At 58.3% G+C, this 57,671-nt stretch carries 51 protein-coding genes; 33 read left to right on the top strand and 18 right to left on the bottom strand.

The genetic code is table 11. The annotated features are described in order from the left end of the window. Positions 1-55: 55 nt before the first annotated feature. From F591_RS27340 to F591_RS31210, 4 genes are all read left to right on the top strand, one after another. Complete coding sequence (locus F591_RS27340) at positions 56-550, top strand: helix-turn-helix domain-containing protein (protein ID WP_019533300.1); 495 nt, start codon at positions 56-58, stop codon at positions 548-550. Between the two features lie 116 nt (positions 551-666). Continuing rightward, entirely contained in the window at positions 667-819 is a 153-nt protein-coding gene (locus tag F591_RS27335; RefSeq protein WP_156829442.1) for a hypothetical protein, read from the top strand. Between the two features lie 149 nt (positions 820-968). Beyond that, positions 969-1,364 carry an acyl-CoA thioesterase gene (locus F591_RS0104005; RefSeq protein ID WP_019533298.1) on the top strand — a complete coding sequence of 132 codons (396 nt, stop codon included), beginning with the start codon at positions 969-971 and terminating at the stop codon, positions 1,362-1,364. A 21-nt stretch (positions 1,365-1,385) separates the two neighbouring features. After that, positions 1,386-1,553 carry a hypothetical protein gene (locus tag F591_RS31210; protein WP_156829441.1) on the top strand — a complete coding sequence of 56 codons (168 nt, stop codon included), beginning with the start codon at positions 1,386-1,388 and terminating at the stop codon, positions 1,551-1,553. 64 nt (positions 1,554-1,617) lie between these two features. On the opposite strand, the gene cdaS is transcribed toward F591_RS31210, so the two are convergent. From cdaS to F591_RS0103985, 3 genes are all read right to left on the bottom strand, one after another. Beyond that, positions 1,618-2,226, bottom strand: coding sequence for a sporulation-specific diadenylate cyclase CdaS (cdaS, locus tag F591_RS0103995; RefSeq protein WP_019533296.1), 609 nt, complete (start codon positions 2,224-2,226; stop codon positions 1,618-1,620). Positions 2,227-2,600: 374 nt separating this feature from the next. Next, positions 2,601-3,581, bottom strand: a complete 981-nt coding sequence (locus tag F591_RS0103990; RefSeq protein WP_019533295.1) for an aldo/keto reductase — start codon at positions 3,579-3,581, stop codon at positions 2,601-2,603. Positions 3,582-3,993: 412 nt separating this feature from the next. Further along, on the bottom strand, positions 3,994-4,356 hold the full coding sequence (locus tag F591_RS0103985) for a c-type cytochrome (protein ID WP_019533294.1): 363 nt from the start codon (positions 4,354-4,356) through the stop codon (positions 3,994-3,996). A gap of 181 nt (positions 4,357-4,537) precedes the next feature. Between F591_RS0103985 and F591_RS0103980 the strand changes: the two genes are divergently transcribed. From F591_RS0103980 to F591_RS27330, 5 genes are all read left to right on the top strand, one after another. After that, complete coding sequence (locus tag F591_RS0103980) at positions 4,538-5,308, top strand: gluconate 2-dehydrogenase subunit 3 family protein (protein ID WP_019533293.1); 771 nt, start codon at positions 4,538-4,540, stop codon at positions 5,306-5,308. Positions 5,309-5,339: 31 nt separating this feature from the next. After that, positions 5,340-7,064 carry a GMC family oxidoreductase gene (locus tag F591_RS0103975; RefSeq protein ID WP_019533292.1) on the top strand — a complete coding sequence of 575 codons (1,725 nt, stop codon included), beginning with the start codon at positions 5,340-5,342 and terminating at the stop codon, positions 7,062-7,064. A gap of 43 nt (positions 7,065-7,107) precedes the next feature. Continuing rightward, positions 7,108-7,836: a twin-arginine translocase subunit TatC gene (gene tatC / locus F591_RS0103970; protein ID WP_019533291.1), complete on the top strand. Its 729-nt coding sequence runs from the start codon at positions 7,108-7,110 to the stop codon at positions 7,834-7,836. 73 nt (positions 7,837-7,909) lie between these two features. Beyond that, positions 7,910-8,110 carry a twin-arginine translocase TatA/TatE family subunit gene (locus tag F591_RS0103965; protein ID WP_019533290.1) on the top strand — a complete coding sequence of 67 codons (201 nt, stop codon included), beginning with the start codon at positions 7,910-7,912 and terminating at the stop codon, positions 8,108-8,110. A gap of 336 nt (positions 8,111-8,446) precedes the next feature. Next, on the top strand, positions 8,447-9,565 hold the full coding sequence (locus F591_RS27330) for a CapA family protein (protein WP_019533289.1): 1,119 nt from the start codon (positions 8,447-8,449) through the stop codon (positions 9,563-9,565). A 98-nt stretch (positions 9,566-9,663) separates the two neighbouring features. Here the strand turns inward: F591_RS27330 and F591_RS27325 are convergent, their stop codons facing one another. Together F591_RS27325 and F591_RS0103950 are read right to left on the bottom strand one after the other, a co-directional pair. Then, complete coding sequence (locus F591_RS27325) at positions 9,664-10,446, bottom strand: DNA-3-methyladenine glycosylase family protein (RefSeq protein ID WP_245580975.1); 783 nt, start codon at positions 10,444-10,446, stop codon at positions 9,664-9,666. Then, on the bottom strand, positions 10,406-10,975 hold the full coding sequence (locus tag F591_RS0103950) for a methylated-DNA--[protein]-cysteine S-methyltransferase (RefSeq protein WP_019533288.1): 570 nt from the start codon (positions 10,973-10,975) through the stop codon (positions 10,406-10,408). The genes F591_RS27325 and F591_RS0103950 overlap by 41 nt, the downstream gene beginning before the upstream one ends. 1,574 nt (positions 10,976-12,549) lie before the next feature. Between F591_RS0103950 and F591_RS0103940 the strand changes: the two genes are divergently transcribed. Continuing rightward, a complete protein-coding gene (locus tag F591_RS0103940) occupies positions 12,550-12,837 on the top strand; it encodes a YolD-like family protein (protein WP_169445830.1) in 288 nt (95 codons plus the stop codon). A gap of 455 nt (positions 12,838-13,292) precedes the next feature. On the opposite strand, the gene F591_RS0103930 is transcribed toward F591_RS0103940, so the two are convergent. Beyond that, the gene (locus tag F591_RS0103930; protein WP_019533285.1) at positions 13,293-14,234 is read right to left on the bottom strand and encodes an aldo/keto reductase family protein; all 942 of its coding nucleotides are present in this window, start codon (positions 14,232-14,234) and stop codon (positions 13,293-13,295) included. A 291-nt stretch (positions 14,235-14,525) separates the two neighbouring features. Between F591_RS0103930 and F591_RS0103925 the strand changes: the two genes are divergently transcribed. The 8 genes from F591_RS0103925 (at position 14,526) to F591_RS0103890 (ending at position 28,048) form a co-directional block, all read left to right on the top strand. After that, a complete protein-coding gene (locus F591_RS0103925; protein WP_019533284.1) occupies positions 14,526-14,807 on the top strand; it encodes a DUF2277 domain-containing protein in 282 nt (93 codons plus the stop codon). 177 nt (positions 14,808-14,984) lie between these two features. Next, a complete protein-coding gene (locus F591_RS0103920) occupies positions 14,985-15,737 on the top strand; it encodes an IclR family transcriptional regulator (RefSeq protein ID WP_019533283.1) in 753 nt (250 codons plus the stop codon). Positions 15,738-15,944: 207 nt separating this feature from the next. Beyond that, positions 15,945-17,738, top strand: coding sequence for an L-fucose isomerase (locus F591_RS0103915; protein ID WP_019533282.1), 1,794 nt, complete (start codon positions 15,945-15,947; stop codon positions 17,736-17,738). 207 nt (positions 17,739-17,945) lie between these two features. Further along, positions 17,946-18,878 (top strand): dihydrodipicolinate synthase family protein, encoded by a 933-nt coding sequence (locus tag F591_RS0103910; protein ID WP_019533281.1) that lies wholly within the window; start codon positions 17,946-17,948, stop codon positions 18,876-18,878. Between the two features lie 297 nt (positions 18,879-19,175). After that, positions 19,176-21,128: an ATP-dependent DNA helicase gene (locus F591_RS0103905; protein ID WP_019533280.1), complete on the top strand. Its 1,953-nt coding sequence runs from the start codon at positions 19,176-19,178 to the stop codon at positions 21,126-21,128. A gap of 147 nt (positions 21,129-21,275) precedes the next feature. Further along, a complete protein-coding gene (locus F591_RS0103900; protein ID WP_019533279.1) occupies positions 21,276-23,369 on the top strand; it encodes a glycosyl hydrolase 115 family protein in 2,094 nt (697 codons plus the stop codon). Between the two features lie 967 nt (positions 23,370-24,336). Further along, a complete protein-coding gene (locus F591_RS27320; RefSeq protein WP_169445829.1) occupies positions 24,337-26,292 on the top strand; it encodes an ABC transporter ATP-binding protein in 1,956 nt (651 codons plus the stop codon). A 19-nt stretch (positions 26,293-26,311) separates the two neighbouring features. Further along, a complete protein-coding gene (locus F591_RS0103890; RefSeq protein ID WP_019533276.1) occupies positions 26,312-28,048 on the top strand; it encodes an ABC transporter ATP-binding protein in 1,737 nt (578 codons plus the stop codon). 215 nt (positions 28,049-28,263) lie between these two features. Here the strand turns inward: F591_RS0103890 and F591_RS0103885 are convergent, their stop codons facing one another. Further along, the gene (locus tag F591_RS0103885) at positions 28,264-29,571 is read right to left on the bottom strand and encodes an ABC transporter substrate-binding protein (RefSeq protein ID WP_019533275.1); all 1,308 of its coding nucleotides are present in this window, start codon (positions 29,569-29,571) and stop codon (positions 28,264-28,266) included. 323 nt (positions 29,572-29,894) lie between these two features. On the opposite strand from F591_RS0103885, the gene F591_RS0103880 reads away from it, so the two are divergent. After that, positions 29,895-30,656, top strand: coding sequence for an N-acetylmuramoyl-L-alanine amidase family protein (locus F591_RS0103880; RefSeq protein ID WP_040741066.1), 762 nt, complete (start codon positions 29,895-29,897; stop codon positions 30,654-30,656). A gap of 114 nt (positions 30,657-30,770) precedes the next feature. Beyond that, the gene (locus tag F591_RS0103875; RefSeq protein ID WP_019533273.1) at positions 30,771-31,892 is read left to right on the top strand and encodes a citrate synthase/methylcitrate synthase; all 1,122 of its coding nucleotides are present in this window, start codon (positions 30,771-30,773) and stop codon (positions 31,890-31,892) included. A gap of 747 nt (positions 31,893-32,639) precedes the next feature. Here the strand turns inward: F591_RS0103875 and F591_RS0103870 are convergent. The 7 genes from F591_RS0103870 to F591_RS0103845 all read right to left on the bottom strand — a co-directional run bounded on the left by F591_RS0103870 (position 32,640) and on the right by F591_RS0103845 (position 40,822). Next, complete coding sequence (locus F591_RS0103870) at positions 32,640-32,819, bottom strand: hypothetical protein (RefSeq protein WP_019533272.1); 180 nt, start codon at positions 32,817-32,819, stop codon at positions 32,640-32,642. Between the two features lie 273 nt (positions 32,820-33,092). Further along, on the bottom strand, positions 33,093-34,973 hold the full coding sequence (locus F591_RS0103865) for a sigma-54-dependent Fis family transcriptional regulator (protein ID WP_019533271.1): 1,881 nt from the start codon (positions 34,971-34,973) through the stop codon (positions 33,093-33,095). Positions 34,974-35,545: 572 nt separating this feature from the next. After that, positions 35,546-35,770, bottom strand: a complete 225-nt coding sequence (locus F591_RS32590) for a hypothetical protein (RefSeq protein ID WP_083935287.1) — start codon at positions 35,768-35,770, stop codon at positions 35,546-35,548. A 179-nt stretch (positions 35,771-35,949) separates the two neighbouring features. Continuing rightward, on the bottom strand, positions 35,950-37,329 hold the full coding sequence (gene lpdA, locus F591_RS0103860; protein ID WP_019533270.1) for a dihydrolipoyl dehydrogenase: 1,380 nt from the start codon (positions 37,327-37,329) through the stop codon (positions 35,950-35,952). Between the two features lie 16 nt (positions 37,330-37,345). Next, positions 37,346-38,587 carry a dihydrolipoamide acetyltransferase family protein gene (locus F591_RS0103855; protein WP_019533269.1) on the bottom strand — a complete coding sequence of 414 codons (1,242 nt, stop codon included), beginning with the start codon at positions 38,585-38,587 and terminating at the stop codon, positions 37,346-37,348. 25 nt (positions 38,588-38,612) lie between these two features. After that, a complete protein-coding gene (locus F591_RS0103850) occupies positions 38,613-39,647 on the bottom strand; it encodes an alpha-ketoacid dehydrogenase subunit beta (RefSeq protein ID WP_019533268.1) in 1,035 nt (344 codons plus the stop codon). Positions 39,648-39,826: 179 nt separating this feature from the next. Then, positions 39,827-40,822, bottom strand: a complete 996-nt coding sequence (locus tag F591_RS0103845) for a thiamine pyrophosphate-dependent dehydrogenase E1 component subunit alpha (RefSeq protein WP_019533267.1) — start codon at positions 40,820-40,822, stop codon at positions 39,827-39,829. A 382-nt stretch (positions 40,823-41,204) separates the two neighbouring features. Here F591_RS0103845 and rpoN point away from each other — a divergent pair, with 382 nt between their 5' ends. After that, positions 41,205-42,515: an RNA polymerase factor sigma-54 gene (gene rpoN, locus F591_RS0103840; RefSeq protein WP_040741064.1), complete on the top strand. Its 1,311-nt coding sequence runs from the start codon at positions 41,205-41,207 to the stop codon at positions 42,513-42,515. Positions 42,516-42,730: 215 nt separating this feature from the next. Here rpoN and F591_RS32585 read toward each other — a convergent pair whose 3' ends face one another. Further along, the gene (locus F591_RS32585) at positions 42,731-42,877 is read right to left on the bottom strand and encodes a GrpB family protein (RefSeq protein ID WP_245580974.1); all 147 of its coding nucleotides are present in this window, start codon (positions 42,875-42,877) and stop codon (positions 42,731-42,733) included. A gap of 522 nt (positions 42,878-43,399) precedes the next feature. Between F591_RS32585 and F591_RS0103835 the strand changes: the two genes are divergently transcribed. The 3 genes from F591_RS0103835 (at position 43,400) to aceA (ending at position 45,314) form a co-directional block, all read left to right on the top strand. After that, complete coding sequence (locus tag F591_RS0103835; RefSeq protein ID WP_019533265.1) at positions 43,400-43,585, top strand: hypothetical protein; 186 nt, start codon at positions 43,400-43,402, stop codon at positions 43,583-43,585. Between the two features lie 235 nt (positions 43,586-43,820). Next, positions 43,821-43,997 (top strand): hypothetical protein, encoded by a 177-nt coding sequence (locus F591_RS31195; RefSeq protein WP_019533264.1) that lies wholly within the window; start codon positions 43,821-43,823, stop codon positions 43,995-43,997. A gap of 39 nt (positions 43,998-44,036) precedes the next feature. Further along, entirely contained in the window at positions 44,037-45,314 is a 1,278-nt protein-coding gene (gene aceA, locus F591_RS0103825) for an isocitrate lyase (protein WP_019533263.1), read from the top strand. On the opposite strand, the gene F591_RS31190 is transcribed toward aceA, so the two are convergent. After that, a complete protein-coding gene (locus tag F591_RS31190; RefSeq protein ID WP_019533262.1) occupies positions 45,304-45,462 on the bottom strand; it encodes a hypothetical protein in 159 nt (52 codons plus the stop codon). The genes aceA and F591_RS31190 overlap by 11 nt on opposite strands. A 127-nt stretch (positions 45,463-45,589) precedes the next feature. Here F591_RS31190 and F591_RS0103815 point away from each other — a divergent pair, with 127 nt between their 5' ends. After that, positions 45,590-46,918: a DRTGG domain-containing protein gene (locus tag F591_RS0103815; RefSeq protein WP_019533261.1), complete on the top strand. Its 1,329-nt coding sequence runs from the start codon at positions 45,590-45,592 to the stop codon at positions 46,916-46,918. A 226-nt stretch (positions 46,919-47,144) separates the two neighbouring features. Here F591_RS0103815 and F591_RS0103810 read toward each other — a convergent pair whose 3' ends face one another. Together F591_RS0103810 and F591_RS0103805 are read right to left on the bottom strand one after the other, a co-directional pair. Continuing rightward, on the bottom strand, positions 47,145-49,136 hold the full coding sequence (locus F591_RS0103810; protein WP_019533260.1) for a beta-galactosidase: 1,992 nt from the start codon (positions 49,134-49,136) through the stop codon (positions 47,145-47,147). A 174-nt stretch (positions 49,137-49,310) separates the two neighbouring features. Next, positions 49,311-50,531 (bottom strand): MFS transporter, encoded by a 1,221-nt coding sequence (locus F591_RS0103805; RefSeq protein ID WP_019533259.1) that lies wholly within the window; start codon positions 50,529-50,531, stop codon positions 49,311-49,313. A 530-nt stretch (positions 50,532-51,061) separates the two neighbouring features. On the opposite strand from F591_RS0103805, the gene F591_RS0103800 reads away from it, so the two are divergent. The 8 genes from F591_RS0103800 (at position 51,062) to cyoD (ending at position 57,598) form a co-directional block, all read left to right on the top strand. Then, a complete protein-coding gene (locus F591_RS0103800; protein WP_040741012.1) occupies positions 51,062-51,487 on the top strand; it encodes an SRPBCC family protein in 426 nt (141 codons plus the stop codon). 2 nt (positions 51,488-51,489) lie between these two features. After that, positions 51,490-51,819, top strand: coding sequence for a metalloregulator ArsR/SmtB family transcription factor (locus F591_RS0103795; RefSeq protein WP_019533257.1), 330 nt, complete (start codon positions 51,490-51,492; stop codon positions 51,817-51,819). 139 nt (positions 51,820-51,958) lie between these two features. Next, positions 51,959-52,870, top strand: a complete 912-nt coding sequence (locus tag F591_RS0103790) for an SDR family oxidoreductase (protein WP_019533256.1) — start codon at positions 51,959-51,961, stop codon at positions 52,868-52,870. Between the two features lie 213 nt (positions 52,871-53,083). After that, positions 53,084-53,356, top strand: coding sequence for a hypothetical protein (locus F591_RS0103785; RefSeq protein WP_245580973.1), 273 nt, complete (start codon positions 53,084-53,086; stop codon positions 53,354-53,356). Positions 53,357-53,653: 297 nt separating this feature from the next. After that, on the top strand, positions 53,654-54,646 hold the full coding sequence (gene cyoA, locus F591_RS0103780; protein ID WP_019533254.1) for a ubiquinol oxidase subunit II: 993 nt from the start codon (positions 53,654-53,656) through the stop codon (positions 54,644-54,646). 24 nt (positions 54,647-54,670) lie between these two features. Next, positions 54,671-56,635 (top strand): cbb3-type cytochrome c oxidase subunit I, encoded by a 1,965-nt coding sequence (locus tag F591_RS0103775; protein ID WP_019533253.1) that lies wholly within the window; start codon positions 54,671-54,673, stop codon positions 56,633-56,635. Continuing rightward, positions 56,635-57,258, top strand: coding sequence for a cytochrome o ubiquinol oxidase subunit III (gene cyoC / locus F591_RS0103770; protein ID WP_019533252.1), 624 nt, complete (start codon positions 56,635-56,637; stop codon positions 57,256-57,258). The genes F591_RS0103775 and cyoC overlap by 1 nt, the downstream gene beginning before the upstream one ends. 1 nt (position 57,259) lies before the next feature. Further along, positions 57,260-57,598, top strand: a complete 339-nt coding sequence (cyoD, locus tag F591_RS0103765) for a cytochrome o ubiquinol oxidase subunit IV (protein WP_019533251.1) — start codon at positions 57,260-57,262, stop codon at positions 57,596-57,598. Positions 57,599-57,671: the final 73 nt, after the last annotated feature.

Raw genomic sequence — 57,671 nt, 5'->3', positions numbered from 1 at the left:
TCTTGCTAAAGAATGTGGTACACTTAATGAACTAAGATTCGTTAGGGTGATCACTATGGCAAGAGGACGAAAGGCGAGCCCAATCTTCGTTAGCGAAAATCAAGGTAAAGTGCTGGAACAATTGATTCGGCGACGGAGCACTCCGCAGTCTCTGGGCAAACGAGCGCGTCTTGTGCTGGAGTCCGTTCGCAGACTGACCAACACGGCCATCAGTCAACTGCTCCCGATGGATCGTTCTCGTGTAGTCCATTGGCGAGGTCGTTGGATCAAGCATTTCCCCGAACTGTGCCGATTCGAACAAGAACATCCGGAAGAACTGGAAGCCGCCATCGTACAAACCCTTAGCGACCTGCCCCGTCCGGGGACGCCGCCGACCTTCACCGAGCAGCAAGTGCTGCAGATCGTGGCCATTGCTTGTGAAGATCCGGCGGCCAGTGGACGTCCGATCAGTCACTGGACTCCGCGAGAAGTGCGGGATGAAGCGATCAAGCGCGGGATCGTCACCTCCATTTCGATCAGTCAGGTCCGCATCGCTGCAAAGGCTGGCTGAATGCCAAGCCACAGGACCAGGCTCTCTTCGCCGAGAAAACGCAAGAGATCAGCCATCTGTATCGGATGGCTCCGCTTCTGCATTCGCTCGGTGTTCACCTTGTCTCGCTGGATGAGATGACGGGTGTTCAAGCGCTGGAACGGCTCCATCCGACCTTGCCGATGAAGCCCGGGCGGCGCGGTCATAAGAACGGCTTGCCGCGAAGCTGTCCATGGTTGGCGGAGATGGTCGCCGGCGTATCGTTCGCGGCGGATGTCAGGCGCAAGTAAAGCGAGTGCACTGCTCCGTGTCGGCTTCGCAAGAAGCGGAGGCCCGCACGGCGCCAAATCATTGCCATTCCGCGGTCCGGCTGCCGGTTCGTAGCGCACGTGCACGGGATACGTTCTATGAACACAATATACAAAGGAGAAGTCCGAGAATGGAAGTCAAGCTGGAGATTATCGTGCGATCCACGGAGATCGACGTCAACGGCCATGTCAACAATGCCAAGTATTTGGAGTATCTGGAGTGGGGCCGCGAGGAGTGGTACGAGACGGCAGGATTGCCTTATGATGCATTCACTCAAATGGGCGTCCAAACCGTCACAGTCAACATCAACATCAATTACCGCAAAGAGTGCCGGCAAGGGGATAGGCTGACGATCGTCACCCATCCTGGGCGGATCGGCAGATCAAGCTACGTGCTGAAACAGCAGATCGTGAACGAGCGCGGAGAGCTGTGCGCCGATGCGGAAGTTACGAGCGTGGCGCTGGACATCGAGACCCGCAAAAGCCGCGAGGTTCCACAGGCGCTGCGGCGTTGGTTCGAGCCATAGGGGAAGCGGTTTCAAAACTTTTTGTTGACAATGTGCGAGTATAGTCTGGTCAAAGTGTTCAAGCAGCTTGCCGATATTCCCGCTTCCAGCGATCGGATGAACCGGGAATGGATGAGCCACGGCGGGTTCAACGATACTCAAAGAGCTGGCGATGAGAAAAGCGGAAGAATCGCCGACCAGACTCACTGAACGACGAATCGTCTGCGCGAGCGTTCCACATTTTAAGGCAATGCGAACATAAGGTAATGCGAACTTAAGGCAATGCGGAGAACGCATAAATTTTGCCGCCAATGCAGAATGACGACCGCCCGGTTTCCTCCGATACGACGATGACGAGAGCGTCGGTGATTTCGCTCAGGCCGATGGCGGCGCGGTGTCTGGTGCCGAGCTTTTGATCGGTAACGAGACGGGAGAGCGGCAGCACATTGGAGGCCGAGACGATTTGGTCGCCGCGGATGAGCACGGCTCCGTCGTGCAGAGGACTTCCCGGCACGAAGATCGATTCCAGCAAATGGGGCGTCAAAGCGGCATCGACAGGGATGCCCGGCGTGATGACGCGATCCAGCGGCTGCTTGCGTTCGACCGCAATCAGCGCCCCGTGACGCCGCTCAGCCAAGTGGCGAACCGCAAAGGAGATTTCCGTATATTTGCTTGTATACGAAGAAAGGTAGCATTTCAAGTAGAACGCGGCAGCCAGCGATTGAATGAGGTGGAGCTCGTCCGTAATTTCCTCAAAATCGTGCAGCAGACAACGCGTTTCCAGATCCAGCCCTGCGGACGTTTTCGCCATTTTTCCGATCAAGCCTTGAAGCCGCTCCTTCAGCTCCAGCTTGAGCGGCGAGAAATCGCAATCGGTGTCCATCGCGTCGCTTCCCCCCTCAATCGATATTCGTTCCGCCTTATTGTGGCCTGCTCCGCCGGGGCATATTCTGGATAAACGCCTCCCTGGCGTCCGTAACCCGTAAGCTCGTAAGCTCGTAAGCCCGTTAAGCCCGGCAAGCTTAAGCGCACATGTAAGGTATCGCGAACGACGCGGGAACTACGGCTCGCCAGCACGTTCTTGCCCGAGCAGCGGCCTTGGGGAGCGATTGAACGCGCTGAAGCGGAGAAGACGAGCAGGGAATGGCGGCGGCTTGCGGCTGGCTTCGCCAAAATGGAGAAAGGGCCGAAATGCGGCTGGAGTTTCCTCTTCTGCAAGAGATCTCCGGCCGATGTCGACCCTTTCGCTGCTGCCGGTTACCAGGCGTAAGCTTTCGGCGCTTCTCCGCCCGGCCCCGGGAAAATTTCGTCCAACCGCTTCAGCACTGGTTCGTCCAGCACGATATCGACAACCCGCAGCGTGCTCTGCAGCTGCTCCAGCGTGCGCGGGCCGATGATCGGCGCGGTCATGGCCGGATGCGTCAGCGTCCAGGCCAATGCGACGTTCGCCTCGCTTTCGCCGAGCTCCTTGCAAAGCTGGCTGAACGCTTCCAGCTGGCTGCGCCGCTGCTCAGCCCTCGCCTGATTGCGGGCGCTTCGCGAGCCTTGCGCCGGGGTCAGCGCATTGCCTCCCAGCAGGCCGCCGTCGAGCGGGCTCCAGGCGATCACGCCAATGCCGTGCTCTTCTGCAGCGGGCAGCACCTCCAGCTCGGGCCAGCGGCACAGCAGGCTGTATTTGTGCTGCTCGGAGACGAGCCCCATGAAATGGCGCGCCTTCGCCTCGTATTGCGCCTTGACCAGATCCCGGCCGGCAAAATTGCTGGCGCCGACGTACCCGATTTTCCCTTGATATACTTGCACCTGAAACGCTTCCCAAATCTCGTCCCACGACACGTTGCGATCGATGTGGTGCATCTGGTACAGCTCGATATGATCGGTTTGAAGTCGCCGCAGCGACGCTTCCAGGTGCCGGCGAATTTTGAACGCCGACAGCCCCCGCGGAGCGTTGGGACCGTCGTGCGGGTCCTCCATATCCCCGTACACCTTCGTAGCCAGAACGACCTTCTCCCGCCGTCCGCCGCCCTGCGCGAACCAGCGGCCGATAATTTCCTCCGTCTTGCCGCGCGAGCCGACGCCGCCGTAGACGTTAGCCGTATCGAAAAAGTTGATGCCCGCATCGAGCGCCGCGTCCATGATCCGATACGCTTCCCGTTCGTCCGTATCGACGCCGAAGTTCATCGTCCCCAAGCAAAGCCGGCTCACCTTCAAACCGGATCTTCCCAATGCTGCGTACTGCATGACAACGCCTCCTTGTTGTCGCCTGCCCGGCAACCGGTATTCGTTCACACGATTATCATACCGTTCTTTTGCAAAAAGAGTAAATCTGCTTACTTTGGCTATTTTTGGTTACCTTCAGGTAAGCATGAACCTGCCGAAGCATTCGCTCGCCGTCCGTGTCCGGCGCGAAATGGTGCGGGCGCTCGTGCGTCAGCGGTGCAAGTTTTATCCGCTTCGCGATAGACGTTGTATCCCGTAACATCTCGGCAGCGCTGTATCCGTTGGATCAAAAGGGAGGGGGATGAACGGGCGGCTTCACGAATCATTAATCATTCCGGAAAAATCATCCCGGAAAAAAACCTCAGGCATCCCCGCCGCGGCGGCAGCATGCCTGAGGTTCTTTTCCACAATTTCCGGTCTCGGCCGGTATCATTTACTTTTTGGCGGCGAGCCAGTCGGCCAGGCCGGCGATCTCATCGGCGCTCAGCCGGTCTTTGAAGCCAGGCATGGCGCCGCGGCCGTTGTTGATAATATCGGATAATTGATCCGCGGAATATTTGCTGCCGACCGCCGATAGCGCCGGACCGACGCCGCCCTCCAGGTTGCCGCCGTGACAGCTCAGGCAGTTCGACTTGTACAACGATTCGGCGTTGACCGTAGCTCCGCCGCCCGCTCCCGCGCCGGCGTTGTTGTCTGCGCCCGTATCGGCCGGCGGATTGTTGTTGGTGCCGCCTCCGCCGCAAGCCGACAGCGAGAAAGCAAGCAGCAAAGCAATACCTATCAATGTCTTTTTCATCGAAAACGCTCCTTCAAAACAGATTTAGGCAGGCATTGATGAGCATAGCGTTTCCCGGACTGCCCGATTTCATGCGCTTAGTGCGCTGGCCGATTTTCTGCCCCAAGATGTATTCGCCTGCCCGTATAAATTGGAAAACGGCGGATTAAGCTAATGGAAACATACCCAAGGAGGAACAGTTATGGCAGAAAGGCAATCCGAACAGCCGCAAAGCGATTCCCGCCGCCGCTTTCTGAAATATTCCGGGGCGGCGATCGGCGGCGCGGTCGTCGGCGGGGTCATTGGCGGAGCGATTGCGAACACTTACCGCAAGTCGCCGGCCCCCGCGGAACCTGACAATCCGGCCAAGCAGCCGCCAGCGGCCGATTTCAATCAGGCGCCGATGTTTTTCACCCAGAGCCAGCTGCAGCTGACGGAAGCCGCGGCCGAACGGATCTTCCCGAAGGACGAGCTCGGTCCGGGCGCTGCGGAGCTGGGCGTCGCCTTCTATATCGACCATCAGCTTGCCGGCCGGTGGGGCCACAATGTGCGGGAGTACCGCATGGGGCCGTTCCAGGCAGGGGAGACGACGCAGGGGCAGCATCAGAGCATCCCGCGCCACGAAGTGTTCACCATGGGACTGCAGGCGATAGAGGATGCCAGCAAGAGCAAATACAATAAATCGTTCACCCAGCTCCCCGACGAGGAGAAGGATGCGATCCTGACCTCTCTCCAGAAAGGGGAGATCGCGGTCGTGAGCGGAGTGACCGGACAAGCGTTCTTCAATCTGCTGCGCACGATGACGCTCGAAGGCGTGTACAGCGATCCGATGTACGGCGGCAACAAAAACATGCAGGGATGGAAGATGCGCAACTATCCAGGCAATCAGATGACGTACACCGCCATTATGGAGAAGGAAGAGTTTGTCAAGATGGAACCGCGCAGCTTGCACGATCATTTCGGATCGCACTAGCTTTTGATGACGAGAAACGGAGGATGCTGATATGGCTACGAAACTGCCCAGCGTGCCAGTGGTCATTGTCGGAATGGGCTGGCTTGGAGGCATCATCGCCGCCGAGCTGACGAAGCAGGGCGTCAAGGTGGTCGGGCTCGAGCGAGGCAAGCCGCGCAGCACGCAGGATTATTATATGGTTCACGATGAGCTTCGCTACGCGCAGCGCTACGATTTGATGCAGGACTTGTCCAAAGAGACAGTCACGTTCCGCAACAACGAGAAAATGACCGCGCTGCCGATGCGCGAGTACGGCTCGTTCCTGATGGGCGAAGGGCTCGGCGGAGCAGGTATTCACTGGAACGGACAGACGTACCGTTTTTTGCCTTACGACTTCGAGATCTACAGCAAAACCGTGGAGCGGTATGGGAAAAACAAAATTCCCGAAGGGATGACCCTGCAGGACTGGGGCATTACATACGATGAGCTGGAGCCGTACTTTGACAAATTCGAGAAAATGGCCGGCATCTCCGGCGGGGAAGAGCCGGAGGGGCTGGTCGGCAAGCGGTCGAGCCCCTATCCGACCAAGCCGATGTTGAAGACGCCGGCGCTGAAGCTGTTCGAGGAAGCGTGCAAGAAGCTGGGGTACAAGCCGTATATGATGCCGTCGGCCAACTTGTCGGAGCAGTACACGAACCCGGACGGCATTACGCGGGCAGGCTGCCAATATTGCGGCTTCTGTGAGCGGTTCGGCTGCGAATACGGAGCCAAGGCCGATCCGGTCGTCACGGTGCTGCCGGTTGCACAAAAGACAGGCAACCTCGACCTGAGAACATACTCCAATGTTACCTCCATTGTGCACGACGGCAAGAAGGCGAGCGGCGTTATCTATGTGAACACGCTGACGGGCGAGGAATTCGAGCAGCCCGCCGACGTGGTCATTTTGGCCGGCTATGTGTTCACCAACGTCAGGCTGCTGCTCGCCTCCAAGCTCGGCAAGCCGTACGATCCGAAGACCGGGCAAGGCGTTATCGGCAAAAACTACGCTTATCAGGTCGGCGGCGCCCGGGCGACCGGATTTTATGAGGACCGGGAATTCAACCTGTACGCCGGGGCAGGCGCGCTCGGCATGGAGATCGCGGAATTCAACGGCGATAATTTCGACCATTCCGACCTGAACTTTTTGCACGGGGCCGGGATTCGGATCTCGCAAACCGGCCTTCGGCCGATAGCGAACAATTCGGTTCCGGAAGGGACGCCTAACTGGGGCAAGGAGTTCAAGCAGGCGTCGATCAAGTACGCCAACCGGGTGCTGACGGTCTCGGCCCAAGGCGCAAGCCTGCCGTGGCGCCAGCATTATATGGATCTCGACCCGACCTATAAGGACATCTACGGAATGCCCCTGCTGCGGATTACGTACGATTTCCTGGATCAGGACAGGGAGCTCGTCAAGTTCATGGGCGCGAAGACGGCCGAGATTATGAAAGAAATGGGGCCGACGACGATCGGCACGAACGACCAGCTCGGCTCGTATAATATCGTTCCGTACCAATCGACGCATAACACGGGAGGAGCGATTATGGGGGCCGATCCGTCGACGTCGGCGGTCAACTCGTATCTTCAAATGTGGGATGCGGAAAATGTATTCGTCGTCGGTGCTTCGGCATTCGCCCACAACAGCGGGTACAACCCGACGGCGACCGTCGGCGCGCTCGCCTACCGGGCGGCCGAAGGCATCGCGAAATATTTGCAGCAAGGCAGCGGACTTGTCGTCTGATTCCTCTTGCTGGCCTTGCTCACGGGAAAGCGGTCGATAGGATATGGAACAGATCGATTGGGTGTATCATTTGACAGAGGTGCGCAAGCGGCTCTTGATCGTGCTCGGATGGTTCAGCGCGGCGATGTGCGCCGGCCTGTTTCTGGCGCCGCGGCTGCTGGCGATACTGAAATCGCAGCCTGCGGCGGAAGGCGTGGAATGGAATGTGTTCTCGTTCACGGACGGGCTGATGATCTATATGAAGTGCGCGCTGCTGTTTGCCGTGCTCCTCACGCTGCCCATTCTGCTGTATCAGCTATGGGCGTTCGTCCGGCCGGGACTTACCGAAGCGGAGGCGAAAGCTGCGCTGCCGTTCGTGCCGGTATCGTTCGCGCTGTTTTTGGCCGGGGCTTCTTTCGGTTATTTCGTCGTGTTCCCGATGATGCTCCGCTTCATGAAGGCGATGAACCGGACGATCGGCGCGGTCGAGACGTACGGGATCGACCGGTATTTCTCTTTCCTGTTCAGCGTCGTCTTTCCGCTGGCGGTCGCCTTCGAGCTCCCGGTCGTGCTGCTGTTTTTGGCCAAAATCGGGCTGCTGACGCCGGAGCGGCTGAAGACGGCGCGCAAATATGCGTATGTCGGTCTGACGATCGTAGGAGCGTGCATTTCGCCGCCGGACCTCATGTCCCATCTGTCGGTCACCATCCCGCTGATCGGATTGTTCGAGATCAGCGTGCTGGTCGCCGGACGCCAGTGGCGCGTCATGCGACAGAGCCCGTCCGGCGGATAGCCGGGGCGAAAAGATACAACCGGCTCGATGACTCGAATCGAAATATTTTTTGGAACCGAGGAGGCATATGACCATGTTCAACAACATTGGCGTTTCCGGGCTGCTGCTTATTCTGGCGATCGCCTTGATCGTCTTCGGCCCTTCCAAGCTGCCGCAACTGGGCCGGGCGTTCGGCGATACGCTGCGCGAATTCCGCAATTCCACCCGCGGCATCGCCGACGATGCCGAGCCGGACGACTCGTCCGCCGGCAACGACATCAAGCGGCTGCTGTAGGCCAGTGGTTTGACAGAGCGAAAAGCATGCCGCGCGAAGCGTTGCCGGAAGCGAGGCGCGGCAGACGCTTGATTTAGGAACCACCAGGAGGAGGACGGCTCGGTCCGCATCCCGCAGGCGCTGCGCCCGTACGTTAACGACAATGGACCGGTTGGCGGTTATGTAGACTATCGTCTGCCGGAGCATCCGGCCTGCTCCAGGCATTGCTCCGCTTGCAAGGCAGCCGCAGCCGCCAGCACTGTCCAATGCTATCCATGTCCCATGCCCCAAAAACAATTCTCTCTTCTTGGCGGCGGAAACGTTGCTTCCTGCATAAGATGGATGTAAAAAGAATGGATGGTGCCTGTGCAGGAAATTCAGCTTGCTGCTGTAGGAGATTTGCTGGTGAAGCGTTACTTGATCGCGGATGCCCGAAAGGAGGACGGCAGCTATTCGTTCGATCCCCTGTTCGCCCCCGTGTCCGACGAGCTGAGGCGGGCCGATTTCACGATCGGCAATCTGGAGACGACCTTTGCCGGGCCGCGCGGCGTGCCGCAGAAGAAATCCGCCGGGCCGCGCTTCACTTGTCCGGATGCGCTGGCGCCGGCCTTGAAGCGGGCCGGCTTCAACATGCTGATTACGGCGAACAATCACTGCATGGATTACGGGGCGAAGGGGCTGCTGCGAACGCTGCGGATATTGGACCGGTGCGGGATCGCCCATGCCGGGACGTATGCGTCGCGCGCCGCGTCGCAGCAGCCTTATATTGCCGCGATTAACGGCATCAAGCTGGGCCTTCTGACGTATACGAAGAACACGAACGGGATTAAGCTGCCGGCGGGGAAACCGTGGCTCGTCAACCGGCTGTCGCTCTCGCGGCTCGTTCGGGACGTGAAGAGGCTGCGGCGGAAGGTCGATGTCGTCATCGCCTATCTTCACTTCGGAAACGAGTACTACTACAAACCGACTGCGACGCAAAAACGGTGCGTGAGGCTGCTCTTCAAGCACGGAGCCGACATCGTGCTGGGCAGCCATCCGCACGTGCTTCAGCCGATCGCCTTCCGCGGCTCCCGGCGGCTGGTCAGCTATTCCTTGGGCAACTTCGTCTCCACCCGCCTCAAAAACAATCCGCATACGCAGGTCGGCGTCATTCTGACGCTGAAAATACGCAAGGACGATGCCGGAAAAATACAGATCGGCGTCCGCTGCATTCCTACCTGCGTCGTGCGGAAAGAGCAGGGCGGCCGTCACGTCACCCAAGTGGTGCCGATCCGCGAAGCGCTGAAGGGCAGCGGGTTGACGCGGGAGGAGCGGAAGCATATGGCGAGGATGCTCGCTCACGCTTCGCGCACGTTGCGAGGCCCGTCAGCCGCCAAGACCCGGCTTCGCCTCAGCGGCCTGGAGGAACCGCCAGAAATAAAAGACGGCGTAAGCCTCCCAGCCGCGGTAAGCCTCGAACAGCCGGCGGATTTCTGACAGTTCCGGCTTCTCCTTGCGGTTCAGCAGCCGCTTCAGCGCATTGTGCAGCCCTGCGTCGCCGATCGGCAAGGCGGATGGGTCGCGCAGGCAGCGCATCAGCACGTAGTGAGCCGACCATGGCCCGATGCCGCGGATCGCCCGCAGCCGCTGCTCCGCTGCTTGAAAGGCGGATTCGCCCCCGGCTGCGCCGCGGCGAGCAGCTGCTCCTTGGACAATGCGCCGCTTTCCATAAGCCGGGCGATGCCGATCATGTATTCGGCCTTTTTGCCGGTGAACTGCAGCTTCCTCCAATCGGCGACGTCCGTTGCGGCGATCTCCTCCGGGCGGGGAAACAGCCAGTACCGCTTGCCTGCGAAGGTCATGGACCGGCCGAACGTCTCGACGAGCCGCTTTTTCAGCATATAGGCGAACGTCAGGTTAATTTGCTGTCCGATGACCGCCCAGCACAGCGCCTCGAATAAATCGGGAATGCCCGCAAGGCGCAGGCCGAAATGGTCGCGAACCGATCCGCCCAGCAGCGTGTCGCTCTCGGCCATTCGATAGAACGGGGTCATATCTGTATCGAGATCGAGCCATTCCCTGACGTAGCGGACGACGGCATCGCGCCCGGCACGGGAGCGGGGCGGGCTGTCGAGCCAACGAATCGACAGCGCCGCGCCATCCTCGCCCTCGCCGATTTCGACCAGCACCGTCTCTTGCTCGGTTTCAAGCAGCTTGCGGATGCGCCCGTCGATCACCGCATACGTGCATTCGTGGGGCGACCTGGTCAGATAGGCCATCGTCTCGCCGAAGGAGAACGGGCCCGCCGCGGTCAGCTGAACGGTCTCTGCGCGCGATTCAGAACCGGAAGCGGGCATGTCCCGCGGACTTGTATTCACGATATCCCTCCCGCTGCAGCAGCATTTCCTTCGCCGCGAGTCCGCCGCGGAAGCCGGTCAGCGCCGCATTTTTGCCGATGACCCGGTGGCACGGCACGACGATCGGCACAGGGTTCGCCCCGTTGGCCGCGCCGACGGCCCGAACGGCGGCAGGCCTCTCCACTGCGGCAGCAATGTCCGAATAGCTTCGCGTCTCGCCGTACGGAATGCGCACGAGCGTGCGCCAGACGGATACTTGAAAGGGAGTGCCTCTCAGATCGAGGGCCAGCTCGAACTCTGTCCGTTCGCCATCCAAATATTCCCGCAGCTGCAGCAAAGCCGCGGCCATCCGCCGCTCGTCCCGCACGAGGCCGGCATGCGGCGCGTGCTTCGCGGCCCAGGCCTGCAGCGTCTCGAACGATTCGCTCGGCCAGGTGATCCGGCACAGCCCCGCCTCGCTCGCCGCGATGTACAGCGGCCGCTGTCCGAACGCCGGGTGCGTCCATTCATCCCAATATATGACATCGGTTGTTTGTTTCAATTCCCACATTCCCCTTTCCGAACGTTGGCGAAGCCGGCGCCGCGCCTCGCTTTATCCGCAGGTTATCGCATAAGCCCGGACGCGTGCGCCGATCCGGCTGTTCGCCCGGGGCTTTCTCCACATTATAAATCGCTTTCGATCATTTGATAATAGCCTCCTATGACGAGCAATTCCTTACGCCATCGGTCGTCGCCTGCGGTGCCCGAAAATTCAGCTTGTAGATAAAGCCGAATTATCAAGATAGCCGCCTATGACGCCTTGCTCAGCACCATCAGAAGACGAAAACGGGCCGCGGGACCGGGGCTATTTTCAAGATAGCCGCTTATGACGAGCGATTCCTTTCGTCATCGGTCGTCACCTTCGGTGCCCGAAAATTCGCCGGAGGGTTCCGTCCAATTTTTCAAGGTAGACGCCCATGCCGCCGCGCGGCACCATCAGATGGTGAAAATTGGGTCGCGGGCCCTGGGGGCTATTTTCAAGATAGTGAGCAAATGTTGTATTTTGTACAACAAAAACGGGGCAACCCACCCTATTTGCGGCTCAATGTTGTAAAATGTGCAACATTTTGGGCGATGTTTCCGGTTTTTAAGCCAATCCCCACAAAATTGTTGCACAAAATACAACATTCTCCTTCCTCTTGTGCGAAGGGGGCAGAAAAAGTTGTATTTTTTGCAGGATTTGTCGCCTCATGTGCCTGGGTGTGCCCGGGGAGGGGCCGCGCTAACGCGGAGCTCGAACGCTGACGTGGAGCATCTCTTCATGCCCGCTAGTCCAGGGTGCTGTTTTGTCCGGGCTAACGCTAGCCAGAGAGCTTATTTCGCTCGAAACGATCGATTTGGCATTCTAACGCAAGTGAGCAGCCTTACTTCGGCATTTTGGGCTACCCGATTCAGCGTTTTTGACCAAATAGCGCTACTAAGCCTGCGTTACATTTTCCAAAGGCTGCGTTTCAGCAAAATAGCGTTTGTCACTTGCGTTAGAGAGGGGATTGGGACTGGCTGGCTCGCATAAAAAATATTAAAGCTCAACAGAAGCTTCTGGCCGAACTCGAGCGGGTTGTGGAGCAGATGAACCGTCGGGAGCCGCCAACCGTTGATGAATTTATTTCACTGCTGGAAACAATGGAGAAGAGCTGCGAAAAGTCGGAATCTGGTCTGCCGGGCTGGGACGGAACCGGAGCTGCTTGCGCAGTGGTGGGGACCTTACGGTTTCACGAATACGATCCAAAGAGCAGCATGTGCCTTCCATTTTTGGGCGGTAAGCGTGAACCGCCGAACAACTTCGTTGGATTCCCGCGCGGCACTTGTCGCCCCATCCATTTTCATCGCATTCGTTCCATAGGAACAAGTTCCCGGACGGCATCGCCAGCGTAACGTCGCATGTGATATGTTGTGTCACCCATAGGAGGATTCCGTGCCCATTCCGGGCGTCCGCCATATCCGCGCACGGAGCGCCGTCCGTGACGGCCTTGGGGCTCCGCTTTTTTCGCACAATGACATGCGCAGGCGATTCTTGTCTTGCATATCCTCCCCGTTCGCTCTATAATATGGGAACAAATGTTCTTGTTATGGGGTGGTTGCAGGATGCGAAATAACATCTCTATGGATGAGAAGCTCAGGGGTTTTTCCGAGCATTCTCTCAATCGGGCGCACGACGAGCAAGACTTTGAATCGATTACGCGTGCGTTAGGCGTAGCTTTATTTACCGAAAAAGAGGTGATCGTAACCGTCTGGAGCGAGGAAGAGGACCAGAGCATCCGGGGGAAAATTACGAAGTTCGATCGCACGAGCAGACGGTTTCGGGTGGAAAACGCCGAAGAATACTCGTGGATTTCGTTTGACGATGTGCGCAGCATCGATTTGATTATTTAGGAAAATCCAGGATAATACAGGAAGGCGGTGACATCGTGGCTGAGGCTTGCATATCCGAAACGATGGAGAGGAGCCAACGCATGAGCGAAGCAAAACCGAAAGTCGATCGTCATTCGAAAGCCGGATTCGGTCGTTTCATTCAAGTGCGGTTAGTCGCCGATCTGTAATACTATACCGATTGAGCGGTCTATTTTCCGCCACTTTGTGGTTATCGACAGGCCTATTATGGCAACGCCTGCGGGCTGGAAGCCGCAAGCCGCTAAGCCTGCGCATCGCTACGATCTGCGTACGGCAAGCCGCTGCGTCCGCACAAAAGCAAAGCGGCCCGGCGCCGGTTTGTTTGCCATCGCCGGCCCGAACCGCTCATTGCCGCCATCGCTCGCTGCCAGGCGCGCTTCCGGCCGGATAAGCGGCCAGCGTCTCTGGGCGGCTCCGCAGTGGCTATCAGCGTGCGGTTATCCTTGCAAAATTTCCTCAACAGCGCTCAGCGTATCCTCGGACAGCTTGATGCCTGACGCGCCGCAGTTTTCTATGACTTGCTCCGGACGGCTGGCGCCGACGAGGGCGCTGGACACGTTGTCCTGGCGAAGCACCCAGGCGATGGCCAGCTGCGATACCTTGATGCCGAGCTCGGCAGCCAGAGCGGAGAGCCGCTCTACCTTGCGCAGCGACGCCTCGTTCAACCGCTTCTCGTCCCAGTTTTTGCTGGCGGCGCGGCTTTCGGGCGGGATGGGCTCTCCGACACGATATTTGCCGGTCAGCAGCCCTTGGGCGAGCGGGGAGAAGACAACTTGCCCGAAGCCCTTGGCTTTGCCGAGCGGAATGATTTCTTTCTCAATATACCGGTTGAACATATTATAGATCGGCTGGTTGACGATCAGTTTGTCCAGCAGCAGCCGGTCGGCGATCGCGTACGCCTCGGTAATTTGCGCCGGAGTCCATTCGCTGACGCCGATGTACAGCACTTTGCCCTGCGTGACGAGGTCGTCCAAGGCGCGAAGCGTCTCTTCGAGCGGCGTCTCCGGATCGTACCGGTGACAATAATAAATGTCAATGTAGTCCGTGCCGAGCCGCTTCAGGCTTGCTTCGCACTGCTCCATGATATGTTTGCGGGACAAGCCGCGGTCGTTCGGACCTTCGCCCATTTTGTTGAACACCTTGGTTGCGAGCACATAGGAATCCCGCGGATAACGGGACAGCGCCTTGCCCATGACCTTCTCGGCTTCTCCGCGCTCGTACACATTGGCGGTATCGAAAAAGTTGACGCCGAGATCGTACGCTTGCTCGATAGAGCGAACCGCGGGATCGTCGGCAATGTAGCCGCCGTACGTCAGCCAGCTGCCGAGGCTGATTTCGCTCACCTTCAGACCGCTGTTTCCAAGCTTCCGGTATTCCACAGGGTAACGCCTCCTTGCCGAATCGATTAGGTGAAAATTTGACGGTAATCCGCCGAGCAAAATTTCAACACCGCAGGCAACGTCCGATGAAGAACAAATCGCTCCTCATAGGCGTCTGTCTTTATTATAGGAACATTTTCCGCTGTTGGTAAGTACTGAAAAACAGTAGAGTAAGTTACCTGAACGTGCGAGACTTACCTCAAGATAAGTAAGCTCGCGGCTGGCAAGGAGCCCGCAAGCTGTAGTAAGATGACAGCAATAGCAAATCTCGCGAATGAAAGGAGAATGCTCATGTGCCGCAGTATTAAGCCGCTGTTCAACTTCGACCCGCCGGCGACCGACGAGGAGATTCAAGCCGCATCGCTTCAATTTGTGAGAAAAATTTCAGGCTTCGCCAAGCCTTCGAAGGCGAACGAGGAGGCGTTCAGCCGCGCCGTTAACGAGGTCGCCGCTGCCGCCCGGATGCTGCTCGACTCGCTTGTAACCGATGCGCAGCCCCGCAACCGCGAGGTCGAGGCCGAAAAGGCCCGGGCCCGATCGTTCCAACGGTTCGGCCGCTCATCCCAAACGTGATATGTTTGTGCCGTGCCGCGTTGCAGCTGCCTTCTGGCACGCTGCCATGCAATGCGCCCCAACCTCCGTTGTTTTCAGAACCGATATCTTTCAAAAACGACGCCTGTGACGATGGATTCCTTTCGTTATCGGTCGTTGCCAGCGGTGTTGAAATTTTGTAGCGAAGAGGTCGATACGATGCCGGAAGAGATCAAAGTGAAATCGTTATATAAAGCGCTGCGCATCCTGGATTGCTTCAAGCCGGATACGCCGGAGCTGGGAATTACCGAAATCAGCGAGCAGCTCGGCTTGTACAAGAGCAACGTTCACAATATTGTCGATACGTTCGTCAAAGCGGGGTATTTGGAGCAAAATCCGGAAAACGGCAAATACCGGCTCGGCTTGAAAATTCTCGAGCTTGGGAACGTCATCTCCAGCAACATCAATTTTCGCAAAATCATCGTGCCGTATATGCAGCAGTTGGCCGACGAAACGAAAGAAACCGTGTATCTCGGCATTCCGAGCGAGACGGAGGTGATCTATCTCGATTCGGCCTCGCCGAAAAACCAGCTGTCCACGAGATCGATGCTGGGAGTCAAAGCGCCGCTGTACTGCACGGGCATCGGCAAGGCCATGCTGGCCTTTATGCCGGAGGAAACGGCCGACGCCGTCAGCGCCAAGGGGCTGAAGAAATATACGGATCAGACGATCACAGACCGGCAGGCACTGCTGGACGAGCTTGCGCTGATTCGCTCCCGAGGCTATTCGACCGACAACATGGAGCACGAATTCGGCATCAAATGCGTCGGCATGCCGGTGCGCGGCCGCAAGGGGCAGGTCATCGCCGGCATCAGCATATCGGGCCCTTCGCTGCGTTTCGGCGACGAACAGATCGTCTTCTATGCCGCGAAGCTGAAGGGCATCGTCGCTTCGATTGAAGACAAGCTGTAATCATGTGAAGACAAGCTGGAATCATGCCAAAAAAAGGATTGTATTCGCCCGTTCGATGCCATAAAATGAAAATGTAATATTTGAGAACGATGTTCTCCGATAAAGAACAGAAATCAACTCGAAGCGCACGTTTTATTTTTTTATATCAAAATAAGAACAATGTTCTTTATTGGAGAACAATCATAATCAAAAGGAGAGATCGCATTGATGAAAGCGGCAAGCCTGCATCGGCCGGGCTACGGAGCGATGCCGAAGATCGGAATACGGCCTGTCATCGACGGACGGCGGGGAGGCATCCGGGAATCGCTGGAGGAGCCGACGATGAAGATGGCGCAAGCGGCGGCCCGGTTTCTTTCGGAGCGGCTGCGTCATCCTAGCGGCGAGCCGGTCGAATGCGTGATCAGCGACACGACGATCGGCGGCGTCGCGGAAGCGGCCCGCGCCGCGGAGAAATTCGCGCGGGAAGGGGTCGGCGCCACGCTGACGGTCAGCCCGTCGTGGTGCTACCCGACCGAGACGATGGATACTGATCCGTGGATGCCCAAGGCGATCTGGGGCTTCAACGGCACAGAGCGGCCGGGAGCGGTGTACCTGGCCTCGGCGCTGGCCGGGCACAATCAGAAGGGGCTGCCGGCGTTCGCCATCTACGGCAAGGACGTGCAGGATATCGGCGACACGACGATCCCGGGGGACGTGCAGCAGAAGCTGCTGCTGTTCGCCAAGGCGGGCCTTGCCGTGGCGTATATGCGCGGCAAATCGTATTTGTCCATGGGCTCGGTCTCCATGGGGATCGCCGGCTGCATCGTGGATGAATCCTTTTTCCAGGACTATCTGGGCATGCGCAACGAGTACGTCGACATGACGGAATTTGTGCGGCGGATCGAGCGGGAAATCTATGACCGGGAGGAATACAGGATCGCCCTGGAGTGGACCCGCAAGCACTGCCGGCCCGGCGCCGAGGTGAACCCGCCCCATCTGCAGCGAACAGCGGAGCAGAAGGAGAAGGACTGGGAGACCGTGGTCAAAATGGCGCTGATCGCCCGCGACCTGATGGTCGGCAATCCGAAATTGGCGGAGCTGGGCTACGAGGAGGAAGCGGCCGGGCACAACGCCATCGCCGCCGGCTTTCAGGGGCAGCGGGCGTGGACCGACCACTTTCCGACCGGCGACTTCATGGAGGCCATCCTGTGCAGCTCCTTCGACTGGAACGGGAAGCGGGAGCCTTACATCCTCGCCACCGAGAACGATAACCTGAACGCCGTTACGATGCTGCTCGGGCATCTGCTGACGAACAGCGCGCAAATTTTCGCCGATGTCCGGACCTATTGGAGCCCTGAAGCGGTGCGGCGCGTCACCGGGCAATCGCTGCAGGGGCGGGCGCAGCATGGCGTCATTCATCTGATCAACTCCGGCCCGGCGGCGCTGGACGGCACCGGGGAGCAGACGGCCGGGGGAGCGCCGGCGATGAAGCCGTTCTGGGACATAACCGATGAAGAGGTTAGCAGGTGCCTGGAGGCGACGCGGTGGTGCCCGGCGGTCGACTTCTTCCGCGGCGGCGGCTTCTCGACCGATTACGCGACGCGCGGCGGCATGCCGGTCACGATGGCCCGCATCAATCTGATCAAGGGGCTCGGCCCCGTGCTCCAGCTGGCCGAAGGCTGGACGGTCGAGCTCGATCCCGAGGTGCACCGCATCCTCGACGAGCGCAGCAATCCGACCTGGCCGACGACGTGGTTCGTGCCGAACTTGACCGGCGACGGTCCGTTCCGGGACGTATACAGCGTCATGAACAATTGGGGGTCCAATCACTGCGCCGTCAGCTGCGGGCATGTGGGAGCGGACCTGATCACGCTCGCCTCGATGCTGCGCATTCCGGTAAGCATGCACAATGTGCCGCAGGAGCGCATATTCAGGCCGAGCGCCTGGGCCGCCTTCGGCGCGAACGACCCGACGGGCGCCGATTACCGGGCTTGCGCCGCCTTCGGCCCGCTGTATCGGTAATGACGGGGCTTTCGCCCGAGCCCCCCATCGCCGTGATGCTGCGGACACCGCGCGCGGCTAGGCCTGGCAGAAGTCTGCCCGGATCGGCGTTCGCCGCTGCATCTGTCCGCACTATATCCCGAGCGCCCCGTACCAGGGCACCAGGTACAGCCGGCGGGCGTTCATCTTAAGCGGGGCTGCGCTGGCTGCCCCGGAAAGGAAGCGGTTATGAGCATATCGATAGCAAACGGCGTATGGCCGACCATGATTACCCCGTTTACCGCGGAGAACCGCGTCGATTACGCTGCTCTGGAGCAGCTGGTCGAATGGTATATCGGGCACGGCGTGCACGGCTTGTTCGCCGTCTGCCAGTCCAGCGAGATGTTTTGCCTGACGCTGGAGGAAAGAGTGGAAATCGCCCGTTTTGTCAAAGAGAAGGCAGCAGGTCGCGTTCAGGTGATCGCCTCGGGGCATATTTCCGATGCGCCGGAGGAGCAGATCGCCGAGCTGAAGCGGATCGCCGCCGCCGGAGTGGACGCCCTCGTGCTGGTCAGCAACCGGCTGGCTGCAGCGGAGGACGACGACAGCGTGTGGCGGGAGCACGCGCGGAGGCTGCTGGACGCCATTCCGGACGTGCCCTTCGGAATCTATGAATGCCCTTATCCGTACAAAAGGCTGCTGTCCCCCGAACTGCTGAGCTGGTGCGCCGAAACCGGGAGATTCCTGTTCCTGAAGGATACGTGCTGCGATCTGGAGCAGCTCCGGGCCAAGCTCGCGGCGGTTGACGGCAGCCAGCTGAAAATTTTCAACGCCAATTCGGCGACGCTGCTGGGCTCGCTTCAGCTGGGGGCGGCCGGCTTTAGCGGCGTGATGGCCAATTTCCATCCCGAGCTGTACGTGTCGCTGATGGAGAATTGGCGCGAGGCGCCGGAGCTGGCGGCGAAGCTGCAGGCTTTTCTCGGCGCGGCCTCGCTGATCGAGCTGCAGTATTATCCGGTCAACGCCAAATATCATTTGCAGCGGCTCGGACTGAGCCTGACGACCGCCAGCCGGGTCAAGGACGCTGCCGGACTGCGCGGCAATCACCGGCTCGAGGTGGAGCAGCTGGAGCTGCTCAGCGGCATGGTGAAGCAGCAGCTGCTGGCGGAAGCCGCTTGTTGAGCCATATCGAATCATATCGCCTGAGCTGAATAATCGGACGCGGCGCAAACCCCGGACCTTCGTCATCTCGACGGGAGGCCCGGGGTTTTTTTGGCGTTGCCGCGAAGCGGGCTTGGCACATGAGCCGCCTGGAGCCGTATCAGCAATGGAGCAGCAACCAATGATGCCATATCGGTTCATGACATGATCACAGAACAATAACAACGATGCTATATCGGCATTGCATCGGTTCGGAATCTGTGTTAGATTTTTTATTTTGGACTTCCCTCATAATGGATTAACGGAGGCTACACGAGAGTGGATAGATTTCCTTTTGCATACGATCCGACGCAGCCCTTCCTTCCGCAGGTCGGCGCCTGGGCGGCGGACGTCTTCTACGACATTTTGCCGGAAAGCGGCTTCGAGGTGCGTGACGAGCAAATTTATATGGCGTTTCAGCTGGAGCGGGCGTTCGCCGAGAAGCGGGTGATTTTCGCGGAAGCGGGGGTCGGCACGGGCAAAACGCTGGTCTATTTGCTCTACGCCGTCTGCTATGCGCGCTATACGCGCAAGCCTGCCGTGATCGCCTGCGCGGATGAATCGCTGATCGAGCAGTTGGTGAAGCCGGAGGGCGATATCGCCAAGCTGTCGCGGCATCTCGGTCTGAATGTCGATGCCCGCCTCGGCAAGTCGCCGGATCAATATGTATGCCTGAAAAAGCTGGACGAAGCGCGGTTCGGAGACGAGGACGGCGAGCTGTATGAGGAGCTGTACGAGGCACTGCCCCCGTTCGTCCGCTCCCGCGGCGGGCTGCAGACGTTTCATGCATACGGAGACCGCAGGGACTACGCTCATCTCAGCGACGAGCAGTGGGGGCGCATCAACTGGGACGCCTTCCAGGACTGCCTCGTCTGCGACAAGCGGCACCGCTGCGGCCAGACGCTCTCGCGCGAACATTACCGCCGGTCCGCCGACCTGATCGTCTGCTCTCACGATTTTTATATGGAGCACGTATGGACGTACGAAGGGCGCAAACGGGAGGGCCAGCTGCCGCTGCTGCCGGAGCACTGCGCCGTCGTCTTTGACGAAGGGCATCTGCTGGAAGCGGCTGCGCAGAAAGCGCTCACCTATACGCTGAAGCAGTCCGTGTTCGAGGAGCTGATCAGCCGGCTGCTGAAGGGGGAGATCCGCGAGACGCTGGCGCTGCGCGTCGAAGAGGCGATCGAGCAGAGCGCGGCGCTGTTCGGCCTGCTGGAGAGCGGCAGCGAAGAGATCCCCGGCTCCCAGCGGAAGCGGATCGCGCTGGACGAGCCGCTCGCCCGGGAAGCAGCCCGTTTTCGCCAGCTGATGGAAGCGATTGAGGAGGAGCTTGTATTCGAGAGCGGGCTGTATACGCTGAACGAATATCAGCTGCGCATCGTCGAGGAGCATCTGGAGATGATGCAGAAGGCGCTGAAACTGTTCGAGCGGCCAGAGACGTTCGTCGGCTGGGTTACGGGCAGCGGCAGCGGGCTCGCGCTGTCCGTCATGCCGCGCATGGTGAAGGATGTGCTGCGGGAGCGCGTCTTCAGCCTGAAGCTGCCGCTCGTCTTCTCGTCCGCCACGCTGTCGGTGGACGGCGATTTTCGATATATTGCCGATAGCCTCGGGGTTGAGGACTATTTGTCTTTTTCCACGCCATCCCCTTACGATTACGCGCAGCGGATGAACGTCTATGCTCCGAAGCTGCCTCCGGAAGAACCGTTCGATGCGAAAATGGAGCTGGCCGTCCAGCTGCTAAAGCGAACGGAAGGCAGAGCGCTCGTGCTGTTTCCGGCAACGCAGGAGCTGCTGCGCTTCAAGCGGGAGCTCGTCCGGCATCCGGCGTGTGCCGGAATGCGGTTCCTGTTCGAGGGCGACGCGGAGATCAGTCATTTGATCTCTGAATTTCAGCGCGACGAGACGAGCAGCTTGTGCGCGGTCAGCCTGTGGGAAGGGCTTGACGTGCCCGGCCCGTCCTTGTCGAACGTTATCGTCTGGTCGCTGCCTTATCCGCCGCGCGATCCGGTCTTTATGGCGAAGCGGCAGGAATCGTCTGCACCCTTCGAGGAAGTGGACCTGCCGTACATGCTGCTGCGGCTCCGCCAAGGGCTGGGCCGGCTCATCCGCACCCGTGGGGACAGCGGCCAGGTCGGCATCCTGAGCGGAGAGCTGCACGCGGACCCGGCGCTGCGCCGCCGCATCGAGGCCGTGCTTCCGGAAGGCGTGCGGCTGAAGGAAGAGCTGGATTAGGCGGCAGAGCGCCCAGGAATTTTGCCAGCCCGGCGAAAAAAGACGCTTGGGCATGCGGCCGCCTGATCGATATAGTAGGTAGATGAAACGCCCAGGACAAGCGATTCGATTGTCATCGGCAGACACGCAGGAAAGGGTGGAGAGAAGATGAGCAGTTCCTCTAAGATCATGCAGTTAGGGAAAAAGATTCGCATCGGAGTCCCGGAAGCGATGACTCCGCCGGTAGAGCATGCGGTGCGCATGCTGACCAGGGACTGGCTGGCTGTGCTGGGCGAAGAGCCGGCGGTGACGTCAGACCCGCAGGAGGCGGCGGCGATCCGCATCCGTTATGCGGTCCGGGAGGACGAGCTGGCGGATCGTCCGGAGGCGTTCGGTTACCGCTTCAAGGAAGAGCGGAGCCGCCTCTGCCTCCATATGGTCGGCAGCGATGATTTGGGCATCATTTATGCGATTCTTCATTTCAGCCGGGTGTACCTCGGCATTCAGCCGTTCTGGTTCTGGGCCGATCAGACGATCGAACGCCGCGAGGAGCTGCGCGTGCCTTGCGAGGATTACGATTCGCCGGCGCCCCGCGTGCGCTACAGAGGCTGGTTCGTGAACGACGAGGTGTGCCTGATCGGCTGGAAGGAGCCTTATCCCCCGACCCGCGAAGTATGGATGCCGGTGTTCGAGGCGCTGCTGCGCTGCAGCGGCAATATGGTCATACCGGGCACCGATCTGCCGAAAACCGGCGTTCATTACGAGGTCGCCTCGGAGATGGGGCTGTGGATTACGCATCACCATGCGGAGCCGCTCGGCGCGGAAATGTTCCTCCGGGCTTATCCGGGGAAAGCCGCGAGCTACCGGGAGGAGCCGGAGCTGTTCGAACGCTTGTGGCTTGAGGCCATCGAGAAGCAGAAGGATCGCAAGGTCGTCTGGGTGCTGTCGTTCCGCGGCCAGGGAGACCGGCCGTTCTGGGAGAACGACCCGTACTTCGATACATCGGAGAAGCGGGGAGAGATGATCAGCCGCGTCATCCGCAGGCAGTACGGCATGATCCGGGACAAGGTTGCGCATCCCGTATGCTGCGTCGCTCTGTACGGCGAGATCGCCGAGCTGTACAAAGGCGGCTATATCGAGCTGCCGGAGGACGTCATTAAGGTGTGGGCGGACAACGGGTACGGCAAAATGGTGTCGCGCCGCCACGGCTACCTGAATCATCGTGTTCCGGCGCTTCCGACGGCCGGGGACGGCGGCAAGCACGGAATTTATTATCATGTGACGTTCCACGATTTGCAGGCTTCCAATCACTTGACCATGTTCCCGGGGCCGGCAAAATTTATCGCAGACGAAGTGATGCAGGCGTTCGCCGCGGGCGCCGACGAGTATTTGCTGCTCAACTGCGGCAACATTCGGCCGCACGTGTACCAGCTCGATTTGATCCGCGAGCTGTGGACCGAGGGGCACGCCGATGCCGAAGCGCACGCGGAACAATTCGTGAAGGCCTACTACAGCTCGCAGCATGAGACGATTTTGCGCCTGTACCGCACTTATGCAGGCAACGCCATCGCCTATGGGCCGCACGAGGACGACTGGGCGGGGGACGAATTTTATCATCACGCCGCCCGCAAAATCGTCGGCCACTGGCTGCAGGGCCGTACGGCGAACGCCCATCCGGGCTTGCGCTGGGCGACCGGCGATATGCCGTTCGCCGAGCAGGTGCGCTGGTTCCGGCAGCGCTGCGAGGAGGGCCTGCCGCGCTGGACGGAGTGGATCGCCCAGGTGGACGCGCTGCTCCCAGCATTGAACGAGACGGACGGACAAAGGGTGCGCGATCATCTCCGCTTCCACGGCATCCTGCACAGGTCCGGCTGCGAAGGCTTCATCCGGCTGTGCGAAGCCTACGACGCGTATGCGGGCGGACGTTACCCTGAGGCCTTCGTCCTGGCGTCCGAATCGCTGTGGAGCTACCGTGAAGGCTATCAGGCGCTGCGGGAAGCGGAGCACGGCAAGTGGGAGCGCTTCTATTGGGCCGACTGGCTGACGAACATCGAGAACACGATGAACCATGTCGATACGGCCCGCAAGTTTTTGCGCATGCACGGCGACAGCCCGGATGGCTTCGCCTGGTACAAGGCGTTCCTGATGCCCGAGACGGAGAAATACATCTATTTGGAAAATACGCACCGGCGGCCGCTGCCTGACGACGAGCTGGCGAGGCTGCTGCGGGACAAATTCGCGGCTGACGGCTTGCTCTCTTGACAATTCGCCGAAGCTCATCGGCGAATTGTCAAACCGCAGGTGACGACCGATGACGGCGGGATTCGCCCGTCATGGGCGTCTTCCTGTGCCTTGCACAGACCCTGCGGGTTCTCTCCGGGCGACACCGAGCACATGTGGCGAAAAATTCTGCAAAAAATGCAACATTTTCCGGCCTTTTCGCTCCAGAGGCAGGGGAATGTTGCATTTTGTGCAAAAATTTGGGCGAGTTTGGCTTCAAACGCGGGAACATCGCTCGAAATGTTGCACAAAGTGCAACATTGAGCCGCAAACAGGGGGGGGCGCCTCGTTTTTGTTGTACAAAATACAACATTTGCGGACTATCTTGGAAATAGCCCCCCCCCCAGGGCGGTGCGGCTCATTTTCACCATCTGATGGTGCCGTGCAAGCGGCATGGGGGTCTATCTTGAAAAATTGGACGGGATTCCTCCGACGAATTTTTCAATACCGAAGGTGACGACCGATGACGAAGGAGTCGTTCGTCATAGGCGTCTATCTTGAAAATAGCCCCGGGTCCGCGGTCCATTTTCATCTTCTGATGGTGCTGCGTCAGCGGCATGGAATATGCGATGGGAGGCAAACGTAATATGCGATGGGGAGCAAGCTGCCGACCTGCCCAGGCGCGGCGCGTCCAGAATCCCGGGGCGCCATTTGCCCCGAAGCGGCGGTTGGGGCAGATGCGACTCCTCTCTTCGCTGCCGCCGGTCGAGCACCAGTTGAAGGACAGGCCCACGAGCTGAGGGACAGCCTTGGAAGCGTAACGGCCGCGCAGCTGATCCGTTGAAAGATCGTATTGTCCATGAAAAGGGGTAAAATCATCTATTTAAACCGCTTTCTTCCTATGTTAAGCTGATGGATAATCTTATCATGCGTCAAGCTGATGGATAATCTTATCACGCGCGTCACGCGCGCTGCGGAATCAACGGAAGATCCGAAAGGGATGAGCCGTTTGGATAAGACAAAGAGATGGGAAGAAGCGATACAGGAGCGGGAGCAGGCCAAGGACCGGGACGGCGCAGGGGAACGCAGGAATCGCCTTCGCCATGCTGGAGCGGAAGACCCGCGCGAGAAGCGCGGCGCTCTCGGAGCGGGGCGGCCGGGCGGACGCGGGCGCAGCCGGGACGAAGGTGGCGAGGACGAGAAGGACTGCGCCTGGAATCCGTCCAAGAACGGCTGGCACTATTGTAAAGTATATGTTTGGCTTCTCGCTTACTTGAAACCGTATGGGTGGCATATGGCGTTGTTTATCGTCTGCGGGCTGCTGATTTCCTTGTCGCAGATGAGCGTCTTTCGCGTTATTCAGCATATCATCGACGAGGTGGTCATGGCCGGGAATACAGGCGAGTTCAAGTTCATCGTCCTGGGGCTTACGCTGATTCTCGCAATCATGTTCGGGGCGATGGCGGCGAACAATCTGCTGTCCCGGCTGATCCGGGAGAAGGCGTCGCGCGATCTGCAGTTCGACTGCATCCGGCAGCTGCGGCGGCTCAGCTTCTCCTATTACGAGAGCCACGCCGTCGGCGAGACGCTCTCGCTGCTGAACAGCGACGTACAGGCGGTGCAGGGCATTTACCAGCGGCATTTTCCGAATCTGATCAACAATGGCCTGCTGCTGCTCGTCGCTCTCGGCTTCGTGCTGCACATGAACGCGCCGCTGACGCTGGCGACGCTGCCTTGTTTTTTTCTGTATTACATGGTCGGGCCGTATTTGACGAAAAAAACATCCTACTGGGGCAAGGTCGCCAGAGACCGCAGGACGGATTGGAACCGCAAAATATACGAAAGCATCAGCGGTATAACGGAAATGCGGGCATACCGCAGCGAATCGTGGGACCTCATGCGGTTCGGGCAAAAGCATGACAGCTACAACGAGAGCCAGCGCAAACAGTTTATTTTCCGCGGGCTCCGGGCGCTTGCCCGGCAGCTGTCATCGTTTGCGGGCATGCTCGTCATGTTCGTCTTCGGCGCTTACCTGAACCGGATCGGCTCGCTGTCGGTCGGCGAGTTCGTCGCCTTCACGATGTATTATCAGATGCTGAACCGGCAGTCGACGCAGCTCGTCTCGATCTTTATGGATCAGAGCCTGCTGCTGCACCAAGGGGAGAAGCTGAAGCAGTTCATGGAGCTGCATCCGGAGGTGAAGGAGGCCGAGCGGCCGTCGGCGCTGCCGCGCATCAGCGGCAACCTCCGCTTTGACAGCGTCCGGTTCGGGTACGGAGCGCGCGACGTGCTGCGCGATTTTTCGCTCGAGATTCGGGCTGGGGAGAGGGTGGCGCTGGTTGGCACGAGCGGCAACGGGAAGTCCACGATCCTGAAGCTGATCGCCCGCTTCTACGATCCGGCCGAGGGCGAAATTCGGCTGGACGGGGTGCCGCTCAAGGACTTGCCGTTCAGCCAGCTGCGGGATGCGATCGGCATCGTCTTCCAGGAGACGTATTTGTTCGGGGCGACGGTTCGCGACAACATCCGTTTCGGCAACCCTGAGGCGACCGACGAGCAGATCGTCGAGGCGGCCAAGGCAGCCTGCGCACACGAATTCATCATGGCGCTGCCAAGCGGCTACGACACGCAGGTGGGCGAACGGGGAGTCAAGCTGTCCGGCGGGCAGCGGCAGCGCATCGCGATCGCCCGGATGTTCATCAAGGATCCGCGCATCGTGCTGCTGGACGAGGCGACGTCGGCGCTGGACAACGTCAGCGAGCGCGACGTGCTGAAAGCGCTAGAGAGGCTGATGCAGGGCCGCACGACGGTGACGGTCGCCCACCGCCTGTCGACGGTTCGCAACTATGACCGGATCGTCGTCGTGCGCGACGGCCGGGTCGCGGAGGAAGGCGCTTACCGCGAGCTGATGGAGCGGGGAGGCTGGCTGTACGAGCTCGAAGGGGAGCGTATAGCAAACGCATAGGACGGAAAGGAAGCGGCGGATGAAGACGATCCGATGGGTGTGGGAGCTGCTCGGCCGGGCCAAATGGGCCGTGCTGCTCAGCATGGCGGTGCTGGCCGTGGCGCAATCGGCGCAAATCATGGCCCAGGGCTCGCAGAAATTTCTGATCGACGACGTGCTCGTCGGCAAAGATTACGGCAAGCTGAAATGGGTGCTGCTGTACTTGACGCTGACATATCTCAGCTCGTATGTGCTGAACGGGTGGGGCCGCTATTTGACGAGAATGAACGGCCTCGCGCTGCACCGGCGCATGGGCGGTGGCCTGATGGCGGTTATTCAGCGAATGCCGCTCGCCTCGATTCAAAGCAGCCGGACGGCCAAGTGGGTGCAGTATTTTACAAGCGATATCCAGAACGTGTCCTCGTTTGTTACCGACGAGCTGCCCCGAGGCGTCCAGCAGATCGCGGGCACGCTGCTGCTCGTTATCGTCATCGGCTGGAACAGCCCGGTGGCGCTGGCGATTGTGACGCTATTCAGCGGGCTTTATATCGGCATCGGCCGATATTACGGCCCGATCATGCGCAAGCAGACGAGGGAGATGCAGGAGAAGCGGGGCGAGATGCTGACCAAAATCGAAGAAGGGATTTCCTCGACGCGCGAGGTGATTGCCTTCAACCGGATGGAGTGGGAGGAGAAGAACTTCCGGAACGCTTTTGCCGTCTTTTTCGATAAAGTGATGGAGAACGGCAAGCTGGCGAACGGGCAGCTGCTGCTCAGCCATTCGGCGCAGTGGATCGGGCGGATGGCGGTGCTGGTGTTCGGCGGTTATTCCGTTATCCGGGGCAGCGTCTCGATCGGCGTCTTCGTCATCGTGTACCAGTATTGCAATCAGCTGTTCAACAATTTTCAAGCGGTTTTTAACTTTGCGATGAATATGTCCGGGCAGCTGGCTTATGTGGACAGGGTCAAGGAGCTGTTCGACCAGGAGCGCTTGAGCGACGGCGCGAGCCCGCTGGAGGCGAAGGTGCGCAGCCTAAGCTTCGAGCGTGTGACGTTCGCTTATCCCGGCACGGTTAAGCAGGTGCTGAGCGAGCTGACCTTATCGCTGCCGGCGGGGAAGAAGATCGCGATCGTCGGGGCGAGCGGCGGCGGCAAATCGACAGTGACGCAGCTGCTGCTGCGGTTCTTCGAACCGTCGTCGGGCGTCATCCGGGTGAACGGGATTCCGCTCTCCGAGATTCGGCGGACAGATTGGCTGGAGAAGCTGGCGGTCGTCTTCCAGGAGCCGTTCCTGCTGCCGGATACGATCCGCAGCAATCTGCTGTTCGGGCGCGGCGACGTGCCGGAAAGCCGGATGATCGAGGCGTGCCGCGCCGCGCAAATTCACGATTTTATCATGACGCTGGACGAAGGCTACGATACGGTGATCGGCGAGCGGGGCTATACGCTGTCGGGAGGGCAGCGCCAGCGGCTCGCCATCGCCAGGGCGCTGCTGCGCGATCCCGAAATCTTGATCCTGGATGAGGCAACCTCGGCGCTCGATATGGAGACCGAACGCCGGCTGCAGGAGCAGCTCGACGAGCAGCGGGCCGGCCGCACGATGCTGATCATCGCCCACCGGCTGTCGACGATTCGCAATGCCGACCTGATTCTCGTCATGCATCAGGGCCGGATCGTCGAGCAGGGGACGCACCGGGAGCTGATAGCCGGCGGAGCGGTATACCCGCAGCTCGTCGCCACGATGAGCGATGCGGAGCCGGGATCGGCAGGGGCCTGACGGGCGACGGGCCGGCGCGCGCACCCGTACACGCCTTGCTGCGGCTTGCTGCGCAAGCTGCCCGGCCCGGGCGGCTGCTGACAGCCGAAGCTCCCGGTTTCCCCTTCCCTTAAGCGTTAGGCGGATCGCCCGCCGTCCGGCGCGCTCCGGCCTGCTCCGGCGCGGGTAAGCGGCCAGCGCCCTTGGGCGGCGCCGCAGCTGGCAGCGGCCGCTCCTTATTTGTTCGCTTCCGTCGTCAAAATTTGATTCGCCTTTTCCTCCGCCTGCCTTAGCGCGGTGTTGATATCCTGATTCAAGGCGACGCCGACCGCTTCGTTATACGTCCTCTCGACTAGAGAGTCGTATCTGCTCTTATACGGCACAGGGGCGAATTGATTGACAAAGACAGCCTTCAGGTTGCGGTCCTTGAATTTGCTTTCCTGCCCGAACGCCTCCTTGACGGCCGGGCTGTTCAACACAGGCATAATTCCTTTTTTGGACAGCTGCATTTGCGCTTCTTCCGATACGAGGAAGCGGATGACCTCCATCGCCTCGTCCTTATGCTTGCTGGTCGATGTGACGCTGAAGAAGGTCGGGTACGGCTGCGAGCCGATGCCGGGCTGATCGGGCAGCGTCGGAATGGGCACCATGTCCCAATTGATCGTTTCGTATTCCTTGTTGATGAATATGGCCGACGACAAGTACATGAACATCGCCGCCTCCTGGGTCAGGAAGTTCGGCATCCGGTTGTTTTTGTCCGTAAACGACTGCAAGCCCGCCGCTTTGTACGGCTGCAGGAACGCAGTTTCGTAATATTTGCGCCACAGATCTCCGTTGATGGCGGACTGCTGCGTATCCGGATTCAAATAAGGCTGCGACAGCTGGTTCATGCGCAGGGCGTGGTTGGCCGAGGTCGTATAGCCGACGTACAGCTTTTCGCCGTCGGAGCGGCCCAAGCTTTTGGCCAGTTCGTTCAGTTCGTCCCACGTCATAGCCTCTTTCGGGTAGGCGACGCCGAATTTATCGAAAATATCCTTGTTGTAATACAGAACGAGATTATTGTTAAAGACCGGTACTCCCCATAGCTCCTCGCCGCCCGATGCCGCATGGGCCGCCTGCAAGGTTACCGGCTCGAAGGCGCTTAAGTCGAGATTGTGCTGCTTGACAAGATCGGTCATGTCCATCTGGAGATTGTAGTTCTGAACGGTGGGGAAAATGCCGATCGAATCGAAATACATGTCGATCTGCTGTCCTGCGGTAATCATTTCGGGGATGCCGGGACCTTCCTTTTTCCAGGGAAGATAGGTTACCTTGATGTTGGAGCTTGCGAACTTCCGGTTAATCATATCTCCGAAGCGTTCGTTAAAGCTTTCCAGTGAATCTCCGCTGGCCGATACGATGAACAGCTCGACCGGCTCGCTTCGCTTCTCGGGCGCCGCTCCTTCATCCGGGCTGGCCGCCGGCGGGGGACTTCCACTGCAAGCCGCCGCGACGGCCAAAGCGAGCGCTGCGGCGATCAGCTTCGGGCCAATTGTACGACTCATAGACATGCCACCTTTCCTCTCCGTTGGATATGTTCGGACACGATCGGGTATGCGGTGCCCTGCGCTCCTCCTTTTTTTGTTGCCTCAGCCTTTTCTCATCCCCCTTCTGTCGGCATAGTGCTCTGCGACATTGACTGATAGCGCTTACAGACAATCTATAACTATTATATGTTTCCTCAGATGGAATGAAATTGATTATTCAGCTAATTTTTTGCATCATTCTGCTATCATGAAGCGGTGTCAGCCATCGCGGCAGCAGCCGTATCGTACAAATGCGCCTCCGAATAAGTTGAATCAAAGCGAGGTGAGTTTACTTGAAAATCATGATCGACGCCGGACACGGCGGGCATGATCCGGGCGCGGCATCGGGAGGGCTCCGCGAGAAGGACATCAACCTGCGGCTGGCTCTGCGGATCGGCGAACTGCTGGCGGCATACAGCGCGGTGGACGTGCTGTATACCCGGACGACGGATGTTTTCGTGGAGCTAAGCGCCAGGGCGCGAAGGGCGAATGAGGCGGGGGTCGATTATTTCCTGAGCGTGCATATCAACGCCGGAGGCGGTACAGGCTTCGAATCGTTTACGTATCCGGGCAATACTGACGCCTACGGAGGCGTCATTCATCGTCATATCGCTGCCGCATTCGCGGCACACCGCTTGCCCGACCGCGGCCGCAAGCAGGCAAATTTGGCAGTGCTGCGGGAGACGAGGATGCCGGCGATTTTGCTGGAATTCGGTTTTATCGACCGGCCGGCCGATGCCGCGCTGCTGGCGAGTCCAGACGGAATCGAGCAGCTGGCCCGGGCGACGGCGGCAGGAGTGGCGGAAGCCTTCGGCCTTACTGCACCGACTGAAGAGGAGGGGGAAGACAATATGCCGCTGAAGCTCGAACATGACTGGCAGTGGAAAATGCTGGGGGACGCGCTGGACGGTTTATACCGGAAAAGCGTCAGCGGAGAAATCAGCCCTCCGGTCATTACCGATTATACGTGGGCGGAAAAAGCGTACAAGCGGGAGCTGAGCGCAGCTGAATTGGCGTGGCTGTGCACGATCATTCTCGCGCGTCAAAACGGGGTTACGGTGTAATAGTTGATTTTGATAAATTGTTTTTATATAGTTGAATAAAAATGTATTGTTTCGTTTATCGCAAATTGTTGATATGATGGGATTAACCATCTTATTGACAAGGAGCGAATGCGGATGAAAGCCAAGGTTACCGGTCTGGAAGGCGTTGTGGCGGCCGATACGGAGATCGGGCATGTGAATGGCCAAGAAGGCGAGCTTGTTTACCAGGGGTATTGGGCCAAAGATTTGGCGGTTCGCCATTCCTTTGAGGAAGTCGCGTATTTGCTGTGGTACGGCAAGCTTCCCGGAGCTCGGGAGCTGGACGATTTTCAAAGCCGGCTGGCGCAGGAGAGACGGCTGACGCCGGAGCTGCGCAGGCTGCTGGAGGCGATGCCGGCGGATGCGCCGGTCATGAGCGCGCTGATTTCCGCCGCTGCCGCGATGAACAGGGAGGAAGAGGGGCCGCCATCGGTCGAACAGGCTGTGCGCTTGACGGCAATGCTGCCTGTCGCCATCGCTTACCGATATCGCCGCGCGAACGGCCTAGGCTGGCCGGAGGATGCGGGCGCTGCCGGCGAAGCATCCGCAGATCGGGAAGGGCATGTCGCCCACTATCTCCGTCTGCTGTTCGGCCGTCCGGCTGCGGAGGCGCATGTTCGCGCCATGAATGCGTATATGATTCTGGCCATGGAACATGGGCTGAATGCATCCACCTTCGCCGGCCGGGTCGTCGCCTCCACCGGGTCGGACATGTTCTCTGCCGTCGCTGCTTCGATCGGCGCGATGAAAGGCCCGCTGCACGGCGGCGCGCCGTCCGGCGTCATCCGCCTGCTGGAGGAGATTGGAACGGAGGATCGGGCGGAGAGCTATATGCGGAAGCTGCTTGAGCGGGGGGAGCGGCTGATGGGCTTCGGACACCGCGTCTACAAGACGCTCGACCCGCGGGCGGAAGCGCTGCGCGAGGTGGCCGCTGCGCTTGCCGGCAGCGATCCTTGGCTCGATCTGGCCCGGCATACGGAACAGACGGCAATCAGGCTGCTGGCCGAATACAAGCCGGGGCGGCGGCTGTTCACGAACGTCGAGTTTTACGCCGCCGCTGTGATGCGCGCTGTACAGATGCCGCCGGAGCTGTTTACGCCTACGTTCACGGCCGCGCGCGTCGTCGGCTGGACCGCGCATGTGCTGGAGCAATCGCGGAACAACCGGATTTTTCGGCCGGAGTCCGTCTATGTCGGCCCGATGCCGGGCAAAGACTGACGGCCGCCGGTAAGTCTCCGGGCGAGGCAGCGCGGAAGGCAACGGACAAGGCCGCCGGTAAGTCTCCGGGCGAGGCTGCGCGGAAGGCAACGGGCAAGGCGGCAGGTAAGTCTCTGGGCGAGGCAGCGCGGAAGGCAACGGACAAGGCCGCCGGTAAGTCTCCGGGCGAGGCTGCACGGAAGGCAGCGGGCAAGGCCGCCGGTAAGTCTCCGGGCGAGGCTGCGCGGAAGGCAACGGGCAAGGCAGCACGGAAGGCAACGAGCAAGGCTGCGCGGTAGTCTGCGGGGAAAGGCTGCGCGGAAGGCAACGGGCAAGGCGGCCGGTAAGTCTCCGGGCAAGGCTGCACAGAAGTTTGCAGGCAAGCTGCAGGCTGTGGCCGTACCGCTTGAAAGCGCTGCAACGACCGGTTGGCGCAAGGATTCGTTCGTCTATAGGCTTAGGCGGCGCTCTTGCCGTTCATCGGCGCGGCTTTCGGGCTTTCCCCGCCTGCCGCGTCCGCATCCCGATGCTGCCGGAGGTCAGCATAACCGCGATCGGCTTCTGTGCGGTATTGCAGTTGCAGCGCCGGGGCTACCGGACGCCTAAGGGGGGAAGCCGGCTAAATTTATCCCTCATGGCCGCAAATGCCGTCAGGCATGTCCGTCCAATGGCATAGGGAAGCTCCGCGGTTTCCGCTCCTTGGATAGGCGGACGGCAGAGCTTCGGTACAGGGAGCTATGTAGGGAGAGGACGGCGGCTTCAGGGGCACTAATCCCGAATGCCGCATTTTTTGGCTAAAATCGGCCAATGGTAGACGAACAGCTCCTGCCAGCGATTTTCGGGTAAAATTTTGACCCACTCGGCAATCTGGTTCAGCCCCATCTCATCCAGCACATGAATGGCGTAAGCCTTCTGCTCCTGGACGTCCATTTCCTTCAACACCGCCAAGAGAAACACTCCTTCACTCGTTAATATTGAGCTCACCAGAACATATATATGCCGGAATTGCGCGATTTGACAGTGATTTCCTAACTATTTTCGCAGGGCTTGTTCAACAATGCATCAGCCTCCGATTGAACGGTTTGAGGCTGTACAGACGCGCTCGCGATGAGGTTAATTCAGCTCACTCGCAAGGCGGAACGATTTTGCCGCCTGGAAGAACGTTGTGGCGGCGCGGCTGACTGAAACGGCTGCGGCGGTCTAAGGCATCATTTTCGCACCTTAGTCCGCCGTCGTTTCTTTGAATTTTTGCAGCCTTTTGTAGAAGGTGCTGCGGGGGACGCCTAACAGCTTGGCGGCCTTCGAGACGTTGCCGCCCGTCTTTTGCAGGGCGTCGGTCATCTGCTCGAGCTGGATTTTTTCGCGTAAAGACAGCGTCGCGGACGGGGCGTGCGGAGCTTCGATTCTCTCCTTGTGGCGCGGCATGGGAAACGGATCATGCGCTTCGTGGCGCAGCATGGGGAACGGGTCATTCGCTTCCCCTTGATTCAGAATGTGCTGGCGTTCAAGGACGTTCATCAGCTCCCGGATGTTTCCGGGCCAATGATACTCCATCAGCCGCTCCCAGAATGGCGGGGTCAAGGGCAAATTCCAACCGAACTTGTCGCTAAAAAAACGGACCAGATAAGGAATGTCCTCCTTCCTTTCTCTTAGAGGAGGGACGTTGATCGGGTACACATGCAGGCGGTAATACAAATCTTCGCGAAATTTCCCTTCATCCACCAGCTGGCGAAGATCCCGATGCGTCGCGGCGATAATCCGGATGTTTAAAGGAACTTCCTTCAGGCTCCCGAGGGGCGTCACCTTGCGTTCCTGCAATACGCGCAGCAGCGCGACCTGCATGGAGGGAGGAATTTCACCGATCTCGTCGAGAAAAAGGGTGCCATGGTTGGCCTGCTCGAACTTTCCCTTATACCCGCTGCGCCTTGCCCCGGTAAAAGCCCCTTCCGCATAGCCGAACAGCTCGCTCTCCATCAGCTCTTTGGGAATCGCCCCGCAGTTGACCGCTACGAAAGGGCCGTTCTTGCGCGGACTGTTCTCATGAATCGACCGGGCAATGACCTCTTTACCCGTTCCCGTCTCGCCCAGAAGGTAGACAGTCGCGTCCGTCGGGGCTACGCGTCTCGACTCATGAAGCGTTCGCTGGAACGCCTTGCTTACGCCGGCCTCTCCTCTAAATTGGAACGGCGGGCGGGGCGGCGAAGCCGAGCAATGGGATTTTGCCGGATAGGCGTCTTGTTTGAGCAAATAGATACAGGTTCCGATCCGGCCGCCGTGGATGCGGGAGATGACAGGGAATTCCATTTGAACTGTATAGCCGTATTCAGCGACCGCTGCAGCATGCAGCCCCTGCCAGCCCGGCAAAACTTGTCGGATTGGCTTGCTTGCACTAACGACGGTTTGCTTGGTGCTGCAGATGATGACCGGTTTGTCCGATTCGAGGAGATCCATCGATTGCTGCATGAGCTCCATCTCGTCTCTGTGTGAACGAATGCTCAGTTCCCGTTCAATCGTGTAAGCGACGGAGGAAACCATCCCGAGCGTGTAAGGATGCGCGCGGTCCACCGGGCAAGATACGTCCAGGATGCCGAGCAGCTTGCCGTCGTCGTTGCGGATGGGAGCGGCTGCGCAGCTCCAGCGGTGGGAGGCGACCGAATAATGCTCCGACCCGGTCACCATGATGGGCTCCTCCGTCAGCAGCGCCGTACCGATGGCGTTCGTGCCCACTTCGTCTTCGGTCCAGCGAACGCCTTCGACAAAGTTGATCTGTGCTGCTTCATTCTTGGTTTGAAGGCTGCCGGACATGGACAGCACGTAGCCTTCCGGGTCGATGAGCAGCGCGATCATGCCGAGATCTTTCGCAAACTGTTTCAATTTGTCCAAATGCGGCTGAGCGATGGTTTGGAGCAGGGCGTACTTTTCCTTCTGCGAATTGAGCAGGTCGGGCGGCAGGATCGATCGTCCCTTGCCGGAATGTGGATTAACCTGAGCTTCCCTGGAGCGGTACCAGGATTCGGCCAGTCTTTTATTGATGCGCGAGGAGTCGAGAACACCTTCATGGACGAAACGATTCCATGTTTGTAAAGAAAATGTCGTTTCCATCTTTAACCTCTCCCATATAGACGCCTATGCCGAGCGCTTCCTGTCGTCATCGGACGTCGGCTTCGGTATTGAAAATTCGCCGAGGGCGGGAACTCCGTCGAATTTTCAAGATGGACGCCTATGCCGAGCGCTTCCTGTCGTCATCGGACGTCCCCTTCGGTGTCCGAAAATTCAGCGTATGGATACCGCAGAACTTTCAAGATAGCATATGATGTTAAGATGGCGTGAAATGAGCGGTGTCTGTTCCTAAATTATAACCTAATTTGAAAGCGCACTCAATAAGGAGCAGGCCGAATCGCGGGTACAATGGCTCAGTCCAGCTTGTCAGCGTGCGGCCGTACATGTTGCTGGAATGGCCCGGTCTTACAACCGGAGCCGGGGGAGGGGGCGAGATTGGATACGGGACAAGCTGCGCCATCCGGTGGTTTCGCCCGGCCCCAGGTGATCCGTTCGACATATTTCTTAAAGGCTCGTCTATACCTGTGGATAGACGCCTATGACGAACAATTCCTGCCGTCATCGGTCATCACCTTCGGTGCCCGAAAATTCGCCGAAGGATTCCGTCCAAATTTTCAAGATAGACGCCCATGCCGCTGGCGCAGCACCATCAGAAGGATGAAAACGGGCCGCGAACCTTGGGCTATTTTCAAGAGAGCCAGCAAATGTTGTATTTTGTACAACAAAAACGGGGCAGTAACCCGAACTCGCGGCTCAATGTTGTAGAAAGTGCAACATTTTGGGCGATATTCCCTGATTTGAAGCCCATCTCGCCCAAATTGTTGCACAAAATACAACATTCCCCTTCCTCTAGCACGAAGGATGCCGAAAATGTTGCATTTTTTGCAGGATTTGTCGCCTCATGTGCTTAGGGATGGGGATACAACCTGATGATCGGGGAGCGGACCGCCTTATGTGACCGGGGGTGCCCCGGGAAGGGGCGCTAAAAATGGTCCGCGCACCCCGGGCTAAGATAGAATTAGGCATGCACAGCATGCCCGATGGCGCCAAGCAGCGCCTCATGAACGGCTTCCGACAACGTCGGATGGGCGCTGATCAGATGCTCCATAAGATCGGCGGTCATCTCCGCATGCAGCATGATCGTTCCTTGACCGATAAGCTCCGTGGCGCGGGGACCGACGATCGAGAGGCCGACGATTTCGTGGTAGCGGGGCTCCACGAGCACTTTGACCTTGCCGGCCGGCTCACCGAGAATTAGCGCTTTGCCGTTGGCAGCGAATGGGAACTCCCCGATCCGGATGTCACCGTATGCCTGTCTTGCCTGCTTCTCGGTCATGCCGACGCCGGCAATCTCGGGCGAGGTATAAATGCAGCGGGGCACGGCCCGATACTTCACCGCGGCTTCCTGCCCGCAGGCGTGCAGCGCCGCAACCGTCCCTTCGTGAAAAGCGACATGGGCCAGCTGGATGCCGCCGATGATGTCGCCGCAAGCATAAATATGCGGCACGTTCGTTTGCATGTGCTCGTTCACATGAATTCCCTGCCTGGAGAACTCGATGCCGATCCGCTCCAGGCCTAACCCTTCGGTCCGCGGCTTTCTGCCGATGGAGACGAGAGCATAATCGGCGGTTAACTCATGGCTGCCTTCCCGATTCTCGAACCGGGCCTTCCTCGCGGCAGGATCGAGCTGCTTCAAGGCGGTGGAGGTATAGATTCGCGCTCCGGCCCGCTCGAGCTCCTCGTGCAGAACGGCGGCGATATCGGGGTCTTCGCCGGGAAGCAGCTGGTCCGCCATTTCCACGATCGTTACCTTGGTTCCGAGCCGGCTGTAGATGCTCGCAAATTCGCATCCGATAACACCGCCGCCGACGATGAGGAGGGAAGCGGGGACAGAAGGGAGGGACATCGCCTGTCCGCTGTGAATTACCCATTCCCCGTCGAAGGGAGCAAACGGCAGCGGTACCGGCTCCGAGCCTGCGGCAATAATGAACCGGTCGGCCTCCAGGGAGGAGGACTTGCCGCCTTGCTCCACAAGTAAACGGTGCGCCGTTTCAAAGCTCGCTGTGCCGCTGACCACTTTGATTTTATTTTTCTTCATCAGGTAACCGATGCCTTGAACCAGCTGCCCGACAATGCCGTTCTTGTATTCCTGCGCTCCGTTCCAGTCGATCTCGGCTTGGCCGGAAGGAAGGCGGATACCGAATCGCCCGGCATGCCGGACTTTATCGAATAGATCGGCGCTCTCCAGCAAGGACTTCGTCGGCATGCAGCCTTCGTTCAGACAAGTGCCCCCAAGAGCTTTCCGCTCAATAAGAGTTACTTCCCGCCCCTGCCGGGCGGCGGTAATCGCCGCCACATAACCGGCAGGTCCCCCTCCGATAATGGCTATCCTGCTCATGACATTTCCCTTCTTTCTAAAGAACCAGTCGATAAGGATCTTCTAAATGTTGTTTGATGGTCCGCAGGAATTCGGCGGCAGGAGCCCCGTCGAGTACCCTGTGATCAAAGGTGAGGCTGAGCGGGAGCAGGCTTCTGCGCTGCACTTCTTCCCCGATAAAGACCGGGGTGTCCTGCACGGCTCCGACCCCGAGAATTCCTGCTTCCGGCGGGTTCAGAATCGGCGTAAAATGCTCGATGCCATAAGCGCCGAGGTTGGTCACGGTGAAAGTGGAGCCCTGCATCTCCTCGCTGCCGAGCTGGCCGCTGCGGGCCCGCTGCGCCAAAGATTTCAGCCCGCGTGCCAGCTCCAGCAGCGAGAGCTTCTCGGCATGCCGGATCACGGGCACGACCAGGCCGTTGTCCAGGGCGACTGCCATGCCCAAATGCACATAGCCGAACGTATGAATCCGCTCGTCGATATAAGCGCTGTTCATCTGCTTGTGCTGCATGAGCGAAAGCACTACTGCACGGGCGATAAAATCGGTGATCGTCAGTTTAACGTCATATTGTTTTTGCACCGTTTCGCTCACGGGCTTCTGCAGCGCGACCAGGCCGGTAACATCGGCCTTCAGCGTTAAGGTAAGCTGGGCGCTGCTTCGCATGCTGTCCAGCATGCGGGTCGCTATGACTTTGCGGATGCCGGAGACCGGGGTTTGCTCCACCTGCTCCCCGCCGGCGGCCGGAGGAGTGACCGGCCCGCTCTCTACTGCCGGGGAGGGAGCGGCGGACAGCTTCGCGATCGCGCGCTCCACGTCCTCCTTGGTGATTCTCCCCTGCGGGCCGGTTCCCGCGATCGACTCGATGTCGATCCCTGCGGCTTCTGCCATTTTCCGGGCGACGGGGGAAATCTTGCTCTCCCCTTTCTTCCGCAGGGCAGGGGAGGGGGAAGGCGCAGGCTCGGCGACGGCGGCAACGGCGGCTTCCGCGATATGGGCTTTCGCCTCCGGAGCGGCTGCGGCCGCTCCGATGACTTGTTCGTCGGGACTTCCGATCCGACAGATGACGGTTCCCGGCGGCACGCCCTGGCCGGCGGGAACGACAATTTCCAGAATGATTCCGTCGGCAGGCGCTTCGATCTCCATCTCGATTTTCTCCGAATTGATATCGGCGACGATTTCTCCTTTGGACACGGGATCTCCGGCTTCCTTGCGCCAGTTCGAGACCATCCCTTCCTTCATTGCCATTCCCAGTTTGGGCATAACCATCTCTACAGCCATGGTCAACTCTCCGATCTTCAGGTAATTAGACTCTCATCAGCGAAATATCTCCGAGCATCTCCGATACGACCTCCAGCACTTTCTGCGGGGACGGCAAATACAGGTCCTCCAGCGGCGGGGAGAACGGAACCGGCGTATGGGGCGCCGTAATCCGTTTGATCGGCGCATCCAGGCTGTCGAACGCTTTATCCGCTACCAAGGCGGCGATATCGGTCGCAATGCTGCATCGCGGGTTCGCTTCGTCAATGATAATGAGGCGGTTGGTCTTCGCCACCGACGACAGGATGGCATCCTCGTCCAGCGGGGACAAGCTGCGCGGGTCGACCACTTCCGCTTCGATGCCTTTCTTCGCCAGCTGATCCGCTGCGGTCAGAGCGGTGTGCACCTGCTTGCCGATGGCGACAATCGTAAGGTCCGTGCCGGCCCGTTTCACATCGGCTTTCCCGAGCGGAATGGTATAGTATCCCTCCGGCACTTCGCCGGTCATATTGTACAAGGTTTTATCCTCGAAAAAGATCACCGGATCGTTATCCTCAATCGAGGCGAGCAGCAAGCCTTTCGCGTCGTACGGGGTGGAGGGTACGACGACTTTCACGCCGGGAATGCTGGTGAACAGCGCATACAGGCTCTGAGAGTGCTGGGCGGCGGCACGGTATCCCGCCCCGTGCATCGTGCGGATGGTGACCGGCACCTGCGCCTTGCCGCCGAACATGTAGCGGAATTTCGCTCCCTGATTGAGCACCTGGTCCAGACAGCTGCCGATAAAATCGTTAAACATCAGCTCGGCGATCGGCCTTAATCCTGTTGCCGCCGCAGTCATGGCAGCGCCTATATAACCGGCCTCCGTAATCGGCGTATCCAGCACCCGCTCGCGGCCGAACTCCTGCACCAGGCCTTTCGTCACGCCCAGAACGCCGCCCCAGGCTTCATCGTCCTGCAGATGGTCGACGTTGGCGCCGCCGGCCACATCCTCTCCCATGAGAATGACATCCTCGTCTTTCCGCATCGCCAGCTTCATGGCTTCGTTAATTGCTGCAGACATACTGATTTTTCTGGACATGTGGCAGTCCTCCTTAGATTGGATTAGACGTTTATGACAAGCGATTCCTTCGCTTTCAGCCGCCGTCTTCGGCATTGAAAATTCAGCGTATGGATGCCGCCGAATTTTCAAGACGGACACCTATGACCAGCGATTCCTGCGTCACTGGTTGTCGCCTTCGGCATTGAACATCTAATGAATCAATACGAGACATAGACGTCCTGGAGCAGCTCGGAGGCATCCGGGAACGGGCTGTTCTCGGCGAACTCAACGGCCTTCTGTACAGCCTGCTCGACGGAGCGGTCGATTTCACTGAGCTCTTCCTCCGTAAACAGCTGATGGCTCAGGAGGTAGGCGCGGAAGGCGGCGATCGCATCCTTCTCCTGGAGATGCTCCTTCTTCTCCTGCTCCTTCTTATACTTCTGGGCGTCGCCTTCAAAATGGCCATAGTTGCGGTAAGTCACGCATTCAATCAGCGTCGGGCCTTCGCCTCTGCGCGCTCGCTGCACAGCTTCCTCCGCCGCCTGGTAGACGGCGAGCACATCCTTGCCATCTACCCGGACGCCGGGAATGCTGTAAGCGACGGCGCGGTCGGCAATCGTCTTGCAGCTGGACGCATAGCTGAAAGGAGTCGCTTCGCCGTATCCGTTATTTTCCGCAACGAAAACGACCGGCAGCTTCCAGATCGCCGCCAGGTTGATGCCTTCGTGAAAAGTCCCCTGGTTGTTCGCGCCGTCGCCGAAAAAGCAAACGCTTACAGCATTCGTCTTCTTATACTTCGCCGTCAGAGCCGCACCGCAGGCGAGCGGGTAGCCGCCTCCGACAATGCCGTTGGCTCCCAGCATGCCTTTGTTCAGGTCGGCGATATGCATGGAGCCGCCTTTCCCTTTGCAAAGTCCGGTTGCCTTGCCGAACAGCTCGGCCATCATGCCGTCCAGGTCGCAGCCTTTGGCAATGCAGTGGCCATGGCCGCGGTGGGTGCTGGTGATGCTGTCCTTATCGTCCAGGTGCGCGCAGAGGCCGACAGCGACGGCTTCTTCCCCGGCATAGAGGTGGACGAAGCCGGGCAGACTGCCTTGAGCGAATAAATCGTGAACCTTATCCTCGAACTTGCGGATTTCCACCATTTTTTGATACATCCAGCCCGCTTTTTCCCGGCTTACCATGGTACCTTTTTGTTGCGCCGTTTCGACCATGCGTGATTCCTCCTCTTGTTTTGGTAGTGAAATTGGATTGCAACGATGCTAAGAAGCAAATTTCGTGCCAACCGATGCGAGGGAGAAGCGGGAGGGGGATCATTGCAAAACATGGACAGAATGAGACAGTGGTCTCGTTTTGTCCACTTTTGTACACCAGGGGCGCTTTAAGCTTTGCCGCCTGCGTAAGCCCGGGCCACGGGGAATGCCTGCCGCGGTCGCTTGAGAGCTGGCCAGGAAGATGGCTGACGAGCTGTTTAGGCGCATTTTGACGGAGTCTAATTATGGGCTGGCGCATTTTTTGCTTGAAAGGAAGACGGGAACTCTTTTATAATGGAGGTAAATAATGAAATCGCTTACAATTCTGAAGGGAGGCTTACGGATGGAGCTCCGGCTATCAATGCACCAGCAGCAGAGATTGCAGCTGACGCAGGGAATCAGGCAATCCATCGATATTCTGCAGATGTCCTCGCTGGAATTAAGGGAATACGTCCAGGAACAAACGGCGGACAATCCGTTAATCGAGTGGATTGTCGGCGAGCCCCGCTTCCAGTCTGGCAGCAGAAAAAGCGGAACGTCGGAATATGACAGCGATTGGTGGTTGAATGTCCATGCCGAGACGGAGAAGTCTCTGGAGGAAGCGCTGATCGATCAATTGAAATATTTGAATCTGGACAAACAAACTTATGCTTACTGCCTCATTTTGATACGCAGCTTGAACGAGCAGGGATATTTGGACGGTACGTTGGAGGCGCTGGCCGGGCATATGGGCGTGCCGCTTCCGGAGCTGCAGCGGGCGCTGCGCATTATCCAAGGCATGGACCCGCCGGGCGTAGGCGCAACCAGCCTCGAGGAATGCCTGCTTCTACAGCTTGATGCCAGCGATTCGCGCAATACGCTGGCCCGGGAGCTTGTCGCCCACGATCTGCGGGACATCGCCAGAAGAAGGTTCACCGCGCTGGCAAAAAAATATGCGGTGGATACGGCCTTCATTCAAGAGGCGGCCGATCGCATCGCCAGGCTGAATCCTAAGCCGGGACTCTTGTACGGCAAAGGGAAGCCGGAGTATCTCACCCCCGATATCGTGCTTCGGAATATAGGCGGAAGGTTTGAAGTCGTGGTGGAGGACGGCGCGGTTCCGGCCATATCATGGAACTTGGTTTATCTGAATATGATCAAGCAGACGGACTGCAAGGAAACGGTTTCCTATTTGCGGCAAAAATGGTCGGCGGCCAAGTGGCTCAGCAAATGCATCGAACAGCGGAAAGCTACGCTCTATCTGGTCGCCAAGGCGATCTTCGACATCCAGCAGCCGTTCTGCGAGCATGGGCCCGCTTGCATGAAACCGATGTCCTTGAAGGATATCGCCGCGAGGCTGAATATGCACGAATCGACCGTAAGCCGGGCGGTCCGCGGCAAATATGCATTGACGCCGTGGGGGACCTACGAGCTGAAGCATTTCTTCTCCGCTTCGATTCCGCAGTCCGGAGCGGAAGCAGCTTCCGCCCTGCAGCTTAAGGAGCAGATCCGCGACATGATCGGGCAGGAAGACAAGACGAACCCGTTGTCCGATCAAAAAATCGCCGAGCTGCTGCAGGCGAAGGGCTACATGATTTCCCGGAGAACGGTCGCCAAGTACCGGGAGGCGATGAAGATCGGCTCCTCCGCCCAGCGCAAAAGGTACACTACGTAAAGCTTTTGAAGTTCGAGCCACGACAATTACACCCGGGGGACGATGGGCAGCCGCCGTCAAGGCACTTGCGATCGGCGGCCCCCAAGCTCGATGTTAGCGTGCGAACTTCGCGGCGTCAGCGCGCGGACTCTGTGTTAGCATGCGAGCTCCGCGCTTTAGTTCTGTAAAGGTTTTCCTCTTACCGACTGCGTTTGCTCTCTCCATAATTTCCTGTACTATTGAATCTTTGGCATCAGATTCGATCTCAGCCAATTGCGAACTCGTAACATTCGCTCAATCTCTGGCGAGTCTTGACCAAATACGTGTAAGTTAATATCGGTGTCGGGGCCTTTAAACAGCCGGTGCTCAAACCAATCCTTCACCGCGCGCTACTCCCAGCGCGCGGTTTGCCGCATGGTGGCGGTCAACCACGGTTCTCGAATACGTAAAGTGCAGTTAAACCTGGCACTGAAGCGGAGCCAACCTGCTCCAACTGAACTGCTTTTTTACCGAATAATGACCCCTGAACTCCCCGTTAAGTGTTCGATTCCCGCGTTAGCGCTGCCCTCCCCGGGCGCATTAGGCAGTTCGCTCCCCGATCGTCAGGCTGTCCCCCTCAGAGCGGCTCATGAAGCGACGTATCCTGCAAAAAAAGCCACATTTTCAGCCTCCTTCGTTCAAGAAGAAGGGGGCTGTTGTATTTTCCGGGATGCACCCCCATGGAAATCAACCTCGAGCCCCCCTTGCACCTGAGGAACCAAACTCTCCGCGCATTCGCAAATTATTATATAACAATAAAATAAAATAAAAAAAATATATTGAAATAAAAGTAACAGTGTGTATAATTTATAAATAAAATTATATTGTATTATTACAGAGTGATACAATTCAAAGGAGCGATGAAAATGAACGGGACGGCAGCAGCGGTAAAATGGCAATGGGAAGATGCGCCGGGCGATGACAGCTTCGAGAGGCTCGGCAGCAGGGCGGCGGGGGAGCACGACGAATGCGGAGGAACGGCCTTCTATTCGCTGTCCCCGGTTCATCAGGCCCTGTATTATTGCTTTCTCCCCGAGATCAGCAGCGAATAATCGAGTGAAGCGAAGCGGGAACCCGCCGTCGATCCGGCGGGTTTTTTGCTGCCTGGATTGATTGAAGCGAATGCGGCGGCCTTGATCAATGAGCCGTATTTTTTGTGGACAGCCTTCTTTAATGTTATACAACAAATAAAATATAAAAATAACTGTTGCACAACAACAAATATATATTATATAATAAATAAAGAAAATTAATTATTATATAACAATGAAGATTGGAGGAAGAACGATGGATTGCCCTGCATGTCACGGAAACGGCGAATTGGACACTTCCCGCGGCAGCGAGGATCATCGCCGAATGGAGAAGGAGACTTTGCAACAAGAGACCGTACGTACCGAGCACGACCGGATCGTCTGGCCGTATGCTTGTCCGGTTTGCGGCGGCACCGGGTATTTGGAGCAATAATCCGATTTTTCAATCCCATTGGAGAGGAAGATGAAGAATATGGATCAACAACGTCAGCTCGAACAATTGAGGGAACATTGGAAGTCCCCGCGGTTTCAAGGCATTCGCCGTCCATACTCGGCGGAGGATGTAATGCGGCTGCGCGGTACGGTGCTCGTCGAGCATACACTGGCCGCGCTTGGGGCCGAGAAGCTGTGGAAGCTGGTCAACACGGAGGATTACGTGGCGGCGCTCGGCGCTTTGACCGGCAATCAGGCCGTTCAGCAGGCCAAGGCAGGTCTCAAAGCGATCTACCTCAGCGGCTGGCAGGTAGCGGCAGATGCCAACTTATCCGGTCAGATGTATCCCGACCAGAGCCTGTATCCGGCCAACAGCGTGCCGCACGTCGTTAAGCGGATCAATCAGGCGCTGCAGCGCGCCGACCAGATTCAGCGGGTCGAGGGCCAAGGCGAGATCGATTTTTATTTGCCGATCGTTGCCGACGCCGAGGCCGGATTTGGCGGGCCGCTGAACGTATTCGAGCTGATGAAGGCGATGATCGAAGCCGGCGCCGCGGCCGTTCACTTCGAGGACCAGCTGTCCTCGGAGAAAAAATGCGGGCATCTCGGAGGCAAGGTGCTGCTGCCGACGCAGCAGGCCGTTCGCCATCTCGTCGCTGCCAGACTCGCCGCCGACGTCATGGGCGTTGATACGGTGCTGATTGCGAGGACGGATGCGAACGGGGCCCGGCTGCTGACGAGCGATATCGATCCGAACGACCGCCCGTTTCTCACCGGACAAAGGTCGCCGGAAGGCTTTTACTACGTGAATGCGGGGCTGGATCAAGCCATTTCGCGCGGTCTTGCCTATGCTCCTTATGCCGACATGATCTGGTGCGAGACGTCGGAGCCCAATCTCGAGGAAGCGCGCCGGTTCGCCGAAGCGATTCATGCCGAGTTCCCGGGCAAGCTGCTCGCTTATAACTGCTCGCCGTCCTTCAACTGGAAGAAGAAGCTGGACGATCGGACCATTGCCGAATTCCAGCGGGAAATCGGGCGGATGGGCTACAAGTTCCAATTCGTCACTCTGGCCGGCTTCCACGCTCTCAACCACAGCATGTTCGAGCTGGCCTACGATTACAGACGTCGCGGAATGGCCGCCTACTCCGACTTCCAGCAGTCCGAGTTTGCCAGCGAAGCGCGCGGCTACGAAGCGACCCGCCATCAGCGCGAGGTCGGCACAGGGTATTTCGATGAAGTGTCATTGGTCATCTCGGGAGGGAATTCCTCGACAACAGCGCTTGCCGGTTCGACGGAGCAGGAGCAGTTCACGCATTGATTCGAGACGGATGAAACCGATCCAGCAGAAGCTGCGGCAGCGCCCCGGCGGAAGGCACGTCGGAAGACCGCCTGCTCAGGGCGCGGCTGTCGCCCTGCTTGCCCGGATTGCCCTGTCCCCGGAGCTCGAGAACCTTCTTACCCTGCAAGGCTATCGTTATCTCCCAAAGCAACGCATAAAGCCTCGAAAAACAGCACCGGCCGCGGTGCTGTTTTTTTTACCCCTGCCGGTTTATAATGTTTGAAACAGGATATAACAATTCGAGGTGTAGCCTAATGCAGGCAGGGAATTCGGAGCTCCAAACGAAGTACGAGAAGATCACCCAATATATCGAGTCCCTCAAGGTCGGTACCCGCTTGTCCGTCCGGCAGATCGCCCAGGACCTGGACGTCAGCGAAGGAACGGCCTACCGGGCGATCAAGGAAGCGGAGAACCTGGGGCTTGTCAGCACGAAGCGGCGGCTCGGGACGATCCGGGTGGAGAAGAAGGAAGAGCATCAGATCGACAAATTGACGTTTGCCGAAATTGTGAACGTCGTCGAAGGTGTGGTGCTCGGCGGCGCGGCAGGTCTGAACAAGACGCTCAACAAATTCGTGATCGGCGCCATGCAATTGGAGGCGATGATCAAATACATCGAGCCCGACAACCTGCTGATCGTCGGCAACCGGGTTCAGGCGCATATGTGCGCATTGGGGCAAGGAGCGGGCGTGCTCATTACCGGCGGCTTCGATACGACGCCTGAGGTGAAGGAGCTTGCCGACGAGCTGGCTCTTCCCATTATCGGCAGTTCGTACGATACGTTCACCGTGGCGGCGATGATTAACCGCGCGATCGAGGACAGGCTGATCAAGAAGCAGATTATGCGGGTGGAGGACCTCATCCGGAAGGAAGCGCCCGTGTATTCATTGAAGGAAAATAATACGGTTAAAGATATGCAAAAGCTGGTGGAGGAAACAACGCACACCCGTTATCCCGTCATCGACGACGACCAAAGACCGGTGGGCATGATCACCACCAAAGACATTATCGGCATGGAGCCCGGCCAATCGATCGGCTCGCTCATGACCCCGAACCCGCTGACGATCAGCGTCCAAGCCTCGGTAGCCTCCGCAGGCCATATGATGATTTGGGAAGGCATCGAGCTGCTTCCCGTCGTAGGCTCGGACCAGCGGATGATCAGCGTGATCAGCCGCAAGGACGTCATGAAGGCAATGCAGCTCATGCAGAAGCAGCCGCAGCACGGGGAGACGTTCGAGCATCAAATCTGGTCCGGCTTCGAAGAGCTGAGGGATCGCGAAGGCAAGCTTTTCTTCCGGGGGAAAATTACCGCGCCCATGACCAATTTCGAAGGGATTATCTCCGAGGGCGTGTTGTCTACGTTAATGATTCGCGCGGCCTACCGTTCGGTTCAGGAGCATAAGAAGGGCGATCTGATCGTAGACAGCTCCGCTCATTATTTTCTGGTGCCGCTGCAGATCGACGACGAAATCGACATTGTGCCTGTTATCATCGAAATAAGCCGGCGGTTCTGCAAAATCGATATCGAAATGACCCGCAAAGGCGCGCGCGTCGCCAGGGGGATGCTCACAGCCCGGATCTTGTAATAAAATCGGCCCAGCCTCTCAAAAAGCGGCAATTGTCCCCCGGATTGTTGCGCAAAACGGCGACATTTATTTTGACTAAGCCAGTAAAAAAGGCGCTCTCCAGCAGCATGAAGCTGCCAAAGCAGCGCCTTAAGCACTTGTTTGAATGAACTATAACCGTTCCCGATTCTGGAGCGGCATAAGCTGAGCGGCTTTCATATGGGCGATTCCGAAATGATCGAACCGATTATTGGTCCTCGAAACGGATGACCCGATATTCGTATTTGCCGACTGCAAGCGCGCCCTGCGGTACAGGCTGCTGCGTGATGGCGTCGATGCCGTCCTCGGGGAGCGTGACGGTGCCGCCTTGGCCGTCCATGTTGACGATAACCCAGAGGCGGTATCCGCTGCCTTGCCGCGGAGCGACCACGGTGCCCGGCGTTACGTCCGTGCGGAGCGCCACATTGGCCTCCCGGGCGTAATGGTCGATCAGCGCCCGCAGCATCGCGCTGCCTTCATCGCCTGCAGGCATGGAGCCGAGCATGACGATTTTGCCGGCGCCGCGGCGGCATTCGGTAATGAACGCTTTGCCCGGCGTCAAGCCTTCGCGGATAACGCCGACCGCCGCGGCCTCCTTCGGCTCGAACACGGCGCTCCACAAGCTGAGCGGCGCTTCGGTGCCGAACGCTTCGCCGATCGTCCCGGTGCCGTCCATCGGGTACGTGAACAGCGTCTCGACGCCGGCCCTGCGCTCCAGCTCGCCGAGAGCGGCATCCGTATGCACCGTATGATGCTCCGTACGGCCGCCGGTCAGCGGACCGACGATCCAGATGCCGCCCTGCTCGACGAATCGGCATGCCCGATCGATATATTCCTCGGACAAATAATGAAGGAACGGGGTGAACAGCAGCTTGTACCCGTCCAGCTCCGCACCTTCAGGGATGAAGTCGCGGTGAATGCCCATCGCCAGGAAATGCTCATAGAAGGACGTAACGAGACCGCGATGATTCAGCTTGCGGTGCGGCTCCGTCTTCAGGAACGCCTTGGCCCGGTCCGAATAAGTGATAGCGACCTCCGCCTGGGCGGCCTCGGTTGGGGTGAGCACAGGCTCGAGCTGCCGTCTCGCCTGCTCCACCTCCAGCACATTCGCATATCCGACCGTCGGCTTGCCCCAGGCGCTGATGACGGAGCCGTGGGGCTGCTCGCAGCCGGCGCGCTGCTGTCGCCAGAGCCAGTAGCAGAACGCTTCCGCCCCCAAGCCGTAGGCCGCTACCGCTTCCGCTTTCAAATAGCCGTTCGGGTGAGGAAGCGCGTAGCTTTCCAGCGAGGCGCTGAACGACGGGCTCGTCTCCATAATCCAGAACGGTCTGCCTTTCTTGAAATTGCGGAAAATATCGCAGTTGATCAAGTACGCAGGCGTATTGTTGAAATTGGCATACGTATCAAACGACGCGAAATCGAGATTCCGGAACAGCCGCTCGTTATCCACATGAAAGGCGATGCTGCTGTTGTGGGTGATGGGCGCTTTGGAATATTGGCGGATGATCGCCGCCTGCCCGTCCGAAAACTCGGCGATCTTTTCCATAGAGAACAGCTGGTACATCGTCTTGAGGGACGAATTGTGCAGGAACGGGGCCGGTCCCGGCTGCGGCACCTGCTCGAAGCTGTGGTAATATTCGCTCCAAATTTGCGTTCCCCAGGCGTCGTTCAGCCGCTCGATCGTTCCGTAGCGCTCCTTCAGCCATTCGTGCCATAACCCTTTGCACGTTTCGCACATGCATTCGGAGACGTGCGCCTTGAATTCGTTGTCGATCTGCCAGCCGATGACGCCGGGCAGATGGCCGACCGCCTTAGCGATATGCTCCGTAATGATGTAGGCCCTTTCCCTGAAATAGGGGTTGTTCGTGCAGGCGTGCTGCCGCGAGCCGTGACCCATGACGGTCAGCTCCTCGTCGACGTACAAGCGTTCCGGGTGAGCGTGGGACATCCAGATCGGCGGCGTCGGCGTCGGCGTGCACATGATCGTCTCGATGCCGTTCTCGTACAGCTTGTTGATGATCTCCACGAAGAAGCTGATGTCGATTTTGCCTTCCTCCGGCTCCATGGTCGACCAGGCGAATTCCCCGATCCGGACGACGTTGATCCCTGTTTCCTTCATGATGCGGATATCTTGCTTAAGCACCTCGGCATCCCACAATTCAGGATAAAACGCGGCGCCGTGATACAGCTTTTGACCCATTTGCCATCTCCCCAGCCTGTAGTATTTTGTCATCAAAGTTAACCTAAAGTTAACCTATGAGCAGGCTTGTGAGCAATAACAATCTTTTGACCGGGCCTATCACTATTTTGCAATGCTTGGACGATCTTGACCGTGCCGCCATTGACCGTGCCGCCGCCGGTGCAGCGGCCTCAGTCAGGCGTTCAGCGCCTCGTCGCGGGGCAGCAGGAGCGCCAGGAGGCCCAGCAGCGGCAGGAAGGCGCACAGGTTCATGATGAACGCGATGCTGGTGGCGTCGGCGATCGTGCCGAGCACGGCGGAGCCGAGACCGCCGATGCCGAAGGCGAGCCCGAAGAACAGGCCGGAGACGAGGCCGACTTTGCCGGGAAGCAGCTCCTGCGCATAGACGACGATGATCGAAAAGGCCGACGACAGGACGAAGCCGGCGCAGACGCACAGCACCCCTGACCAGAACAGGCTCGCGTGCGGCAGCAGCAAGGAGAACGGAGCGGTGCCGACAATCGACAGCCAAATGATGTTCCGCCGCCCGTAGCGGTCGGCCAGCGGACCGCCGAAGAACGTTCCCGCCGCGGAGGCGACGAGGAAGGCGAACAAAAACAGTTGGGCCCGCTCGACGGACACGCCGTAATCCTCGATCAAATAAAAGGAATAAAAGCTCGTAATGCTGGAAATATAAACATGTTTCGAGAACACGAGAAATACGAGAATGGATACGGCGGCGACGACTTGACCCCGCGTCAGCCGGCCGGCGGCTTCTTGGATCGCGGAGGCCGCGCGCTTCTTGCGCGGGACGATGTCCTGGCGGCTGTACCATCTCGCGACATAATATTGCAGCACTATCGCCGTGAGCGCGGCAAACGTAAACCACAGGACGCCGATCTGCCCGAGCGGCACGAAGATAAGCGCCGTCATTACCGGCCCGAGCGAGCTGCCGATGTTGCCGCCGACCTGGAAGATCGACTGGGCCAGCCCCCGCTTGCCGCCTGCGGCCAAATACGCGACGCGGGACGATTCCGGGTGAAAAACGGCCGAGCCAATGCCCATCGCAATGACGGCGCACAGAATGACGCCGAAGCTGGGGGCGAGCGCCAGCGTGACGATGCCAAGCAGCGTGAAGCAGACGCCGACAGGCAAAATATAAGGCCGCGGCCGTATATCCGCATACAGCCCGACGGCCGGCTGCAGGAACGAAGCCGTAATATTCATGGCAAAAGCGATCAGACCGATCTGCGTGTAGGTGAGCGCGAGCGAGTCCTTCAAAATCGGAAACAACGCGGAGATGGTCGATTGCATCGAATCGTTCAGCAGATGGACGATGCTGATGGCAAATAAAATCGGATAAACGGTATGCTTGTTTGCGCTTGGCGCTGTGACAGATGCTGCCGGTTGGGCCATGGCGCATGCCTCCCTTGCTGTTAACTGTGAAATGCCGGTACCGGATAAAAGTCCATTCAGCGATTATAGCACGGATCAAAGCCAAGTCAATATAAAAATAGGAAGAAAAATAGACACCTATGACGAACGATTCCTTTCGCCATCGGTCGTCGCCTGCGGTGCCCAAAATTCGCCGGAGGGTTCCGTCCAATTTTTCAAGATAGACGCCTATGACGAGCGATTCCTGTCGCCATCGGTCGTCACCTTCAGTGTTGAAATTTTGTCGGCGTATACCGCCAAATTTTCAAGATAGGAAGCAGGAATAAGAATAACTTCCGCTAACCCGCGGCTGCCTATCCTTGCAAGGGACGCCAGACAGGACGCCGGGAAGCGGAATGATGCGAACACCAGCTGGAAGACCGGCAAGCGAAATGATATGTGCGCGGTTGCAAAATGACACCTTTAGGTGTTATGATGAACATGTAACCGAAAGGTGTTATATAATAATGGTCAAACGACCGCATCTTCGTTGATCCCAAGGAGGAATTATCGTGTCAAATCAAGGACGATTGCCGGAAATTCGCAAAACCGTCGTGTTGAATGCGCCGATCGAAAAAGTGTGGCAGGCAGTGGCGACCTCGGAAGGGATCGCCGCCTGGTGGATGCCCAATACGTTCGAGCCTGTCGTCGGCCGCGAGTTCGTTCTGCATACCGGACATTTCGGCGATTCGCCGTGCAAAGTGACCGAGGTCGATCCGCCGTATCGACTTCGCTTTGATTGGGACAAGGATTGGAGCCTGACGTTCGAGCTGAAGCAGCTGGAGGAGGGCAAGACCGAGTTCACGCTGATTCATTCCGGCTGGGATGCGGACAAGAAGACGGCGTCCGGACAGCCGCATTCGGTCATTCGCGAGATCATGAACGGCGGCTGGGAAGGCATTGTCAAAGAAAATCTCGTCCAATACGTGGAGGCTTAACTTTGGCCGAACCAGCTGTAAGGCACGATGTCTTTCAGGCGATTGCCGACCCGACCCGCCGCAGCATGCTGAAGCTGCTGGCCGACAAGGAAATGCCGATCGCCGCCATCTCGCAATGCTTTCCGATGACACGCACGGCGGTCAACAAGCATCTGCACGTGCTGTCTGATGCCGGTCTCGTCAGCAGGAGGAAAGTCGGGAGGGAGACGAGGTACAGGCTGCGGCCGGAGCCTTTGGCCGAAATCAAGGAGTGGCTGGCCTTTTTCGACCAATATTGGGATGACAGGCTGGCTGCCCTCCAACGTTTCGTGGAAACGGACAGCGATGAATGAATGAGCGTCAATTGTCAATCGAACAAGCGTCAGGAATCGATCCTGGCGCTTTATTGTTTTCAGATATACGACAAGAGATGACATGTATCGCATCTATAATAATAATGTAGGCAAACTATTGATAAAGGAGACATGTCTCATGAAACCATTGGCTGGAAAAGTCGCCCTTGTCGCGGGAGCTACCCGCGGCGCAGGCCGGGCGATCGCGATAGAGTTGGGAGCCGCCGGGGCGACCGTGTACGTGACAGGTCGCACGACGCGCACTCAAGTATCGGAATACGGGCGACCGGAGACGATTGAAGAAACGGCCGAACTGGTCGATCAGGCCGGCGGACGCGGCATCGCGGTGCAGGTCGATCACCTGGAGCCTGGAAAGGTTCAAGCGCTTGTGACGCGGATCGATGAGGAGCAGGGAAGGCTGGATATTCTCGTCAACGATATTTGGGGAGGGGAACTGCTGGTCGACTGGCATAAGCCGGTATGGGAGCATTCGCTGGAAAATGGGCTGCGCATGCTGCGTCTGGCGCTCGACACGCATCTGATCACGAATCATTGCGCCATGCCGCTTCTGCTTCGAACCGGCGGCGGCCTCGTCGTCGAAATGACGGACGGAACGGCAGAATATAACGCGGCGAATTATCGGCTGTCCATGTTCTATGATTTGGCGAAGACGTCTGTCCTGCGTTTAGCTTGGGCGCTGGCGAAGGAGCTCGAGCCTTATGGGTGCACCGCTGTGGCGCTCACTCCCGGCTGGATGCGCTCGGAAATAATGCTGGAGACGTTCGGGGTAACGGAGGACAATTGGCGCGAGGCAGCTATCCGGGAGCCGCATTTTGTCATTTCCGAGTCGCCTCGCTTCACCGGACGAGCTGTAGCAGCGCTTGCCGCGGACCCTAACGTGCGCCGCTGGAACGGGCAGTCGCTCTCCAGCGGTCAGCTGGCCCGCATCTACGGCTTCACGGATCTGGACGGCTCGCAGCCGGATTGCTGGCGTTACATTGTAGAGGTGCAGGATGCGGGCAAGCCGGCGAATGCGGAAGGATATCGGTAACCGCGCAGCATCATTAGAATGCGCGAGAACGCGCGGCACCATTAGAAGATGAAGATGGACTGCGCACCTCGGGCCGTTTTCTCAATAATTTTGTCTAAATGTTGATTAATCTTTGTCCAAATGTTGATCAAATATTGAATAATTTATGAACAGGGTGTATACTATGGTTAAGAAACCCTTTTCATTGCAAGGTCAAACGGACAGAGGTGGTCAATGATGGCAACGAAGGCGACGCCGGTGAAGGCGGCCGGACGGGAAGAGAAGAATGGGCGCGAAGCGGCAAGGCTGTTCGGAGCGATGCATGCGATGGCCTGGATTGCGCTTGGCATAGGCGTGCTGCTGTGCCTGTCGAATATTCGCGATTTCAGCGATCAGAACCTGATGCTGATGATCGGCATCGGATTTTTGGTCGGCAGCGTTCATATTTATGTCATCGGCACGGCGATCCGGCTCGTTCATAAAGGAAAAGACGAAGCCGAGAGGTGAACGTGTCCCCGGGCGTTATCGTCAGGCGGAGCGCATTTCGTCGAATGATGTCGAAGATGGCGCGTCATTTTGGATCAACAAACCCTTGATAGCCAGAAGGCTTGTCAAGGGTTTTTGCGTTTTGGCGGCCTGACAAGACGTTATATTGACAAATCCGTGGCCAAATCTTTTCTAAATTACGACGGTTGCTTGAATGATTTGTTAACCTTATGGCACGGGTTATGGCGATAGTGATATGTTTAACATGTTAAAAGAATCACATAATCAAAAGCGATTTCGGAATAGGAGAGGAGAACGTTGAAACAAAAGCCTGCCTTCATGCGCCTGACTGCACTGCTGACACTTTTGCTGATGTCGGCTGCGCTGGCGGGATGCAGCGATCAGCTCATCGTCTTGGACCCGAAAGGTCCGATCGGAGAAGTGCAGCGGGATTTGATCGTGATCTCGACGCTGCTGTGCCTGATCGTCGTCGTTCCCGTGCTCCTGCTAGCTGCCTTCATCGTATGGCGATATCGGGATAAACCGGGACGCTCTGCGACCTATAAGCCGGATTGGGAGCACAGCACGAAGCTGGAGGCGATCTGGTGGGGAATTCCGATCCTCATCATCATCGCGCTCGGCTCGGTGACGGTGCACTATACTTACAAGCTGGAGCCTTCCCGGCCGATCGAATCCGCCAAGGAGCCGATTACGATTCAGGTCACCTCGCTCGACTGGAAATGGATGTTCAAATATCCCGAGCAAGGCATCGCAACGGTGAATTATGTGCAAATTCCGGAGGGCGTGCCGGTGAAATTCCAGCTTACATCGGACGCGCCGATGAACTCCTTCTGGATTCCGCAGCTCGGCGGACAGATGTATTCGATGTCCGGAATGGCTATGACGCTTTATTTGCAGGCTGACGAGCAGGGCGAGTATATCGGCATGGGCTCGAACTTCAGCGGCAAAGATTTTGGCCAAATGCGCTTTAACGTCAAAGCGACTTCGCAGGAGCAATTCGACGAATGGGTGCAGGAAGTGAAGTTGTCGGCGCCGGCCTTGACGATGGAAGGATACGAGAAGCTGGCCGAGCCGGGCGTTTCGAACCCGCAGGCTTTCTCATCTTTCCCGGAAGGGCTGTTCGATCGGATCGTTACGAAATATGCGGTCGGCGGTCATGCCCACGGCGGTCACAGCCACGGCGGCGCTGCGGCGCCGGAGAAAGGCGCTGACGCCGGGCGGAATGCCGATCAAGCGGCCGACGGACACTCAAGCGGGCATACCGGCGCAGGAGCGCACTCGAGACATTAACATCAGACGAAAGGAGGAGCCTGCGTGCTGGAGAAGATCAAGCAATTTGCATCGGAATTTTTCGTAACCGGCGATCCGCTCATTTACGGCGCAGATGTCGGTATCGCGCTGACATTGATCGCCATCGTCTTCGTGCTGACATATTTTAAAAAATGGCGCTGGCTCTGGAAAGAATGGCTGACTAGTGTCGACCATAAAAAAATCGGCATCATGTACATTATCGCCGCGATTCTCATGCTGTTTCGCGGCGGCGTCGACGCGCTGCTCATGCGGACGCAGCTTGCGCTGCCGGATACGCAGTTTTTGACGCCGGAGCATTACAATCAAATTTTCACGACGCACGGCGTCATCATGATTCTGTTTATGGCAATGCCGCTCATGTTCGGCTTGTTCAATATCGTCGTGCCGCTGCAGATCGGCGCGCGCGACGTGGCGTTTCCGTTCCTGAACTCGCTCAGCTTCTGGCTGTTCTTCTGGGGAGCGATGCTGTTCAACCTGTCGTTCGTTATCGGCGGATCTCCCGATGCGGGCTGGCTTGCCTATCCCCCTCTGTCCGAAAAGCAGTTCAATCCGGGGGTCGGACAGGACTTCTATATATGGGGGATTCAAATATCCGGTATCGGCAGCTTGATGACGGGAATCAACTTTATCGTGACGATCCTCAAAATGCGCGCGCCGGGCATGAAGCTGATGCAGATGCCGATGTTCAGCTGGTCCGTGCTGTCAAGCTGTATTATCATCATTTTTGCGTTCCCGATTTTGACGGTGACGCTGGCGCTGCTCTTCCTGGACCGGTTCGCCGGGGCGCATTTCTTCACCCTGGACGGCGGCGGCAACCCGATGATGTATATCAACCTGATCTGGATGTGGGGACACCCCGAGGTGTATATCGTCATTCTGCCTGCGTTCGGCATTTTCTCCGAGGTGGTGGCGACCTTCTCGAAGAAGCGGCTGTTCGGCTATAAATCGATGGTATTCGCCATGATCAGCATCAGCATCCTGTCGTTCTTCACATGGGCGCACCACTTCTTTACGATGGGCTCCGGCGCGGACGTCAACGCGTTCTTCGCGGTTACGACGATGGCGATCGCTATCCCGACCGGGGTGAAGGTGTTCAACTGGCTGTTCACGATGTATCGGGGCAAGCTGTCGTTCCCGACGCCGATGCTGTGGACGATCGCGTTCATTCCGTGCTTCGTCGTCGGCGGTATGACCGGGGTGCTGTTATCCGTCGCGCCGGCGGACTTTCAGTTCCATAACAGCTACTTCCTGATCGCGCACTTCCACCAGGTGCTGATCGGCGGCGTCGTGTTCGGTTATTTTGCAGGACTGTATTATTGGTGGCCGAAAATGTTCGGATTCAAGCTCGACGAACGGCTCGGCAAATGGGCGTTCTGGTTCTGGAATATCGGCTTCTATGTATGCTTCATGCCGCAGTATGCGCTCGGTCTGATGGGGATGACCCGCCGCGTGCCGAGCGGCTGGGATATGGGCTGGGGCCCGCTGAACGTCGTATCCACCGTCGGCGCGTTCCTGATGGGGATCGCCTTCATCTTCCAGGTGTGGCAGATTGCCTACAGCATTCGCCATCATCAGATGGAGAAGACGGGCGACGCATGGGACGGCCGCACGCCGGAATGGTCGATTCCGTCTCCCGCGCCGCTGTACAACTTCGCCAAGCTGCCGCAGGTCGACAGCCGCGACTACTGGTGGGAGCAGAAGCAGAAGTATGGCGGGAAGGTACCCGTTCCGCAGCCGCCGTTCGAGCCGATTCATATGCCGAAAAACTCGGGCATTCCGTTCATCAAGTCTATCTGCTGGTTCGTCGCCGGGTTCGGGTTCGTCTTCAACTGGATGTGGATGGCTATCCCGGGGCTGATCGGCGTGGCGATCTGCATGCTGGTGCGCTCGTTCCAGTATGATACGGATTATTACATTCCGGCGGAAGAAGTGGCGCGAACGGAAGCCGCGCTAAGGGGGACGGTCTGATGGCACAAGCAATTCAACCGGGTGCGCACGGGCACCACGGCTCACATGATCATCACGAGCATCACGATCAGGAATCGATGAAGACGTTCGGCTTCTGGATTTTCCTGATCACGGACTGCATTCTGTTCGCTACCTTGTTCGCGACGTATATCGTCCTGCGCGGCAATACGAACGGCGGTCCGACGCCGGAAGAGCTGTTCCAGATGCCCGGCATTATCGCCGAGACGTTCATTCTGCTCACGAGCAGCTTCACCAGCGGTCTGGCGGTGCTGGCGATGAACCGCGGCGACAAGAAGGGGCTCATCGGTTGGCTCGCCGTGACGGCGCTGCTCGGCATCTCGTTCGTCACGCTGGAAATTATCGAGTTCGTGCATATGGTGCATGAAGGCGCGACGATGCAGACGAGCGCGTTCCTGTCGGGCTTTTACACGCTCGTCGGCACACACGGGCTGCACGTGTCGCTCGGTCTCGTATGGATGATCGGGCTGATAATGCAGCTGAGCCGCCGCGGCATTACGCCAGTGACCGAGCGAAAGGTCAATGTGCTCAGCCTGTACTGGCACTTTCTCGACGTCGTCTGGATTTTCGTCTTCACGGTCGTTTACTTGATGGGGGTGATGTAAGATGAGTCGATCGAACGCATCCGCACATGGCGCCGGCGGCGGGCATCGCGGCCACGGCTCCTTGAAGTCGTATACGATCGGGTTTCTTCTCTCCATCGTTCTCACGATCATCCCGCTCGTCGTCGTGCTAAACGGCATGATGGGCAGAACGGCGACGATCGTGCTGATCATGGCGATGGCTGTGCTGCAGTTTGTCGTGCAGCTCGTCTTCTTCATGCACTTGAAGGAAGAAGATTCGCCGCGCTGGAACCTGATGACCTTGATCCTCGGTCTGGTCATCGTGCTGACGATCGTCGCCGGCTCGATCTGGATCATGACTTACAATCAGGTGGCTCATTAAACATTAATAGCGGTAAATAAGAAACAGAGGGGCGATCCCTCTGTTTTTTGTTGGATCAAAAGACGACCGATGA

The organism is Paenibacillus ginsengihumi DSM 21568 (assembly GCF_000380965.1).
Lineage (GTDB): Bacteria > Bacillota > Bacilli > Paenibacillales > NBRC-103111 > Paenibacillus_G > Paenibacillus_G ginsengihumi.
The sequence above is the reverse complement of the archived record's forward strand: the minus strand, read 5'-3'. Positions and strand labels throughout refer to the sequence as shown.

Coding starts and splice junctions, on each gene's coding strand:
- F591_RS0103910 (WP_019533281.1), top strand. CDS start 17,946: ATGAGCATATCGATAGCAAACGGCGTATGGCCGACCATGATTACCCCG.
- F591_RS32590 (WP_083935287.1), bottom strand. CDS start 35,770: ATGTTGTATTTTGTGCAACAATTTGGGCGAGATGGGCTTCAAATCAGG.
- F591_RS27335 (WP_156829442.1), top strand. CDS start 667: ATGACGGGTGTTCAAGCGCTGGAACGGCTCCATCCGACCTTGCCGATG.
- F591_RS0104005 (WP_019533298.1), top strand. CDS start 969: ATGGAAGTCAAGCTGGAGATTATCGTGCGATCCACGGAGATCGACGTC.
- F591_RS0103980 (WP_019533293.1), top strand. CDS start 4,538: ATGGCAGAAAGGCAATCCGAACAGCCGCAAAGCGATTCCCGCCGCCGC.
- F591_RS0103805 (WP_019533259.1), bottom strand. CDS start 50,531: ATGGCCCAACCGGCAGCATCTGTCACAGCGCCAAGCGCAAACAAGCAT.
- F591_RS0103880 (WP_040741066.1), top strand. CDS start 29,895: ATGATCGACGCCGGACACGGCGGGCATGATCCGGGCGCGGCATCGGGA.
- F591_RS0103810 (WP_019533260.1), bottom strand. CDS start 49,136: ATGGGTCAAAAGCTGTATCACGGCGCCGCGTTTTATCCTGAATTGTGG.
- F591_RS0103845 (WP_019533267.1), bottom strand. CDS start 40,822: ATGGTCGAAACGGCGCAACAAAAAGGTACCATGGTAAGCCGGGAAAAA.
- tatC (WP_019533291.1), top strand. CDS start 7,108: ATGGAACAGATCGATTGGGTGTATCATTTGACAGAGGTGCGCAAGCGG.
- cyoD (WP_019533251.1), top strand. CDS start 57,260: ATGAGTCGATCGAACGCATCCGCACATGGCGCCGGCGGCGGGCATCGC.
- F591_RS0103835 (WP_019533265.1), top strand. CDS start 43,400: ATGAACGGGACGGCAGCAGCGGTAAAATGGCAATGGGAAGATGCGCCG.
- F591_RS0103985 (WP_019533294.1), bottom strand. CDS start 4,356: ATGAAAAAGACATTGATAGGTATTGCTTTGCTGCTTGCTTTCTCGCTG.
- F591_RS0103855 (WP_019533269.1), bottom strand. CDS start 38,587: ATGGCTGTAGAGATGGTTATGCCCAAACTGGGAATGGCAATGAAGGAA.
- F591_RS0103885 (WP_019533275.1), bottom strand. CDS start 29,571: ATGAGTCGTACAATTGGCCCGAAGCTGATCGCCGCAGCGCTCGCTTTG.
- F591_RS0103915 (WP_019533282.1), top strand. CDS start 15,945: ATGAAAGCGGCAAGCCTGCATCGGCCGGGCTACGGAGCGATGCCGAAG.
- F591_RS0103925 (WP_019533284.1), top strand. CDS start 14,526: ATGTGCCGCAGTATTAAGCCGCTGTTCAACTTCGACCCGCCGGCGACC.
- F591_RS27340 (WP_019533300.1), top strand. CDS start 56: ATGGCAAGAGGACGAAAGGCGAGCCCAATCTTCGTTAGCGAAAATCAA.
- rpoN (WP_040741064.1), top strand. CDS start 41,205: ATGGAGCTCCGGCTATCAATGCACCAGCAGCAGAGATTGCAGCTGACG.
- F591_RS31195 (WP_019533264.1), top strand. CDS start 43,821: ATGGATTGCCCTGCATGTCACGGAAACGGCGAATTGGACACTTCCCGC.
- F591_RS0103790 (WP_019533256.1), top strand. CDS start 51,959: ATGAAACCATTGGCTGGAAAAGTCGCCCTTGTCGCGGGAGCTACCCGC.
- F591_RS0103975 (WP_019533292.1), top strand. CDS start 5,340: ATGGCTACGAAACTGCCCAGCGTGCCAGTGGTCATTGTCGGAATGGGC.
- F591_RS0103940 (WP_169445830.1), top strand. CDS start 12,550: ATGCGAAATAACATCTCTATGGATGAGAAGCTCAGGGGTTTTTCCGAG.
- aceA (WP_019533263.1), top strand. CDS start 44,037: ATGGATCAACAACGTCAGCTCGAACAATTGAGGGAACATTGGAAGTCC.
- F591_RS27330 (WP_019533289.1), top strand. CDS start 8,447: ATGGTGCCTGTGCAGGAAATTCAGCTTGCTGCTGTAGGAGATTTGCTG.
- F591_RS0103950 (WP_019533288.1), bottom strand. CDS start 10,975: ATGTGGGAATTGAAACAAACAACCGATGTCATATATTGGGATGAATGG.
- F591_RS0103965 (WP_019533290.1), top strand. CDS start 7,910: ATGTTCAACAACATTGGCGTTTCCGGGCTGCTGCTTATTCTGGCGATC.
- cyoC (WP_019533252.1), top strand. CDS start 56,635: ATGGCACAAGCAATTCAACCGGGTGCGCACGGGCACCACGGCTCACAT.
- F591_RS0103875 (WP_019533273.1), top strand. CDS start 30,771: ATGAAAGCCAAGGTTACCGGTCTGGAAGGCGTTGTGGCGGCCGATACG.
- F591_RS0103865 (WP_019533271.1), bottom strand. CDS start 34,973: ATGGAAACGACATTTTCTTTACAAACATGGAATCGTTTCGTCCATGAA.
- F591_RS0103900 (WP_019533279.1), top strand. CDS start 21,276: ATGAGCAGTTCCTCTAAGATCATGCAGTTAGGGAAAAAGATTCGCATC.
- lpdA (WP_019533270.1), bottom strand. CDS start 37,329: ATGAGCAGGATAGCCATTATCGGAGGGGGACCTGCCGGTTATGTGGCG.
- cdaS (WP_019533296.1), bottom strand. CDS start 2,226: ATGGACACCGATTGCGATTTCTCGCCGCTCAAGCTGGAGCTGAAGGAG.
- F591_RS0103785 (WP_245580973.1), top strand. CDS start 53,084: ATGATGGCAACGAAGGCGACGCCGGTGAAGGCGGCCGGACGGGAAGAG.
- F591_RS0103920 (WP_019533283.1), top strand. CDS start 14,985: ATGCCGGAAGAGATCAAAGTGAAATCGTTATATAAAGCGCTGCGCATC.
- F591_RS0103815 (WP_019533261.1), top strand. CDS start 45,590: ATGCAGGCAGGGAATTCGGAGCTCCAAACGAAGTACGAGAAGATCACC.
- F591_RS0103890 (WP_019533276.1), top strand. CDS start 26,312: ATGAAGACGATCCGATGGGTGTGGGAGCTGCTCGGCCGGGCCAAATGG.
- F591_RS0103850 (WP_019533268.1), bottom strand. CDS start 39,647: ATGTCCAGAAAAATCAGTATGTCTGCAGCAATTAACGAAGCCATGAAG.
- F591_RS0103990 (WP_019533295.1), bottom strand. CDS start 3,581: ATGCAGTACGCAGCATTGGGAAGATCCGGTTTGAAGGTGAGCCGGCTT.